45 protein-coding genes and 1 tRNA gene are annotated in these 56,152 nt (G+C 44.3%); 41 read left to right on the top strand and 5 right to left on the bottom strand.

The genetic code is table 11. The features are described 5' to 3' along the window. Positions 1–158 precede the first annotated feature (158 nt). Both AB5213_RS14370 and AB5213_RS14365 read right to left on the bottom strand, forming a co-directional pair. Positions 159–965 carry an ABC transporter permease gene (locus tag AB5213_RS14370; protein ID WP_173692231.1) on the bottom strand — a complete coding sequence of 269 codons (807 nt, stop codon included), beginning with the start codon at positions 963–965 and terminating at the stop codon, positions 159–161. Then, positions 958–1,725, bottom strand: coding sequence for an ABC transporter ATP-binding protein (locus AB5213_RS14365; protein ID WP_173690132.1), 768 nt, complete (start codon positions 1,723–1,725; stop codon positions 958–960). Before AB5213_RS14365 ends, AB5213_RS14370 begins: the two co-directional genes overlap by 8 nt. A 188-nt stretch (positions 1,726–1,913) precedes the next feature. Between AB5213_RS14365 and AB5213_RS14360 the strand changes: the two genes are divergently transcribed. The 12 genes from AB5213_RS14360 (at position 1,914) to AB5213_RS14305 (ending at position 16,187) form a co-directional block, all read left to right on the top strand. Continuing rightward, positions 1,914–2,576 carry an epoxyqueuosine reductase QueH gene (locus tag AB5213_RS14360; RefSeq protein ID WP_368276852.1) on the top strand — a complete coding sequence of 221 codons (663 nt, stop codon included), beginning with the start codon at positions 1,914–1,916 and terminating at the stop codon, positions 2,574–2,576. A gap of 76 nt (positions 2,577–2,652) precedes the next feature. Next, complete coding sequence (argH, locus tag AB5213_RS14355; protein WP_173690131.1) at positions 2,653–4,032, top strand: argininosuccinate lyase; 1,380 nt, start codon at positions 2,653–2,655, stop codon at positions 4,030–4,032. A gap of 183 nt (positions 4,033–4,215) precedes the next feature. Next, the gene (gene asd, locus AB5213_RS14350; RefSeq protein WP_055156592.1) at positions 4,216–5,301 is read left to right on the top strand and encodes an aspartate-semialdehyde dehydrogenase; all 1,086 of its coding nucleotides are present in this window, start codon (positions 4,216–4,218) and stop codon (positions 5,299–5,301) included. Positions 5,302–5,401: 100 nt separating this feature from the next. After that, complete coding sequence (gene ppk1, locus AB5213_RS14345; protein ID WP_055248284.1) at positions 5,402–7,507, top strand: polyphosphate kinase 1; 2,106 nt, start codon at positions 5,402–5,404, stop codon at positions 7,505–7,507. A gap of 115 nt (positions 7,508–7,622) precedes the next feature. Further along, a complete protein-coding gene (locus AB5213_RS14340; RefSeq protein WP_173686320.1) occupies positions 7,623–9,674 on the top strand; it encodes a DNA topoisomerase in 2,052 nt (683 codons plus the stop codon). Further along, positions 9,671–10,342 carry a UDP-N-acetylglucosamine pyrophosphorylase gene (locus AB5213_RS14335; RefSeq protein ID WP_008372303.1) on the top strand — a complete coding sequence of 224 codons (672 nt, stop codon included), beginning with the start codon at positions 9,671–9,673 and terminating at the stop codon, positions 10,340–10,342. The genes AB5213_RS14340 and AB5213_RS14335 overlap by 4 nt, the downstream gene beginning before the upstream one ends. 7 nt (positions 10,343–10,349) lie before the next feature. Continuing rightward, entirely contained in the window at positions 10,350–11,153 is an 804-nt protein-coding gene (locus AB5213_RS14330) for an MBL fold metallo-hydrolase (protein ID WP_055156598.1), read from the top strand. Positions 11,154–11,546: 393 nt separating this feature from the next. Then, positions 11,547–12,617 (top strand): recombinase RecA, encoded by a 1,071-nt coding sequence (recA, locus tag AB5213_RS14325; RefSeq protein WP_368276854.1) that lies wholly within the window; start codon positions 11,547–11,549, stop codon positions 12,615–12,617. 8 nt (positions 12,618–12,625) lie between these two features. Beyond that, complete coding sequence (locus tag AB5213_RS14320; protein WP_055156726.1) at positions 12,626–13,237, top strand: regulatory protein RecX; 612 nt, start codon at positions 12,626–12,628, stop codon at positions 13,235–13,237. A gap of 78 nt (positions 13,238–13,315) precedes the next feature. Then, the gene (rny, locus tag AB5213_RS14315; RefSeq protein WP_044998997.1) at positions 13,316–14,860 is read left to right on the top strand and encodes a ribonuclease Y; all 1,545 of its coding nucleotides are present in this window, start codon (positions 13,316–13,318) and stop codon (positions 14,858–14,860) included. A gap of 179 nt (positions 14,861–15,039) precedes the next feature. Then, the gene (locus AB5213_RS14310; protein WP_008372292.1) at positions 15,040–15,579 is read left to right on the top strand and encodes an NUDIX hydrolase; all 540 of its coding nucleotides are present in this window, start codon (positions 15,040–15,042) and stop codon (positions 15,577–15,579) included. Positions 15,580–15,644: 65 nt separating this feature from the next. Continuing rightward, a complete protein-coding gene (locus AB5213_RS14305) occupies positions 15,645–16,187 on the top strand; it encodes a stage II sporulation protein M (RefSeq protein WP_243002775.1) in 543 nt (180 codons plus the stop codon). A 97-nt stretch (positions 16,188–16,284) separates the two neighbouring features. Here AB5213_RS14305 and AB5213_RS14300 read toward each other — a convergent pair whose 3' ends face one another. Then, positions 16,285–17,592: an oligosaccharide flippase family protein gene (locus AB5213_RS14300; RefSeq protein WP_215633656.1), complete on the bottom strand. Its 1,308-nt coding sequence runs from the start codon at positions 17,590–17,592 to the stop codon at positions 16,285–16,287. Between the two features lie 137 nt (positions 17,593–17,729). Here AB5213_RS14300 and AB5213_RS14295 point away from each other — a divergent pair, with 137 nt between their 5' ends. From AB5213_RS14295 to AB5213_RS14250, 10 genes are all read left to right on the top strand, one after another. Beyond that, positions 17,730–18,173, top strand: coding sequence for an Rrf2 family transcriptional regulator (locus AB5213_RS14295; RefSeq protein ID WP_215633655.1), 444 nt, complete (start codon positions 17,730–17,732; stop codon positions 18,171–18,173). Next, positions 18,166–19,350 carry a cysteine desulfurase NifS gene (gene nifS / locus AB5213_RS14290; RefSeq protein ID WP_215633654.1) on the top strand — a complete coding sequence of 395 codons (1,185 nt, stop codon included), beginning with the start codon at positions 18,166–18,168 and terminating at the stop codon, positions 19,348–19,350. The genes AB5213_RS14295 and nifS overlap by 8 nt, the downstream gene beginning before the upstream one ends. A 35-nt stretch (positions 19,351–19,385) precedes the next feature. After that, positions 19,386–19,829: a Fe-S cluster assembly scaffold protein NifU gene (nifU, locus tag AB5213_RS14285; RefSeq protein WP_008372281.1), complete on the top strand. Its 444-nt coding sequence runs from the start codon at positions 19,386–19,388 to the stop codon at positions 19,827–19,829. Positions 19,830–19,852: 23 nt separating this feature from the next. Beyond that, positions 19,853–20,932 carry a tRNA 2-thiouridine(34) synthase MnmA gene (mnmA, locus tag AB5213_RS14280; RefSeq protein WP_173686324.1) on the top strand — a complete coding sequence of 360 codons (1,080 nt, stop codon included), beginning with the start codon at positions 19,853–19,855 and terminating at the stop codon, positions 20,930–20,932. Positions 20,933–21,042: 110 nt separating this feature from the next. Then, positions 21,043–21,846, top strand: coding sequence for a histidinol-phosphatase HisJ family protein (locus AB5213_RS14275; RefSeq protein ID WP_055248292.1), 804 nt, complete (start codon positions 21,043–21,045; stop codon positions 21,844–21,846). Between the two features lie 137 nt (positions 21,847–21,983). After that, positions 21,984–22,997 carry a type I glyceraldehyde-3-phosphate dehydrogenase gene (gene gap, locus AB5213_RS14270; protein WP_008372277.1) on the top strand — a complete coding sequence of 338 codons (1,014 nt, stop codon included), beginning with the start codon at positions 21,984–21,986 and terminating at the stop codon, positions 22,995–22,997. Positions 22,998–23,258: 261 nt separating this feature from the next. Next, complete coding sequence (pgk, locus tag AB5213_RS14265) at positions 23,259–24,452, top strand: phosphoglycerate kinase (protein WP_022220114.1); 1,194 nt, start codon at positions 23,259–23,261, stop codon at positions 24,450–24,452. Positions 24,453–24,493: 41 nt separating this feature from the next. Beyond that, positions 24,494–25,243, top strand: a complete 750-nt coding sequence (gene tpiA / locus AB5213_RS14260; protein WP_008372272.1) for a triose-phosphate isomerase — start codon at positions 24,494–24,496, stop codon at positions 25,241–25,243. 149 nt (positions 25,244–25,392) lie between these two features. Then, on the top strand, positions 25,393–26,931 hold the full coding sequence (gene gpmI, locus AB5213_RS14255; protein ID WP_368276851.1) for a 2,3-bisphosphoglycerate-independent phosphoglycerate mutase: 1,539 nt from the start codon (positions 25,393–25,395) through the stop codon (positions 26,929–26,931). A gap of 357 nt (positions 26,932–27,288) precedes the next feature. Continuing rightward, positions 27,289–28,593 (top strand): aminotransferase, encoded by a 1,305-nt coding sequence (locus tag AB5213_RS14250; RefSeq protein WP_008372263.1) that lies wholly within the window; start codon positions 27,289–27,291, stop codon positions 28,591–28,593. A gap of 587 nt (positions 28,594–29,180) precedes the next feature. Here the strand turns inward: AB5213_RS14250 and AB5213_RS14245 are convergent. Beyond that, positions 29,181–33,422, bottom strand: a complete 4,242-nt coding sequence (locus AB5213_RS14245; RefSeq protein ID WP_368276850.1) for an acyl-CoA dehydratase activase-related protein — start codon at positions 33,420–33,422, stop codon at positions 29,181–29,183. A gap of 261 nt (positions 33,423–33,683) precedes the next feature. Between AB5213_RS14245 and AB5213_RS14240 the strand changes: the two genes are divergently transcribed. The 10 genes from AB5213_RS14240 (at position 33,684) to AB5213_RS14195 (ending at position 44,367) form a co-directional block, all read left to right on the top strand. After that, a complete protein-coding gene (locus tag AB5213_RS14240; protein WP_172676475.1) occupies positions 33,684–34,517 on the top strand; it encodes a hypothetical protein in 834 nt (277 codons plus the stop codon). A gap of 43 nt (positions 34,518–34,560) precedes the next feature. Next, the gene (pyk, locus tag AB5213_RS14235) at positions 34,561–35,997 is read left to right on the top strand and encodes a pyruvate kinase (RefSeq protein ID WP_055156614.1); all 1,437 of its coding nucleotides are present in this window, start codon (positions 34,561–34,563) and stop codon (positions 35,995–35,997) included. 20 nt (positions 35,998–36,017) lie between these two features. Continuing rightward, positions 36,018–37,319, top strand: a complete 1,302-nt coding sequence (locus AB5213_RS14230; protein ID WP_227120272.1) for a diaminopimelate decarboxylase — start codon at positions 36,018–36,020, stop codon at positions 37,317–37,319. A gap of 93 nt (positions 37,320–37,412) precedes the next feature. Then, a tRNA-Leu gene (locus tag AB5213_RS14225) sits at positions 37,413–37,495 on the top strand. Positions 37,496–37,740: 245 nt separating this feature from the next. Then, entirely contained in the window at positions 37,741–40,365 is a 2,625-nt protein-coding gene (polA, locus tag AB5213_RS14220) for a DNA polymerase I (RefSeq protein ID WP_368276853.1), read from the top strand. A 12-nt stretch (positions 40,366–40,377) separates the two neighbouring features. After that, positions 40,378–40,968 (top strand): dephospho-CoA kinase, encoded by a 591-nt coding sequence (gene coaE, locus AB5213_RS14215; protein ID WP_008372230.1) that lies wholly within the window; start codon positions 40,378–40,380, stop codon positions 40,966–40,968. Positions 40,969–40,988: 20 nt separating this feature from the next. After that, complete coding sequence (locus AB5213_RS14210; RefSeq protein ID WP_055296675.1) at positions 40,989–41,786, top strand: MBL fold metallo-hydrolase; 798 nt, start codon at positions 40,989–40,991, stop codon at positions 41,784–41,786. Positions 41,787–41,828: 42 nt separating this feature from the next. Then, entirely contained in the window at positions 41,829–42,101 is a 273-nt protein-coding gene (locus AB5213_RS14205; RefSeq protein WP_022219876.1) for an ACT domain-containing protein, read from the top strand. A gap of 11 nt (positions 42,102–42,112) precedes the next feature. After that, on the top strand, positions 42,113–43,477 hold the full coding sequence (locus tag AB5213_RS14200) for a PFL family protein (RefSeq protein WP_368276848.1): 1,365 nt from the start codon (positions 42,113–42,115) through the stop codon (positions 43,475–43,477). A gap of 17 nt (positions 43,478–43,494) precedes the next feature. Further along, positions 43,495–44,367 (top strand): DegV family protein, encoded by an 873-nt coding sequence (locus AB5213_RS14195; protein WP_008372222.1) that lies wholly within the window; start codon positions 43,495–43,497, stop codon positions 44,365–44,367. Positions 44,368–44,443: 76 nt separating this feature from the next. Here the strand turns inward: AB5213_RS14195 and AB5213_RS14190 are convergent, their stop codons facing one another. After that, positions 44,444–45,742: a nucleotidyltransferase family protein gene (locus AB5213_RS14190; RefSeq protein WP_368276847.1), complete on the bottom strand. Its 1,299-nt coding sequence runs from the start codon at positions 45,740–45,742 to the stop codon at positions 44,444–44,446. 200 nt (positions 45,743–45,942) lie between these two features. Between AB5213_RS14190 and AB5213_RS14185 the strand changes: the two genes are divergently transcribed. The 9 genes from AB5213_RS14185 (at position 45,943) to ilvA (ending at position 55,880) form a co-directional block, all read left to right on the top strand. Then, entirely contained in the window at positions 45,943–47,130 is a 1,188-nt protein-coding gene (locus AB5213_RS14185; protein ID WP_055248329.1) for an acetate kinase, read from the top strand. A 97-nt stretch (positions 47,131–47,227) separates the two neighbouring features. Further along, entirely contained in the window at positions 47,228–47,755 is a 528-nt protein-coding gene (locus AB5213_RS14180) for a DUF177 domain-containing protein (protein WP_055156626.1), read from the top strand. A gap of 3 nt (positions 47,756–47,758) precedes the next feature. Beyond that, positions 47,759–47,941, top strand: coding sequence for a 50S ribosomal protein L32 (gene rpmF, locus AB5213_RS14175; protein ID WP_008372209.1), 183 nt, complete (start codon positions 47,759–47,761; stop codon positions 47,939–47,941). A 141-nt stretch (positions 47,942–48,082) separates the two neighbouring features. Then, the gene (gene plsX, locus AB5213_RS14170; RefSeq protein WP_022219879.1) at positions 48,083–49,108 is read left to right on the top strand and encodes a phosphate acyltransferase PlsX; all 1,026 of its coding nucleotides are present in this window, start codon (positions 48,083–48,085) and stop codon (positions 49,106–49,108) included. Between the two features lie 21 nt (positions 49,109–49,129). Continuing rightward, complete coding sequence (gene acpP, locus AB5213_RS14165; protein ID WP_008372189.1) at positions 49,130–49,360, top strand: acyl carrier protein; 231 nt, start codon at positions 49,130–49,132, stop codon at positions 49,358–49,360. A gap of 67 nt (positions 49,361–49,427) precedes the next feature. Continuing rightward, positions 49,428–50,123: a ribonuclease III gene (gene rnc, locus AB5213_RS14160; protein WP_022219880.1), complete on the top strand. Its 696-nt coding sequence runs from the start codon at positions 49,428–49,430 to the stop codon at positions 50,121–50,123. Positions 50,124–50,130: 7 nt separating this feature from the next. Further along, positions 50,131–53,691: a chromosome segregation protein SMC gene (gene smc, locus AB5213_RS14155; RefSeq protein WP_368276846.1), complete on the top strand. Its 3,561-nt coding sequence runs from the start codon at positions 50,131–50,133 to the stop codon at positions 53,689–53,691. A gap of 16 nt (positions 53,692–53,707) precedes the next feature. Further along, entirely contained in the window at positions 53,708–54,661 is a 954-nt protein-coding gene (ftsY, locus tag AB5213_RS14150) for a signal recognition particle-docking protein FtsY (protein WP_022219882.1), read from the top strand. 4 nt (positions 54,662–54,665) lie between these two features. After that, positions 54,666–55,880, top strand: a complete 1,215-nt coding sequence (gene ilvA / locus AB5213_RS14145) for a threonine ammonia-lyase (RefSeq protein ID WP_008372180.1) — start codon at positions 54,666–54,668, stop codon at positions 55,878–55,880. The last annotated feature ends 272 nt before the right edge of the window (positions 55,881–56,152 follow it).

Below are 56,152 nucleotides of genomic sequence, written 5' to 3'. Positions count from 1 at the left end.
AATATCGCCAGCCATAGCATGGCTGACGATACAAAAATTTATTATTTTTTATTGTCCTCTTGACGGGGAGCATACCAGAAATGATCTGAAAAGTATGGTTCCTTTTTGAAAAGCGAGGGAGAAAGAAGAGACTTTCCCTGTGAAGTTTCTGATAAATATCAGGAAATCTTACACCGGCAAAGATACCACTTCTCGATCAGTCCGATCAGAGCATAGAGCAGCATGGCGATCACGCAGAGGATGCAGATGCTCATCAGCAGCCAGTCGAGCTTGAAGACCTGACTGCCGTAGATGATCATATAGCCAAGTCCTTCCCTGCCGCCGATAAATTCTCCGATGATCACGCCCACCAGACAGAGCCCGATATTGACCTTCATGGTGCTGATGATCGCCGGAATGCAGCTTGGGATCACTACCTTGGAGAGGGCATGGAGCCGGTTTCCGTGAAGAGTGTAGATGAGCATGATTTTATCTGGGTCTACTTCGGAAAATTCGGAATAGAGGTTCAGTATGCTCCCGAAGATTGCAACAGACATTCCGGCAATGATAATTGTTGTGCGGTTTGCGCCGAGCCAGACAATGAGAAGCGGAGCAAGCGCAGATTTTGGCAGACTGTTCAGGACGACCAGATAAGGCTCCAGGATTTCCGAAAGCTTCCGAAAGAGCCAGAGAAGGACGGTGACAAAAAGGCTGAAGAAGATTACCAGGATAAAACTGACCAGGGTTTCGTAAAGAGTCACTCCGATATGACGGAAAATACTGCCGTCACCGGTCATTTCCAGAAAACACAGGGCAATCCGGGAAGGACTGCTGAAAATGAAAGAGTCGATCAGTCCTGTATTTGCCGAAAATTCCCAGAGAAAGAGGAATGTCAGCAAGATGGAGACTCTGGAAACAGCAATGATCCGTTTATGTCTGCGGTGCATATTCAGGTAATGCAGCTGGTTTTTTGAAAGTTCATTCATCCGGGTTCAGCTCCTTCCAGATCAGATTGAAATAAGTCTTAAATTCCGGGGCATTGCGGCGGGCAAGCGGGGAAAGTCCCGGATCAGAAAAGGAAACATTGACCGTCTGCCCAATGGTTGCCGGACGGCTTGTGAGAACAAGGATCCGGTCAGCAAGACTGATCGCTTCGGCAAGGTCATGGGTGACAAGGATCGCTGTTTTTTTCTCTTTTTTGATAATCTGCCCGATATCATCACTGACATTTAACCGGGTCTGATAATCCAAGGCAGAAAAGGGTTCATCCAAAAGCATGATATCCGGCTTCAGGACCAGCGTGCGGATCAGCGCGGCTCTCTGGCGCATTCCTCCGGAAAGTTCGGATGGTTTTGCATTTGCAAAGGCATTCAGGCCGTATTGTGTAAGAAAGGCTCTTGCCAGTGCGCGGGAACGGGCAGTCAGTGCATGCTGGATCTCGAGACCGAGAAGAACGTTCTGATAGATGGTACGCCACTCAAGAAGTTCATCCTTTTGCAGCATATATCCGATGCCGGAAGTGTTGTCCGGATGATAGCTGCCGTTTATTTTGATGAGACCTTTTTCCGGGGTGAGAAGACCCGCAATCAGGTGGAGCAGTGTAGATTTTCCACACCCGGAGGGACCGACCAGAGCAATAAATTCCCCTTCGCGGACCGAAAAGGTGATGTCTTTCAGGGCGTAGGTTTCTCCTTCCAGTGTATGGTAAGCATAATGAACGTTTTTCAGTTCCAGTGCATATTGCATGATAATCCTCCAGATACAGAAACGATCATAAGTCTTTTACTTACAGTTTATGAGAAATAAAAAAAAGCGTGTGTGCATCTGGCTGGAATGGAGCGGAAAAAGAAAAACAGAGCAGAAAAGATATTGTGCGAAGAGAACAGCTGCACTATAATAAGAAACAAATCTGCAATATGAGGAGAGATGAACAGATGCAGAAAAAGAATTACCAGAAAGAACTGGATAAAAAGATAGAACAGATCGTATCGGAAAAGAAGGTTCCACGTCTGTTCCTTCACAGCTGTTGTGCACCATGCAGCAGTTATGTGCTGGAATATCTGTCGGAATATTTTGAGATTACGGTTTTTTATTACAATCCGAATATTTTTCCGGAATCCGAATTTGAAAAACGGATCCACGAACAGAAGAAGCTGATCCGTGAGCTTCCGGCGAAACATACGATCCATTTTCAGGCGGGAAATTATGACAGTGAAAAATTTTACGAGATGGCGAAGGGACTGGAGATGATTCCGGAAGGTGGAGAGCGGTGCTTCAGGTGTTATGAGCTCAGACTCCGGGAAGCTGCGAGATTTGCAAAAGAAGGCAGATATGATTATTTCACCACAACCCTTTCCATCAGTCCGCTGAAAAATGCACAGAAGCTGAATGAGATTGGTGAGCGGCTTGCCGGGAAATATGGAGTGGCTTATCTGGTTTCGGATTTTAAAAAGAGAAATGGATATAAGCGTTCAACCGAGCTGTCAAAGATTTACGGACTTTACCGCCAGAACTATTGTGGCTGTATTTATTCCAAAAATCAGAGAGAACGGGAAAAGAAACTTCGGGAGGAAGAGGAAAGTTCTGTGAAAAGTTAAGAGGGGAACTTTACAGAATCCGACATTCTATGGTACACTAAAGCACAGAATTACGTTGAAGAAAAGAGGGAAAGCTATGGCACAGTTATGGGGAGGACGTTTTACGAAAGAAACCGACAAACTGGTTTATAATTTCAATGCGTCCATTTCATTTGATAAACGATTTTATGAGCAGGATATCCAGGGCAGCAAGGCGCATGTTATGATGCTTGCAAAGCAGGGGATCCTGACAGACGATGAGAAGCAGCAGATTCTGGACGGACTGGAAAGCATCCGCAGGGATGTAGAGAGCGGAAAGCTTGAGATTACAGAGGAATACGAAGATATCCACAGTTTTGTAGAGGCAAATCTGATCGACCGGATCGGGGATGCAGGAAAGAAGCTGCATACCGGAAGAAGCCGTAATGACCAGGTTGCACTGGATATGAAGCTTTATACAAGAAGTGAGATCACCGCACTGCAGGGACTGATTGTGGATATGCTCCGCGAACTTCTTGCGATCATGAAGGACAACACCGAGACGATCATGCCTGGATTTACCCATCTGCAGAAAGCGCAGCCGATCACACTGGCACACCATATGGGTGCTTATTTTGAAATGTTCAAAAGAGACCATATGCGTCTGAAAGATATTTACAAAAGAATGAATACCTGTCCGCTTGGATCCGGAGCACTTGCAGGAACCACTTATGATCTGGACAGAGCATACACCGCAGAGCTTCTCGGATTTGACGGACCGACACTGAACAGTATGGATTCGGTATCGGACCGTGATTATCTGATCGAGCTGATGAGTGCTCTATCTACGATTATGATGCATTTAAGCCGCTTCTCAGAAGAAGTGATCATCTGGAATTCCAATGAATACCAGTTTGTCGATATCGATGACAGCTACAGCACCGGAAGCAGTATCATGCCACAGAAGAAGAATCCGGATATTGCGGAACTTGTTCGTGGAAAGACAGGACGTGTATACGGTGCACTGACTTCGATCCTGACTACAATGAAAGGAATTCCGCTTGCTTACAATAAAGATATGCAGGAGGACAAAGAGCTGGTATTTGATGCCATCGATACCGTGAAAGGATGCCTGGCTTTATTTACCGGAATGCTTGCAACCATGAAGTTCAACAAAGAACGTATGCTGGAAAGCTGCAGACACGGATTTACCAATGCAACAGATGCAGCTGACTATCTGGTAAATCACGGGGTACCGTTCCGTGATGCACATGGAATCGTAGGAAAGCTGGTACTTTATTGCATCGATAAGAAGATTGCGTTAGATGATATGTCACTGGAAGAATATAAGGAGATCTCTCCGGTATTTGAAGAAGATATTTATGATGCGATCAGCATGGAGACCTGTGTCAATAAGAGAAATACGATCGGTGCACCTGGACCGGAAGCTATGAAAAGGGTGATCGCGCTTCACGAAGCGTATCTGGAAGAGTGCTAATCGTTATAAGGAAAATGAGCATTGCTGGTCACAGGTGCTGGAAACAGTAACATGAGCGTTAATAAGTAGACATAGTTTTTCAATTGTCAGGGTTGAAAAATGTCGGAAAATGCGTTATGATATACAAATCGCGCGTACAAATGTGCGCATTAAAAAGACAAAACAGGAAATGAGGACATAAAAATGGATCAGAAATTAAGAGTAGGTATTCTTGGTGCAACAGGAATGGTAGGACAGAGATTTATCGCTCTGCTGGAAAATCATCCGTGGTTTGAGGTAGTAACACTTGCTGCAAGCCCGCGTTCCGCAGGAAAGACATATGAAGAAGCAGTCGGAGACCGCTGGAAAATGGACACTCCGATGCCGGAAGCAGTCAAGAAGATCGTTGTACATAATGTCAACGAAGTAGAAGAAGTTGCAAAGACAGTTGACTTTGTATTCAGTGCAGTTGATATGTCAAAAGATGAGATTCGTGCGATCGAGGAAGCATACGCAAAGACAGAGACACCGGTTGTATCTAATAATAGTGCCCACAGATGGACACCGGATGTACCGATGGTAATCCCGGAAGTAAACCCGGAACATTTTGCAGTCATCGAAGACCAGAAAAAGCGTCTTGGAACTACAAGAGGATTTATCGCAGTAAAACCAAACTGTTCGATCCAGAGCTATGCGCCTTGCCTTGCAGCATGGAAAGAATTCGGGCCGAAAGAACTGGTTGTTACAACCTACCAGGCAATTTCAGGTGCAGGAAAGACCTTTAAAGACTGGCCGGAAATGGTAGAAAATATCATTCCATTCATTGGTGGAGAAGAAGAAAAGAGCGAGCAGGAACCGCTTCGTGTTCTCGGCAGAGTTGAAAATGGACAGATCGTAAAAGCAGATTCTCCGAAGATCACATGCCAGTGTGTACGTGTACCGGTTCTTAACGGACATACCGCTGCCGTATTTATCAATTTTGAAAAGAAACCAACCAAAGAGCAGCTGATCGAAAAACTGGAAAGTTTCAAAGGCTTCCCGCAGGAAGCAGAGCTTCCGAGTGCACCGAAGCAGTTCATCCGCTATATGACAGAAGACAACCGTCCGCAGGTGAAACTGGATGTAGATTATGAGAACGGAATGGGAATTTCTATCGGACGACTCAGAGAAGATTCCCTTTACGATTATAAATTTATCGGACTTTCCCACAATACAGTCCGCGGTGCGGCAGGAGGAGCTGTTCTCTGTGCTGAGACACTGACTGCAAAAGGCTTTATCACAAAGAAATAGCTTTTGCAGGAAAGTTTAAAAGAAGTTAACTTTTCTTTCTTCTGATTCAGTGGTAGAATGAAATTATACCAGTGTAAAGGAAGAGTGAAGGTGGGCTAATATGAAAAAAGAAATGCAGAACTATACACAGAACAGAGAACTGTCCTGGCTGAAGTTCAATCAGAGGGTACTGGAGGAAGCAAAGGATTCTTCAGTACCCCTTCTTGAAAGAATGAAGTTTGTATCCATTTTTACAAGCAACCTGGATGAATTTTTTATGATCCGCGTAGGAAGCCTGTATGATATGTCGCTTACGGATAACAGCACGATCGACAGCCGTTCGGGGATGAATCCGAAAGAGCAGCTGGATGCTATCTTTGCGGCTGTAGCACCATTGTATAAAGAGCGGGACAAGACTTACTCGGAGATCAAGAAGCTGCTGAATCCATACGGTGTCTGTGGACTATCGATAAAAGAGCTGGAGCAGCAGGAAAAGAAGTATGTGAAAAAGTACTTCAAAGACCAGATCCTACCGATCCTGTCTCCACAGATCGTGGATGCCAATCATCCATTCCCACATCTGCTCAATAAGGAACTGTATGTGATCGCAAGTCTGAAGCAGAATGGAACTTCCATGATTGGAATCGTACCGGTTCCACAGTTTGTGTCAGATATTTTATATCTTCCGGGCCATGATATCCGTTATATCCGTATGGAAAAGGTGATCATGGAATATCTGGATGTGGTGTTCGACAAATACGAGGTATCGAACAAGAATTATATCTGTGTGACAAGGAATGCAGATGTGTCGCCGGACGATGAGGCACTGGAGATCAATGATGATTTCCGCCTGCTGATGCAGGAAACCCTTCACAAGCGCCGCAGAATGGCAGTGGTCCGCATGGAGACAGCGGAGCCGCTGGATAAGGAACTGGAAAAGTATTTCTGTGACAAATTTAAGATCACACCGGCACAGATCTACCGGACCAAGATGCCGATGAAGCTGGATTATATTTTTTCGATTATGGATAAGGTTCCGGCATCGCTGAAACGTTCTCTGATCGACGAACCGTTTACTCCGCAGCCGTCCCGCTATCTGACGGATGGAAAAGTGATTCCGCAGGTAAAGAAAAAAGATATACTTCTTTCTTATCCGTATGAGAGTATGGATCCGTTTCTGCGTATGATCAAGGAAGCGGCTTATGATCCGACCGTTCTTACGATCAGGATCACAATCTACCGTCTGGCAAAGAAGGCACGGCTGGTAGAGTACTTATGTGCGGCGGCCGAGAACGGCAAAGAGGTTACGGTTTTGATCGAGCTGAGAGCCAGATTCGATGAACAGAACAATATTGACTGGTCCGAACGTCTGGAAGAAGCAGGATGCCGTGTGATTTACGGATTTGAAGGTTATAAGGTGCATTCCAAGATCTGTCTGATCACTTACCGGAACCGTAACAATATCGAATACATTACGCAGGTGGGAACCGGAAACTACAATGAAAAGACAGCGACGATGTATACGGATGTGTCGCTGATCACAGCGGATAAGGGAATCGGAGAGGATGCAGCCGTCTTCTTCAAGAATATGTCCATTGGCAATCTCAATGGAAGCTATCAGCACATTATTGTTTCACCGACCAGTCTGAAACCAAAGGTGCTTTCGCTGATGGACGAGGAGATCAAAAAGGGAACGAACGGACGGATCATCATGAAGATGAATTCTGTGACGGATGTAGATTTTATCCAGAAGGTTTCCGAGGCATCAAATGCAGGGGTGAAGGTGGATTTGATCGTCCGTGGGATCTGCTGTATTCTTCCGGGAGTCAAAGGGTACACAGAGAATCTCCGTGTGACCAGTATTGTCGGACGTTATCTTGAGCATCCGCGTATTTTCCTTTTTGGAACCGGAGCGGATCAGAAAATCTATATCGGTTCCGCAGATATGATGACGCGTAATACGGAAAAACGCGTGGAAGTGGCATGTCCGGTTTACGATGAAACTATCAGGAAACAGCTGACACATATGCTGAAGATCATGCTTGCGGACAATGTAAAAGCGCGAGAATTAAAGAGTGACGGCAAATACTACATGAAAGAAAAAGGAACTTCAAAAGTCAATTCCCAGGAATATTTTATGCGTGAAGCAATCACCGTCAGACATCCGGAAGGACGGACAAAACAAAGCTTCGTTGATAAAATCCGGAAGATTTTTCGAAGAAAATAATTTGTTTTATGTTCTGAATATGATATGATAAAAAAGTGGAGCTGGTATCAGCTTCACTTTTTAAACGCTGTGAGAGTTGCTATAGCGTGAAAATACAGGAGTACAAAATTATTATATGGGTAAATCGGTATATATTGCAGAAAAGCCGAGTGTGGCACAGGAATTTGCCAAGGCACTGCATTTGAATTTGAAAAGAAAAGACGGATATCTGGAATCAGATGAGGCGATCGTAACCTGGTGTGTTGGTCATCTTGTCACGATGAGTTATCCGGAAGTATATGATGAAAAGTATAAGAGATGGTCTTTGCAGACACTGCCATTCATTCCGCAGGAATTTCTCTATGAGGTGATACCGGGAGTAAAGAAGCAGTTTGAGATCGTAAAAGGAATACTGACCAGGAAGGACGTAGACCGGATTTATGTCTGTACCGACTCGGGAAGAGAAGGAGAATACATTTACCGTCTGGTGGAACAGATGGCAGGCGTAAAAGGGAAAGAACGCCGGCGTGTGTGGATCGATTCCCAGACGGAGGAAGAAATCCTCAGAGGAATCCGTGAGGCGAAGGATCTGTCAGAATACGATAATCTGTCAGCTTCGGCTTATCTCCGTGCGAAGGAAGATTATCTGATGGGAATCAACTTTTCCAGACTTCTGACACTCAAATATGGAAACAGCATTTCAAATTATCTTGGGAATAAATACACGGTTGTATCTGTCGGACGTGTGATGACCTGTGTCCTTGGAATGGTCGTAAGGCGGGAACGGGAGATCCGTGAATTTGTTAAAACGCCGTTCTATCGTGTGATCGAATCGGTAAATGTAGACGGACATACTTTTACCGGTGAGTGGCGTGCAGTGAAAGGTTCGGCTTATTTTGAGTCTCCAAAGCTCTACAAAGAGAATGGATTTAAAGAGAAAGAGGAGGCCAAAAAGCTGATAGCTGTTTTGAAAGAGGGAACATCCCCTCTTACCTGCCGGATTGTATCCATCGAAAAGAAAAAAGAGAAAAAGAATCCGCCACTTCTGTTTAACCTTGCAGAACTTCAGAACGAATGCTCCAAACGGTTCAAGATCAGTCCGGATGAAACGCTCCGCATTGTGCAGGAGCTTTACGAGAAGAAGCTTGTCACCTATCCGAGAACAGACGCCAGAGTGCTTTCGACGGCAGTATCAAAGGAGATCACAAAGAACCTGAACGGGCTGAGTAAATACCAGATGGCTGCACCATATATGCAGGATATTCTGCATTACGGAGCATATAAAAACCTGGCAAAGACGCGTTATGTCAATGACAAGCAGATCACGGATCATTATGCGATCATCCCGACAGGACAGGGACTTTCAGCATTGAATTCGGTATCTGCAACAGCTCATCATGTGTATGATGTGATCGTCCGGAGGTTTCTGAGTATCTTCTATCCTCCGGCAGTTTATCAGAAAGTGGCGTTGGTAACACAGATCGGAAAAGAACAGTTTTTCTCCAACTTCCGTGTACTTGCGGAAGAAGGATATCTGAAGGTGGCAGGGGTCCCTGCACCAAAGAAAAATGCAAATGGAAATGACGCGGAAGGAGATGGAAGTGATAACAATGTGGATCTGGATGCCGCATTTTTTGCATCCATCCAGAAGTTAAAAAAAGGTGATATCCTGGATGTGAAATCACTGGATATCAAAGAGGGAGAAACTTCACCGCCGAAGAGATACAATTCCGGTTCCATGATCCTTGCGATGGAAAATGCAGGTCAGCTGATCGAGGATGAGGAACTTCGTGCGCAGATCAAAGGAAGCGGGATCGGAACCAGTGCGACCAGGGCGGAGATCCTGAAAAAGCTCTTCAATATCAAATATCTGGCATTGAATAAAAAGACGCAGGTGATCACACCGACGCTTCTTGGAGAAATGATCTATGATGTGGTGTTGAATTCTATCCGTTCACTTCTGAATCCGGAGCTGACGGCAAGCTGGGAAAAGGGGCTTAACTATGTGGCAGAGGGAGAAATTACATCGGATGAATATATGACAAAACTGGATCATTTTATTGTCAGCAGAACCAACGGAGTACTGGGACTGAATAACCAGTATCAGTTAAGAAGCTGCTATGACAGGGCAGCAGCATTTTATAAAAAAGAAACCAAAGGCAGAGCATCGAAAGGAAAGAAAGAATGAAAGAAATGACGGTTAAAGAAATGTATACGCTGGAAGAGACGATCGCAAAGGATTTGTTTGAAGGAGTGACCTACCCGTGGGAAGTACTTCCGAAAATCAGCAGTTTTATCCTGGAACTGGGTGCGTCTCTTCCGGAAGAAGAGTATGAAAAACGTGGAGAAAATGTGTGGGTTGCCAGATCCGCAAAGGTTGCACCGACTGCATTTATCGGCGGTCCGGCGATCATCGGAAAGGACGCAGAGGTAAGACACTGTGCGTTTATCCGCGGAAATGCGATCGTAGGAGAAGGGGCAGTTGTCGGAAATTCTACCGAGCTGAAAAATGTGGTCCTCTTCAATAAAGTACAGGTTCCACATTATAATTATGTGGGGGATTCAATCCTTGGATACAAGTCACATATGGGAGCAGGTTCTATCACATCTAATGTGAAATCCGATAAAAAACTGGTGGTTGTAAAGACGCCGGAAGGAAATATCGAGACCGGTATGAAAAAGTTCGGCGCGATGCTGGGTGACCATGTAGAAGTTGGATGTGGAACCATTCTGAACCCGGGAAGTGTAGTAGGACCGCATACCAATATTTATCCACTTTCTTCGGTGAGAGGATTTGTGCCGGGAGGAAGTATTTACAAATGTGCAGGTGAAGTGGTTGAAATGAGACAGGAGTAATAAACGGATGAAGCTTACAATACTTGGAACGGGAAATGCAACAGTAACGGAATGCTATAATACATGTTTTGCCCTCTCGGATGGAAACAGGCATTTTCTGGTGGATACCGGCGGCGGAAACCGTATTTTAAAGGTGTTAAAAGACACCGGGATCCAGCTGGAAGACATTCACGATATTTTTATTACCCATGAACATATCGATCACCTTCTGGGCGTGATATGGCTGATACGGATGATCGGGCAGAAGAAGATCGGCCAGGGAAAATATGAGGGGAATCTCCGGATCTACTGCCATGAAGAGCTGGCAAGATCAATCCGCATGATCGCAGAACTTACGATCCAGAAAAAGGTGACGAAATATTTTGATGACCGGATTCTTTTTGTGCCGGTGCATCACGGAGAGACAAAGGAAATCCTTGGCTGTCCGGTCACCTTTTTCGATATTTTTTCCACGAAGGCAAAGCAGTTCGGGTTTACGATGCTGCTTCCGAACGGAGTGAAGTTTACCTGCTGCGGTGACGAACCGTACAATGAGAAAGATTATGAATTTGTGAAAGGCAGCGACTGGCTGACCCATGAGGCGTTCTGCCTGTATGGAGAAGCAGATAAGTTCAAGCCTTATGAAAAACACCACAGTACTGTGAAAGAAGCATGTCAGCTTGCCGAGGAGCTTCAGATTCCGCATCTGATCTTGTATCATACGGAAGAGATGCATCTTAAGGAGAGGAAAGAGCTTTATACGCGGGAAGGACGGGAGTACTATCACGGGAAGTTGTTTGTACCGGATGATCTTGAGGTGTTTGAGCTTTAGATTGCAGGACGGGCGGTCTGCGGGAAAATAGAAGACGGACGCGCTTTTAATAAAATAAACCGGACAGATTTAGTTGTGCAGGGCATTCCGATGAGCCTCCGAATGCGAAAATTATGTCAGCAATGGTTTCCGAGAAGAAGTGTTCTGGTTGTGGGGGAAGGGGGAGATGTGGTATGATGGGGGAGTCAGAAGCTTTGAGGATCTGGGCGAGAAAGGTTTTCGGGAGGGGTTCGGTTTCTTCTCCGGGGAAGGTGAGACGTGTGGATCTGATTTAAAAATGTAGTTGACAAACCAGAACATATGTACTAATATAGAACCAGAACAAACATTCGTTCGATGGAGAGCGTGGGCGAAGAATCTGGGATAAGGAGATTAATGATGGCGAATAATACAATGAATGATGAGAATAAAAAGAAAGCATTAGACGCAGCAATTGCAAAGCTTGAGAAAGATTTTGGTAAGGGAGCAGTTATGAAGCTGGGTGATCCGGCGGCACAGGTGCATGTTGAGACGGTTCCGACCGGTTCTTTGAGTCTGGATCTGGCACTTGGTGTTGGCGGCGTTCCGAAAGGACGTATTATTGAAATTTATGGACCTGAATCAAGTGGTAAGACGACAGTTGCATTACATATGATCGCAGAAGTACAGAAAAGAGGCGGCATTGCGGGATTTATCGATGCAGAGCATGCACTGGATCCGGTATATGCGAAGAATATCGGTGTAGATATTGATGAACTTTATATTTCACAGCCAGACAGCGGAGATCAGGCATTGGAGATTACTGAGACAATGGTACGTTCCGGTGCGATTGACATTATCGTAGTCGATTCTGTTGCAGCACTTGTTCCGAAGCAGGAGATTGAGGGTGATATGGGTGATACACATGTAGGTCTGCAGGCAAGACTGATGTCACAGGCACTCAGAAAGCTGACACCGGTTATCAGTAAATCAAACTGTGTTGTAATCTTTATCAACCAGCTGCGTGAGAAGGTTGGCGTTATGTTTGGTAATCCGGAGACAACAACGGGTGGACGGGCACTGAAGTTCTATTCATCTGTCCGTATGGATGTCCGCAGAACTGAGACTCTGAAGCAGGGCGGAGAGATGGTTGGTAACCATGTCCGCGTGAAGATCGTGAAGAATAAAATTGCACCTCCGTTCAAGGAAGCAGAATTTGATATCATGTTCGGAAAAGGAATTTCCAGAGAAGGAGATATCCTGGATCTTGCGACGAAGATTGATCTGGTCAATAAGAGTGGTGCATGGTATGCATACAACGGAGAAAAGATCGGTCAGGGACGTGAGAATGCAAAGTCTTATCTGACAACACATCCAGAGATTATGGAAGAGATTGAAGAAAAAGTCCGTGCGCATTACGGAATCGGTGCAGAAGGGCAGAAAGCAGAAGAACCGGCACAGGCTGCTCCGGCAGATGCTGAAGAAGTGATGGATGAGGAAGAATAAAACATATGATGAGAATTACCCGAATCGAGCCAGTTACAAAGACAAAGTATCGGGTATCTGTTGATGAGCAGTTCGCCTTTGTGGTTTACAAAGGCGAACTGTCCCGTTTTCACCTGAAAGAAGAGTGTGAATTGACAGAGGATACTTATGCAAAGATCAAAGAAGTCCTTTTGAAGCGGGCAAAGCTTCGTGCGATGCACCTGCTGAATGACATGGCAAGAACTGAATCCCAGCTCAGAGATAAATTAAAGCTGGGCGGCTATCCATCGGAGATCACCGAAGCGGCGATTGCCTATGTGAAATCATTTGGATATATCAATGATGACGCCTACATTCGGAACTTTATAGACAGCAGGAAAGATAAAAAGAGCAGACGGGAGATTTATGCCCTTCTGAGACAGAAGGGCGTGGATATGAACCGGGCAGAAGAGATCATGGAAGAGATGTATGAAGAGCATTCCGATCAGGAAGCAATCCGGGAGCTTCTTCGCAAAAAACACTGGGACTTTGCCTGTACAGATCCGAAAGAAAAGCAGAAAATATATGGATATTTGGTGCGGAAAGGATTTCGTTACGAAGATATCCGTCAAGTAATACAAGTTTGCGATTGGAATGCTTGACATATTTGTGAAAACAGTATAGAATTTAAGTGTTGTATTTGTACAATGAAAACTAAATAAGGAGGTGCTCCTGTGCTGATACCTATAATTATTGCTGTAGTTGTTACGCTTATAGTAGTAATGCCGGTTACTTATTTTGTTACTGTTTCCAAGTTGAAGAACGATGCAAATTCCAAAATTGGGAACGCTGATGTAAAAGCAAGAGAAATTATTGATGATGCTTTGAAGACAGCAGAGACAAAGAAGAAGGAAGCACTTTTGGAAGTAAAGGAAGAGTCCATCAAGACAAAGAATGAACTTGAAAAAGAGACTAAGGAACGCAGAGCTGAACTTCAGCGTTATGAAAAGCGTGTACTTTCAAAAGAAGAATCTCTGGATAAGAGATCTGCGGCAATTGAGCAGAGAGAGACTGCATTTACTGCAAAAGAGACAGCGATGAAGCAGCGGGAGGCTGAAGTTGAAGAACTCAGCCAGAAAAGAGTACAGGAACTAGAAAGAATCTCAGGACTTACCTCCGAACAGGCAAAGGATTATCTATTAAAAACTGTTGAAGAAGATGTGAAACATGACACTGCCAAGATGGTGAAAGAGCTTGAAACACGTGCAAAGGAAGAGGCTGACAAGAAGGCGAAAGAGTATGTTGTCACCGCAATCCAGAGATGTGCGGCAGATCATGTGGCTGAAACTACGATCTCGGTAGTTCAGCTTCCAAGTGACGAGATGAAGGGTAGAATTATCGGACGAGAGGGACGGAATATCCGTACTCTTGAGACACTGACAGGAGTAGAGCTTATTATTGATGATACTCCGGAGGCAGTTGTTCTTTCCGGATTTGATCCAATCCGAAGAGAAGTGGCAAGAATTGCACTGGAGCGTTTGATCGTAGATGGACGAATCCATCCTGCAAGAATCGAAGAGATGGTTGAAAAAGCGCAGAAAGAAGTAGAGACTATGATGCGCGAAGAAGGAGAGGCAGCAGCACTTGAAGTTGGTGTACACGGCATCCATCCAGAACTGATTCGTCTTCTTGGACGTATGAAGTTCAGAACGAGCTACGGTCAGAATGCACTGAAGCATTCAATCGAGGTTGCTCAGCTATCCGGATTGCTTGCGGGCGAGATCGGGCTGGATGTCCGTATCGCAAAGCGTGCAGGTCTTTTACATGACATCGGTAAATCGATTGATCACGATGTAGAAGGTTCACATGTTCAGATTGGTGTAGACCTTTGTAGAAAATACAAAGAGTCGCCGCTTATTATCAACGCGGTAGAAGCACATCATGGTGATGTAGAACCACAGTCTCTGATTGCAGGCGTTGTTCAGGCAGCAGATGCGATTTCGGCTGCAAGACCAGGTGCAAGAAGAGAAACCTTGGAGACATACACAAACAGATTAAAACAGTTAGAAGATATTACCAACCAGTTTAAAGGGGTTGAGAAGTCATTTGCTATTCAGGCGGGTAGAGAGATTCGCGTAATGGTAGTTCCAGAACAAGTATCTGATGATGATATGGTATTGCTGGCAAGAGATATTTCAAAACAGATTGAATATGAATTGGAATATCCAGGTCAGATTAAAGTAAATGTAATCCGGGAATCCCGTGTTACAGATTATGCTAAATAACACGATAATCAGAAAACGACAGCCGTCCAAAAGATTCGGTCTTTTGGATGGCTGTATTTAATTTACGCGAGCAACGAGCCAAAGTCCGCGCTTGCACGAGACTTGGCGACTGCCGCGATAACTTGAGAAACTCACGGAGCGTGTTTCTCATAGTTGTGTGAAAAGGAAGAGGAAAACGGATGAAAAAAGAAATCAAACGTGTAAAAAGAGAAAGGGTATATCAGGGAACAATTGTTGATGTATACAAAGATTATATGGAGTTTTCCAATGGAAATCATGAGGTGTGGGACTATATCCACCACAAAGGGGCTGCTGCTGTGATACCTGTGATGGATGACGGCAGACTCCTGATGGTAAGACAGTACCGGAATGCACTGGACCGCTTTACACTGGAGCTTCCGGCAGGAGGGCTGGACCAAGCGGATGAACCGGGACGAGACTGTTCAGCAAGAGAATTGGAAGAAGAGACCGGATATCACAGTGATGATCTGGAATGGCTGATCACGCTTCGAACAACTGTAGCACTTTGCAACGAAAAAATCGAAGTTTATGTTGCACGAAACCTGATCCGTACCCATCAGCATCTGGATGAGAATGAATTTGTGAATGTAGAGGCACATACGGTTGAAGAATTAAAGCAGATGATCTTTGAAGGAAAGATTGAAGATTCCAAGACTGTAGCTGCTATCCTTGCCTATGATGCAAAGTATAACAGATAAAGTGAACGCATAATTGACAACTCCGGTCATATAATGAACTATGTGAAATTATTGGAGGCCGGAATGTGGAATTTTATCGGAAGAAATATCAGCTGCCCATGCTATATCTGATCGGTTTTGGAATGGGTATCTTATATGCTAATTTTATTGCGAAAAATTATGTTACGATGACTGGAATTTTCCATGAATATTTTCTAAATCAGTATACACAGGTGAAAATCATAAATGAAGATTACCTGTGGTACCTGCTCAGATGGAGAGTGATGCCTCTGGCGTTAGCGGTCTGTGTGGCAAATCTGGGGTTTCGCAGACTGACAGCAGCCGGAATCCTCCTTTGGACAGGCTTTGCAGCAGGGATACTGTCTGTGGCGGCAGTTTTAAGGATGGGCCTTTGCGGAATGCTGCTGTGTATTGCCGGTATTTTCCCGCAATATATTTTTTATGTACCGGCATATCTTCTATTGATCCGGTATTATTATCGTTATCCGCAAAGTGAATGGAATGGAACAAAAACAGGATTTACTGTTATGATGATCGTGGCGGGAATTTTGTCTGAGGTATATTTAAACCCTGGGATTGTCCGCTGGTTTGTGAAGGTTCTTACATAGCAAGAATGTGTTCAGCCACATTTTAGCGTCAGGTGATAGAAAATGACAGAAAGTCCTCTTACTGAACAATTCGGTAAAGAGGACTTTCTGCCGTTTTTTATCGCCCTTGTTTTATCAGGAGAAACATGCAGCAGCCAAATGTAAGAAGCTGGCTTGCAAGCAGTGCCCACAGATAGCCAAGAATCCCGAACTGCGGAATCAGAAACAGAACACTACAGATTCGTACTGCCAGGGTGAATAGATTGATCAGAAAAGTTTTTCCGGCAAGATCCAGACCATTTAACACACTGATCAGTGCGGTGTTACTATAGAGAAAAGGACAGATAAATGCTAGTGTTAAGATATAATTTCCGGCTTCTGGTGTATGAAAGATCCGTCTGCTGATAAAGCCGGATGCGGTAAAGAAAAATAGCAGGCAGGCAAAACCAAGAAACAGGCAGAAAAAAATAACTTTCCGTAAAAGCTGCGGAAGAGCATGTTTTTTCTGAGCATCCGGCATACTGGCAACTTCGGGGAGGAGCATTGTGGAGATGGAATTGGTGAGGGCAGATGGAAATAAAATGCAAGGAAGGGCAATTCCGGTCAGAATTCCGTAGGTGCTAAGAGAAGCGGAGATACTCATTCCATACTTTTGCAGGGCAAGAGGAATAGAAATTGCTTCCAGACTCTGAAAAAGATTCAGAAGGACTCTGCTTGCGGTCAGTGGAAGGGCAGAAAAAAGCAGGGGAGGAACAGCAGAAAGAGCCGGCTCCCGGTGTGGGGAGAAAGGTTGCCCGGCAGTTCTGAGCTTATGGATGCAAAGAAAAGCGGCTGCAATTTCACCACCGACAATTCCGAGGACAGCAATTGCGACAGATGGTGTAAAAGCGGTATGAACATCGGCTGTATAGAGGAGGATAACAAAAAAGATCCGGACCAGCTGTTCAAATAATTGGGAGAGGGCAGGAAGCCGGATCTGCTTGAGCCCCAGAAAGTAACCACAGCTGCAACTGTGCAGAGCTGCAAATGGAAGTGCATATGCTATCAGGAAGATGAGAGAGGCGCATCGGGGATCACCAAGTATGACTGTGGTGAGGAAAACAGCATTTTTCTGCAACAGAAAAAGACAGCAGATGGAAAGAAAAAGAGAACAAAGCAGTGCTGCTTTCAGGTAAGAATAAGCTTTTGCAGACTGCTTTTTTGCAGAAGAGGCGGCAACCAGGCGCGTCAGAGCCGTCTCGATCCCTGCTGAAGTTGCAGCATAAGCAAGTGTGTAGACAGGGAAAATCAGCTGATACAGACCGATTTCTTCTGCAGGGAAAGATCTGCTGAGAAAAATACGGTAAAAAAATCCCATTACACGGGTGAGAATGCCGACTACAGTAAGGATAAAAGTTCCTTTCAGGAGAAAATGTTTTTGTGACATAGCAGCTCCAAAGGCATTTTTGTTTTAAAATATATGCAAGAAAGAGCCTTGACAGAACATAACAGAGGTGATATCCTCAATTTGCAAGAAATCCTAGTAAAACAGTGGGATATAAAAAATAAAGAGAAGGTGATGGATTGAAGATCTCAACGAAGGGTCGTTATGGTTTGCGCGCCTTTATCGATCTTGCGTGTTATGGCGCAGAAGAACCGGTTTCCATCAGCAGTATATCAGCCAGGCAGGAGATATCGGAACGATATCTGGAACAGCTCATGGCGAAGCTGAAAAAGGCAGGTCTCGTCAAGAGTATCCGTGGAGCGGGAGGAGGATATCGGCTGGCAAAGGATGCGGCGGAAGTTTCTGTTGGTGATGTACTCAGAGCACTTGAAGGAGACCTGGAACCTGCGACTTGTGCAGCACTTCATTCGGAAAACAGTTGCGAGATCCAGGGAAGCTGTATCACGAAATATGTCTGGAAGAAAGTCAATGAAAGCATGGCACAGACGGTAGACAGTATTATGATAAATACCCTTGTGGAAATGAATAAAGAAGTAAAGAAAGAAGGACAAAAAGATGAGTAAATTAATTTATTTGGATAACGCAGCAACAACAAAAACTGCACCAGAAGTTCTGGAAGCAATGCTGCCATATTTTACAGAGCAGTATGGCAATCCTTCTGCGATCTACAGCTTCGCATCCCATAACAAAGATGTTGTGGCAGAACAGAGAGAAAGAATCGCAAACGCACTCGGTGCAAAGAGCAACGAAATTTATTTTACAGCCGGCGGATCAGAGTCTGACAACTGGGCACTCAAAGCAACCGCTGAGGCTTATCAGAATAAAGGAAGACATATTATCACAACCAAGATCGAACATCATGCGATCCTGCATACAGCAGCTTATTTGGAAGAACGTGGGTTTGAAGTGACTTATCTTGCTGTGGATGAATACGGAAAAGTAAATCCGGCAGATGTGGAAGCAGCAATCCGCCCGGATACCATCCTGATCTCTGTAATGTATGCAAACAACGAGATCGGAACAATTGAACCGATCAAAGAGATCGGTGAGATCGCCCACAAACATGGTATCCTGTTCCACACAGACGCCGTACAGGCTTTCGGACAGGTCCCGATTAATGTAGATGAATGTCATATTGATATGTTAAGTGCCAGCGGACACAAGCTGAACGGACCAAAAGGAATCGGATTCCTCTATATCAGAAAAGGCGTGAAGATCCGTTCCTTTGTTCATGGTGGGGCACAGGAAAGAAAACGTCGTGCAGGGACAGAAAATGTTCCGGGTATTGTTGGAATCGGTACAGCAACAAAACGTGCTATCGCTACGATGGAAGAACGTACAGCAAAAGAGCGCGAGATGAGAGATTATCTGATCAAACGTGTGATGGAAGAAATCCCGTACACCAAGCTGAACGGACATCCGACAGACCGTCTGCCAAATAACGCAAACTTCTGCTTCCGTTTCATTGAGGGCGAATCTATGCTGATCCGTCTTGATATGGCAGGAATTTGTGGATCCAGTGGATCTGCATGTACATCCGGATCTCTTGATCCATCCCATGTACTTCTTGCAATCGGACTGCCGCACGAGATTGCGCATGGATCTCTGCGCCTGACTCTGAATGAAGAGATCACAAAAGAAGACATTGATTATGTAGTAGATCAGCTTAAGACAATTGTAAGCGATTTACGCGGAATGTCACCGCTTTATGAAGATTTTGCAAAAAAACAGAATAAATAATACGATAGAAAATACAGCTTTAGGAGGAATTTACAATGTATACAGAGAAAGTAATGGATCATTTTCAGCATCCACGTAATATGGGAGAAATCGAGAACGCAAGCGGAGTGGGTACTGTTGGTAACGCCAAATGTGGTGATATCATGAGAATCTACCTTGATATTGATGATAACGGAATTATTAATGATGTAAAATTTAAGACATTCGGATGTGGCGCGGCTGTTGCAACAAGCAGTATGGCGACAGAACTTGTAAAGGGAAAACATATTTCAGAAGCAATGCAGGTAACAAACAAAGCCGTTATGGAAGCACTTGACGGACTGCCGCCGGTTAAGGTACACTGTTCTTTACTGGCAGAGGAGGCAATCCATGCAGCACTGTGGGATTATGCAGAGAAGCACGGGATCAAGATCGAAGGACTCCAGAAGCCGAAGAACGATATCAGTGAAGGTGAAGAAGCAGAAGAGGAAGAGTATTAGAATTTTCTGCAGGAGAAAAGAGAATGGCAAAAAAGAAAGTGGTAGTCGGAATGTCAGGTGGTGTCGACTCATCGGTAGCGGCATATCTTCTAAAAGAACAGGGATATGATGTGATCGGTGTGACGATGCAGATCTGGCAGGACGAAGAATCGAAAATACAGGAAGAAAACGGCGGATGCTGTGGACTCAGCGCGGTAGATGATGCCAGAAAAGTTGCGGCACAGATCGGCATTCCGTATTATGTGATGAATTTCAAGAAGGATTTTCAGGAGAAGGTAATCGATTATTTTGTGGATGAATATTTGCATGGCCGGACACCAAATCCGTGCATTGCGTGTAACCGTTATGTAAAATGGGAATCTCTTCTTACACGGAGCATGGAGATCGGAGCAGACTATATTGCAACAGGTCACTATGCGAGAGTAGAACAGTTGCCGAACGGACGCTATGCGATCCGGCATTCGGCAACCTGGTCAAAAGACCAGACCTATGCGCTTTATAATCTTACCCAGGATCAGCTGAGAAGAACGCTGATGCCTGTCGGTGAATACGAAAAAGACCAGATCCGCGAGATCGCAAAAGAGATCGGATTGCAGATTGCGAACAAACCGGACAGTCAGGATATCTGTTTTGTATCCGATGACGATTATGCATCTTTTATTGAAGAAGAAAGTGACCAGAAAATCCCGGAAGGTAATTTTGTAACACCGGATGGAAAGATCCTGGGACGGCATAAAGGAATCATCCACTATACGATCGGACAGAGAAAAGGACTTGGACTTTCTCTTGGGTATCAGGCATTCGTGCTTGAGATCCGTCCGGATACGAATGAAGTTGTGATAGGGACGAATGAAGATCTGATGACGACGCGGGTCCGTGCAAATAAGCTGAACTTTATGACAGTAGAGGATCTGGAAGGTGAGATGCGCGTATTTGCTAAAATCAGATACAACCATAAAGGGGACTGGTGCACAGTCCGCAAAACGGGAGAAGATGAGATAGAGTGCATCTTTGAGACACCGCAGAGAGCGGTTACACCGGGGCAGGCACTGGTACTGTATGATGGAGATTATGTACTTGGAGGCGGAACAATTCTGGGATAGCTCAGAATTGTTCTGTTTTTTGGCATATTGGGACCGTACTGCAATCCAACAAATGATTTGCGGGAAAGCCGGGTGGATTTACACATGAAGAATGACAAGGAGGGCAAAATATGAGAGCGGACTGCCATATGCACACTTATTTTTCCGGAGATTCAGAGGCAAAACCGGAAGATATGGTTCTTGCAGCAATCGATAAAGGACTGGAAGCAATCTGTTTTACGGATCATGAAGATATTGATTATTTTTGTGATGATATTGAATTTGTGTTTGATCCGGAAACCTATTTTAAAGAGCTTGGAGCACTGAAGGAAAAGTATAAAGAGAAGCTGGATATCCGGATCGGTGTGGAGTTTGGACTTCAGCCACACCTTGCGAAGAAAGCAAAAGCATTTACCGCGGCAAATCCGTATGATTTTGTGATCGGATCCATGCATGTGGTTGGTGGGAAGGATCCTTATTATCCTGAGTTCTTTGAGGGGATTTCGGATGAAGAGGCCTACCGGATGGCACTTCGGGAGACAATAGCCGATATCAGGGCTGTAGCGGATTTTGATGTGCTCGGACATCTGGATTATGTGGTACGTTATGGAAAACATCGGGAACAGGAATATTCTTACGGCAGATTTGCGGATGAAATAGATGAAATCCTGCGGTATCTTATTGAACACGGAAAAGGACTGGAAGTCAATACAGCAGGACTGAAGTATGGCCTTCCTTTTGCACACCCGCATCCGGATGTGTTAAAAAGATACAAAAAGCTGGGGGGAGAGATCATCACCGTCGGCGCAGATGCACATAAACCAGAGCATGTAGGGTATGATTTTAACATAGTTGACAATATTCTCGAAGCATGTGGCTTTAAATATTATGCAGAATTCATAAAAAGGGCCCCGGTTTTCAGAAAAATAAAGTGAAAAAAGGGGATTGAATTTTTGTTCTGAATTTAGTACAATAAATTACAGTTGATAAATCTTAAACAATGATAAGATTTATCAAGAAAAATGTAACTGTTATATACAGTAATACAATTTATCTTTAGGAGGACTAAATCATGGCAGTAAAAGTAGCAATCAATGGATTTGGACGTATTGGACGTCTTGCATTCAGACAGATGTTTGGAGCAGAGGGATTTGAGATCGTAGCAATCAACGACCTTACATCTCCTAAGATGCTGGCTCACTTATTAAAATATGATTCAACACAGGGAAAATATGAATTAGCTGATAAAGTATCTGCTGGAGAAGACTCCATCACAGTAGACGGAAAAGAAATCAAAATCTACGCTAAAGCTAATGCAGCTGAACTTCCATGGGGAGAAATCGGAGTAGATGTAGTTCTTGAATGTACAGGATTCTACACATCTAAAGCAAAAGCTCAGGCACATATCGATGCAGGTGCTAAACACGTTATCATTTCTGCACCGGCAGGAAATGACCTTCCTACAATCGTTTACAATGTAAACCATACACAGCTTACAAAAGATGACGCAATCATTTCTGCAGCTTCTTGTACAACAAACTGTCTTGCACCAATGGCTAAGGCTCTTAATGATCTTGTACCGATCAAATCTGGTATCATGTGCACAATCCATGCTTACACAGGTGATCAGATGACTCTTGACGGACCACAGAGAAAAGGTGATCTGAGAAGATCTCGTGCAGCAGCAGTAAACATCGTTCCTAACAGCACAGGAGCAGCTAAAGCAATCGGACTTGTTATTCCGGAGCTTAACGGAAAACTTATCGGATCTGCACAGCGTGTACCAACCCCTACAGGATCTACAACAATCCTTACAGCAGTAGTTGAAGGTGAAGTTACTGTAGAACAGATCAACGCAGCTATGAAAGCAGCTTCTAACGAATCATTCGGATACAACGAAGATCAGATCGTTTCTAGCGATATCGTAGGAATGAGATTTGGTTCTCTCTTCGATTCTACTCAGACAATGGTACTTCCGCTTGACAACGGAACAACAGAAGTACAGGTTGTTTCTTGGTATGACAATGAAAACTCTTACACAAGCCAGATGGTAAGAACAATCAAACACTTCGGAACATTACTTTAATCCGTAACGTTTGTTTGGACAGGCTGAATTGATTCTTACTGGAATATTCCAGAGTTAGACTCAAGCAAGGGTCCGGTCTACATGGACCGGGCTCTTTTATTTAACAGGAAATTCTGATGGAGCTTCCTGCTAAATAAAAGGCACTATGTGCCCAAGATGTGTATTCGTGTGAAAACGCAGATTGTCGCAAGCAACTGCGCTCAGCACGGAAATGTGCCCGGCACATTCCATTTAAACGAAATGTAAACAGGAGGCAGGATTATGCTTAACAAAAAATCTGTAGATGATATCAATGTAAAAGGGAAAAAAGTCCTTGTAAGATGCGATTTTAACGTACCGCTGATCGATGGAAAGATCACAGACGAGAACCGTCTTGTTGCAGCACTTCCTACAATCAAGAAACTGATCGCTGACGGAGGAAAAGTAATCCTCTGCTCACATCTTGGTAAACCGAAGGGAGAACCGAAACCGGAGCTTTCTCTTGCACCGGTTGCAGTAAGACTTTCAGAACTTCTCGGACAGGAAGTAAAATTCGCAGCAGATCCTGAAGTAGTAGGACCAAATGCAAAAGCAGCAGTTGAAGCTATGAAAGATGGAGAGGTAATCCTTCTTGAAAATACACGTTACAGAGCAGAAGAAACAAAGAACGGAGATGAATTCTCTAAGGAACTCGCTTCTCTTTGTGATGTATTCGTAAACGATGCATTCGGAACAGCTCATCGTGCACACTGCTCTAACGTTGGTGTTACCAAATATGTTGATACAGCAGTTGTAGGATATCTTATGCAGAAAGAAATCGATTTCCTTGGAAATGCAGTAAACAATCCGGAAAGACCGTTCGTTGCAATCCTTGGTGGAGCTAAAGTTTCAAGCAAGATTTCTGTAATCGAAAACCTGATCGATAAAGTAGACACTCTGATCATTGGTGGAGGTATGTCTTATACATTCAGCAAAGCACAGGGCGGAACCGTTGGAAAATCTCTTCTTGAAGAAGATTACTGTGAATATGCACTGAACATGATTCAGAAAGCTAAAGACAAAGGCGTAAAACTCCTTCTTCCGGTAGACAACGTAATTGCAGATGATTTTTCAAATGATGCAAATATCAAAGTTGTTAAAGCTGGCGAAATTCCGGAAGGATGGGAAGGACTTGACATCGGACCAGAGACAATCAAGATCTATGCTGACGCTGTAAAAGATGCAAAGACAGTTGTATGGAACGGACCTATGGGTGCATTCGAGATGCCGAACTTTGCAAAAGGAACAGAAGAAGTCGCAAAAGCACTTGCTGAGACAGATGCAGTAACAATCATCGGTGGTGGTGATTCGGCAGCAGCAGTTAACCAGCTCGGATACGGCGACAAGATGACTCACATCTCTACGGGTGGCGGAGCTTCCCTTGAATTCCTTGAAGGTAAGGAACTGCCAGGTGTAGCAGCTGCTAACGATAAATAAGCAGCGTCTGTAATTAAGATAAAATAAGGGAGATTATTGCAATGGCAAGAAAGAAAATTATTGCAGGTAACTGGAAAATGAATATGACACCTTCAGAGGCAGTAGAGCTTGTGAATACACTCAAATCTCTGGTTGTAACAGAAGAGGCTGACGTGGTATTCTGCGTACCGGCAATCGATATCATTCCGGTTGTAGAAGCTGCAAAAGGAAGCAACATCCAGGTTGGAGCAGAGAATATGTACTTTGAAGAAAAAGGTGCATACACAGGAGAAATCTCTCCGAACATGCTTACAGATGCTGGTGTTAAATATGTTGTTCTCGGACACTCTGAAAGAAGAGAATACTTCGCAGAGACAAACGAGACTGTGAACAAAAAGATGCTGAAAGCATTTGAACACGGACTTACACCGATCATGTGCTGTGGAGAAACTCTTGAACAGCGTGAACAGGGTGTGACAATGGACTTCATCCGTCAGCAGGTTAAAGTTGGATTCCAGAATGTAACAGCAGATCAGGCTAAGACAGCAGTTATCGCTTATGAGCCAATCTGGGCAATCGGAACCGGTAAGACAGCTACAACAGAGCAGGCTCAGGAGGTTTGCAAAGCTATCCGTGAATGTATCGCTGAAGTTTATGATGAAGCTACAGCAGAAGCAATCCGTATTCAGTACGGCGGATCTGTAAATGCAGCTACAGCACCGGAATTATTCGCTCAGCCGGATATCGATGGTGGACTTGTAGGTGGTGCTTCTTTAAAACCGGATTTTGGTAAGATTGTAAACTGGAAATAGTCAATTATACCAAGGCGCAGGCAGAAATGCCTGCGTTTTTCGACTGTCAAAGTTTTAACAAGTGCTTGCAAGCATATATAAAATCATGTACAATATTTAACTGAAAGAGAAATCAAACGCTTTAAGACAAAATGAAGGAGTGTAAGACGATGAGTAAAAAACCAACAGTTTTGATGATCTTAGACGGTTACGGTCTGAGAGATGAAAAGAAAGGCAACGGTATTGCAGAGGCAAACACACCGGTTATGGATAAATTAATGGCTGAATATCCGTTTGTAAAAGGAAATGCAAGCGGACTTGCTGTAGGACTTCCGGACGGTCAGATGGGTAACTCGGAAGTAGGTCATATGAATATGGGCGCAGGACGTATCATTTACCAGGAGCTCACCAAGATCACAAAAGCAATTGATGATGGCGATTTCTTTGAAAATAAGGCACTTCTTGCAGCCTGTGAAAATGCAAAGAAGAACGGTACAGCTCTTCATCTGATGGGACTGGTATCTGATGGTGGTGTACACAGTCACATTACACATATTTATGGAATTTTGGAACTTGCAAAGAGACAGGGGCTGGACAAAGTATATGTTCACTGCTTCCTTGACGGACGTGATACACCTCCGGCATCTGGGAAAGAATATGTTGAACAGTTAGAAGCAAAGATGAAAGAAATCGGTGTAGGTGAAGTTGCAAGTGTTTCCGGACGTTACTATGCAATGGACCGTGACAACCGTTGGGACCGTGTAGAAAAAGCATACGCAGCACTTACACGCGGCGAAGGTGACACAGCAGCATCAGCAACAGAAGGAATCCAGGCTTCTTACGACAAAGAAGTAACTGACGAATTCGTAGTACCATTTGTAGTGACAAAAAACGGTACACCGGTTGCAACTGTAAAAGACGGAGATTCTGTGATCTTCTTTAATTTCCGCCCGGATCGAGCAAGAGAAATCACCAGAACATTCTGTGCGGATGATTTTGACGGATTTGACAGAGGAGAACGTATCAAGACAACTTATGTATGTTTTACAGAGTATGATGAGACAATCCCGAACAAGACCGTTGCATTTGTAAAAGAAGGTATTACCAATACCTTTGGCGAATTCCTTGCAGCAAACAACATGACACAGGCAAGAATCGCTGAGACAGAAAAATATGCACATGTTACGTTTTTCTTCAACGGCGGAGTAGAAGAACCGAACAAGGGCGAGGACAGAATCCTTGTCAAATCTCCAAAGGTTGCAACTTACGACTTGAAGCCGGAAATGAGCGCATATGAAGTATGTGACAAGCTTGTAGATGCAATCAAGGCTGATAAGTACGATGTGATCGTAATCAACTTTGCTAACCCGGATATGGTTGGTCATACCGGTGTAGAAGCAGCAGTGATCAAAGCAATTGAAGCTGTTGATGAATGTGTAGGAAAAGCAGTTGATGCAGTGAAAGAAGTTGGTGGACAGATGTTTATCTGCGCTGACCACGGAAATGCAGAACAGCTGATCGATGAAGAGACAGGAGAACCATTTACCGCTCATACAACGAACCCGGTTCCGTTCATTCTTGTAAATGCAGATCCTGCATATAAGCTTCGTGAAGGCGGATGCCTTGCAGACATCGCTCCGACGCTGATCGAGCTGATGGGAATGCAGCAGCCAGCAGATATGACTGGAAAATCATTATTAGTAAAATAGTAAATATATTTGCCCGGAATCATGAAAATGGTTCCGGGTGTTTTGTTGTCAGAAGAGCAAAACATACTGCATATAAATCTGATCTACTCTTTTTGAAAAGCATCGAAATGGAAAAATGCATGAAATGAAAAACAAAAATTCAAAAAAACACATTTAAATCAACAAAAATCACGATATGTCATATTTATATGCAAGAATTAGTTGACGAAAAATCATTTTTCCTATATACTTACTACTTGTAGTGAGTTTTGATGTTGTCAAAACAGCTGAAAGAAACTGCAGATGGCAGATTTCGGAAGTATAAAGTACGGCAGGAAACACACAATGATTAGTTGATGATTATGGGAGGTTTTCAAGATGACTGCATATAGAGATATGAGTAGAGAAGAACTGCTTGAATTAAAGAGCAGACTGGAAAAAGAATTTGAAGATGTTAAAGGAAAAGGTCTGAAACTGGATATGTCCAGAGGTAAACCGTCCAAAGCACAGCTTGATCTTTCTATGGGGATGATGGATGTACTTAAGAGCACATCAGATCTTGTCTGCGAAGAAGGAGTAGATTGCCGTAACTATGGAGTGATCGACGGAATCAAAGAAGCAAAACAGCTTCTTTCTGATATGATGGAAGTACCGAAGGACAATATTATCATCTTTGGTAACTCCAGCCTGAACGTAATGTATGATACTGTTGCAAGAGCGATGACACATGGTATCATGGGAAGCACCCCTTGGGCAAAGCTTGACAAGGTAAAATTCCTTTGCCCGGTACCTGGATATGACAGACATTTTGCAATCACCGAACATTTTGGAATTGAGATGATCAATATTCCAATGACGTCGGATGGACCGGATATGGATCTGGTAGAGCAGTATGTGGAGAATGATCCGGCTGTAAAAGGTATCTGGTGTGTACCGAAATATTCTAACCCACAGGGAATCACTTATTCTGATGAAACCGTACACCGTTTTGCGAAATTAAATCCAGCGGCAGAAGATTTCCGTATTTTCTGGGATAATGCATATGGAATCCATCATTTGTATGAGGATAAACAGGATTATCTGATCGAGATTTTGATGGAATGTAAAAAAGAAGGACATCCGAACATGGTTTACAAATTCGGTTCTACTTCCAAGATCAGCTTCCCGGGTTCTGGTATTGCAGCAATTGCAGCATCCGATGAAAACCTTGCGGAAATCCGCAAGATGATGTCCGTACAGACCATCGGTCATGATAAATTAAACCAGCTCAGACATGCGCGTTTCTTCGGTGATATCCATGGAATGGTTCAGCATATGAAGAAACATGCAGATATCTTAAGACCGAAATTTGACACCGTATTAAGTGTACTGGAAAGTGAGCTTGGCGGACTTGAGATTGGTTCCTGGATGGCACCGCGAGGAGGATACTTCATTTCCTTCGATGCGTTGGATGGATGTGCAAAAGCAATCGTAGCAAAAGCAAAAGAAGCCGGACTGATCTTGACAAAAGCGGGAGCAACCTTCCCATACGGAAAGGATCCAAAAGACAGCAATATCCGAATTGCACCGTCCTTCCCGACACCAGAAGAACTGGAAGTTGCAGCACAGGTATTCGTACTCAGCGTAAAACTGGTAAGTATTGATAAAATTCTTGGCGAAAAAGTAGAAGTCGAAGAAGCTTAATATATGTGAAAAACAGTGGATTTTCCCGAAAAGGAGTCCGCTGTTTTTTTAAATAAAGGTTGTGTGGTCGATTTTACAAAAGAAAGTCCTCCAATTCCATTGTGCAAACCATTCCGATGAGCCTCTTAGAGCGGAAATCATGTTCAGCAAAGGCTTCCATGATTTCTGAGTCTCATCTCCATTGCACAAAAGTGAATTGCAGGACTTTCTTTTGTAAAATCGACCGTTTAACTGTACTGGTAAAAATGACGGTGCTGAATTCGGAGAGAAAAAACTGTAAAGAAAGATATTACACTAATCTTCCCTTCCGACTGCAATTCCCTAAATCCTAGTTCTCACCATCCAAAAAACTTTTGCATATGTAAAAAAAGTTACCAATATACAGACCAGAGGAATCCAAAATACTCCCCACACATGAATTTGCACTATGGAGTTCAAGACTCAGGAATCGTGGAAGCCTTTGCTGAACACGATTCCCGCCCTAAGAGGCTTGAACGGAATGGTTAGTGCAACTGAATGCGTGGGGAGTATTTTGGATTCCTCTGGTCGTCCCATTAGAACCTATTATTTTTACATATCCAAAAGTCTTACATCTTCTTCTGCGCAGTCGAAAGCATCAGTTTGATGCGGTTCAGCTGGTTTACTTCGCTTGCTCCCGGATCATAATCGATTGCAACGATGTTGGATTCCGGATGACGGCGGCGCAGTTCTTTAATAACACCTTTCCCGACTACGTGGTTTGGCAGACAGGCGAAAGGCTGTGTGCAGACAATGTTTGGTGCACCGCTGTGGATCAGCTCCAGCATTTCTCCGGTAAGGAACCATCCTTCACCGGTCTGGTTTCCAAGAGAAACAATTTCTTTTGCCATCGAAGCCAGGTGTTCAATATGTGATGGTGGATCAAAGCGTTTACTTGCTTTTAATGCATCAACGGCAGGCTTGCGGAACCATTCCAGAGCCTTGATTCCGAGATTACCCATGCGGGCGGTTGATTTCTTCATGCCGAGATGTTCTGCTTTAAAGTTTGTATTGTAGAAGCAGTAGAGCAGGAAGTCGGTCAGATCCGGAACCACGGCTTCGGCACCTTCCTGTTCAAGAAGATCTACCAGGTAGTTATTGGCAGCTGGAAGGAATTTAACAAGGATTTCTCCGACAACTCCGACACGTGGCTTTTTGACATCTTTTAATGGAAGAGAATCAAAATCTTCTACGATCTGGCGGCAGAGACGCTTAAACTCGTGTCTGCTTGGATAACCTTTCTTGATAAATTCGATAACTGTCTTTTCCCATTTCTTATGCATGGTATTGGCAGAGCCTGGAACAGCTTCATATGGGCGGACACGGTACAGGCAGCGCATGAAGAGATCACCAAATATCAGACCATACACACCTTTCAGTACAAGTGGAAGGGTGATCTTGAATCCAGGATTGCTTTCAAGCCCGCTTAAGTTGATTGAAATAACAGGGATATGTCCGTAACCGGCTTTTTTAAGAGCACGGCGGATAAATCCGATATAGTTGGAAGCACGGCATCCGCCACCGGTCTGCGAAATAATGACAGCCAGGTGGTCGGTGTCATATTTGCCGGAAAGGATAGCCTCCATGATCTGTCCAACTACCATCAGAGACGGGTAGCAGGCATCATTGTTTACATATTTAAGGCCCATGTCAACTGCATGCTTGTTATCATTTTTCAGTACTTCCAGTTTGTAGCCTGCTTCCTGGAAGGCTGGCTCAATCAGTGAAAAGTGGATCGGTGACATCTGTGGACACAAAATGGTATAGGTTTCCTTCATTTCCTTTGTAAAAGGAATTTTTTCGATATTTGCCGGACGAATGGTGCGCTCCATATGCTTCTGCTCGCGGACGCGGATGGCGGCGAGAAGAGAACGGATACGGATACGTGCAGCACCCAGGTTATTAACCTCATCAATCTTAAGAGAGGTATAAATCTTGTCGGAACCGGTCAGAATATCTGCAACAGCATCGGTTGTTACGGCATCAAGACCGCATCCGAAAGAGTTCAGCTGGATCAGATCCAGATCATCTCTTGTCTTTACAAAATTGGCTGCTGCGTACAGTCGGGAATGATACATCCACTGATCCATAACAATCAGCGGACGTTCTACCGGATTCAGATGGGAGATAGAATCTTCCGTCAGAACGGCAAGTCCGTAGGAGGTGATCATCTCCGGGATACCGTGGTTGACCTCCGGATCGTAATGGTATGGACGACCGGCAAGTACAATGCCGCGGGTTCCTGTCTTTTCCATGTAAGCGAGTGTTTCTTCACCCTTTTTGCGGATGTCCTGACGGCATGCAGCAAGTTCTTCCCATGCAGCATGAGCGGCATTTTTGATTTCTTCTGCTGGAAGATTCTTTGCAGAAGTAAATTCACGGACCAGTCCGTCTGTGATTGTCTTTTCGCTTGTGAGGGCGAGGAATGGATTCATGAAATCTACTTCACCGTGTACGATTGGATCCATATTGTTCTTGATGTTCTCCGCGTATGAGGTGACGATTGGGCAATTATAATGATTGTCGGCATCGGCAAATTCACCACGTTCGTATGGTATACAAGGGTAGAAGATAAAGTCTGCACCCTGGTTGATCAGCCACTGTACATGTCCGTGCGCCAGCTTTGCCGGATAACACTCGGATTCGCTCGGAATAGATTCAATACCAAGTTCATAAATCTTATGTGTAGAAGCAGGAGAGAGTAACACATGATATCCCAGTTTTGTGAAGAAAGTAAACCAGAACGGATAGTTCTCATACATGTTGAGAACTCTTGGAATACCAACCATTCCACGTTTTGCTTCGGATGGATCTAATGGCGTGTAACCAAAATAACGTTCATTTTTATAAGCGAAAAGGTTTGGCACATCACTCTTTGCTTTCTCTTTTCCAAGACCGCGCTCACAACGGTTTCCGGAAATAAAACGACGTCCGCCACTGAATTTGTTGATGGTCAGACGACAGTTGTTGGTACAGCCGTTACATTTTGCCATTGAGGTTGTATAGGTAAGTTCATTGATTTCATCAATGGAAAGCATGGTTGTATTTTTACATTCTTTGAAACCATAGCGTTCTCTTGCAATCAGTGCAGCCCCAAAAGCACCCATGATTCCTGCAATATCCGGACGGATTGCCTGACATCCGGCGATGGTCTCAAAGCTTCTGAGTACGGCATCATTGTAGAATGTACCACCCTGTACAACAATTTTTTTACCAAGCTCAGATGCATCGGATACCTTGATAACTTTGAAAAGAGCATTTTTGATAACCGAATAAGCAAGTCCGGCTGAAATATCGGATACTTCAGCACCTTCTTTTTGCGCCTGTTTTACCTTTGAGTTCATAAATACGGTACAACGGGTACCGAGGTCAATCGGATGTTTCGCAAAAAGTGCTTCATGTGCAAAATCCTCTACGGTGTAGTTCAGGGATTTGGCAAAAGTCTCGATAAAGGAACCGCATCCGGAAGAACATGCTTCGTTGAGCTGTACGCTGTCTACAGTCTGATTCTTGATCTTGATACACTTCATATCCTGACCACCGATATCGAGGATACAGTCTACATCCGGTTCGAAGAAAGAAGCGGCGTAATAGTGAGATACGGTTTCAACTTCGCCTTCATCCAGAAGAAGTGCGGCTTTAATGAGCGCTTCTCCGTAACCGGTTGAGCAGGAGTGAACGATCTGTACGCCTTCCGGAAGCTGGCTGTAAATATCCTTGATCGCACCGATGGTCGTACCAAGAGGATCACCGTCATTGCCATGGTAGAAGGAGTACAAAAGAGTACCGTCTTCTCCGACCAGAGCGGCTTTCGTGGTGGTAGAACCGGCATCGATTCCAAGGTAGGCATTACCGCGGTAGCTGGCAAGATCACCAACCGGCACCTGATGCTTTGCATGGCGGTTCTTAAATTCATTGTAATCTGCTTCGCTGGAAAAGAGCGGCTGCATACGCTCAACTTCAAAGTCCATTTCAATATGGGCATCCAGCTTTTTCTGCATCTCACCAAGAGAGGTGACTACATCCTTTTTAGAGTTCAGCGCAGAGCCGACGGCTGCAAAAAGATGGGAATACTTTGGTGCGATAATGTGTTCGTCATCCAGCTTGAGAGTACGGATAAACGCTTCTCTCAATTCAGAGAGGAAATGAAGCGGTCCACCGAGGAAAGCAACATGTCCGCGGATTGGTTTTCCGCAGGCAAGACCACTGATGGTCTGGTTGACGACTGCCTGGAAAATAGAAGCAGACAGGTCTTCTTTGGTAGCACCGTCATTGATCAGCGGCTGGATATCTGTCTTGGCAAATACGCCACAGCGGGCTGCAATCGTATAAAGTGCTTTGTAATTTTTGGCATATTCGTTCAGACCGGTTGCATCTGTCTGGAGAAGGGACGCCATCTGGTCGATGAAAGATCCGGTACCTCCGGCGCAGATTCCGTTCATACGCTGCTCAATATTTCCATTTTCAAAATAGATGATCTTGGCATCTTCGCCGCCCAGCTCGATCGCTACATCGGTCTGTGGTGCATAATCCTGAAGAGCGGTGGAAACGGCAACAACCTCCTGGACAAAAGGTACGCCAAGATGCTTTGCCAGAGTAAGACCACCTGATCCGGTAATCATTGGAGATACCTTGATCTGACCGAGCTTGTAGATAGCACGACCAAGCAGATCAGAAAGGGTTTCCTGAATATTGGCGAAGTGACGCTCGTAATCAGAAAACAGAACATCATTATTACTGTCCAGAACTGCGATTTTAACAGTTGTAGAACCGATGTCAATCCCCAGGGTATGTAATTCTGTCTGATTCATGATTTAACTACTCCTTATTACAATTAAAAAATTTGTCTGTGTTATTACCTATTAAATGTAGTTCGCAGAGAACTACAGTATCTTACATTATACGACAGAACCAACGAAAATACAAACAGAAGTTATGTATGGCATTGTAGAAAAAAGTGCCTGGAAGTGAACAAAAGATGTAAATTATGTGAAAAGAGAGTAAAGAGGTGGAATGGAATTGACAAAGTAAAAAGCAGACGATAAAATAACATACGTGGAAGGAGGTTTTGAATGAAGAACTGGTTAGATAAAATGGAGCGCAGGTTCGGGCGCTATGCAATTAGAAATCTTACGATGTATCTGCTTGCAGGTTATGCAATCGGATATCTTTTGAGTTTTACGATGCCACAGCTTCTTACCTATTTTACACTGGAACCGGCACTGATTTTGAAAGGGCAGGTGTGGCGACTTCTAAGCTGGGTGATCATCCCACCGAATGACAATATTATTTTTGTTATCTTTATGATGCTGTTATACTATTCCCTTGGTAATACGCTGGAAAGCTACTGGGGGGCATTTCGTTACAATGTTTACATTTTCTCAGGAATATTATTTACAGTTATTGGAGCTTTTATTGTGAATGGACTGATCGGAGGCATTACCGGATTTGGAAGCCTTTACAGTACTTACTATATCAATATGTCCATTTTCCTTGCATGTGCATCCATCATGCCGGATTATCAGCTTTTGCTTTACGGCATTATCCCAATCAAGATGAAGTGGCTTGCAGTTCTGGATGTGGTTCTGCTTGCGGTAGACGCAGTGCAGGGCGGTCTGATCATACGGATCGTGATCATCGCATCGCTTTTGAACTTTATTATTTTCTTTTTCTGCAACCGGAATCTGCGTGGACACAGTCCGAAACAGGCTGCCCGCAGAAAGAAATTCCAGAAGCAGATAAGCCGTCCGCAGAATCAGTATGCAGGCGGTGCAAAGCACAGATGTGCAGTGTGCGGTCGTACGGAACTTGACAATCCGACACTGGAGTTCCGTTATTGTTCAAAGTGTAACGGGAATTATGAATATTGCCAGGACCATCTTTTCACACACGAACATGTGAAGTAGAGTTCTAACATAGAATCAAATTGAATAATAAGAGGAGGAAACAATGAAAAAAACCAAGATTGTTTGTACAATGGGACCAAACACCAACGACAGAGAAATGATGAGAAAGCTGATCCAGAATGGAATGAATGTGGCACGTTTCAATTTCTCACATGGTGATCATGAAGAACAGAAGTTCAGAATGGATATGCTCAAAGAGCTTCGTGAAGAGGAACATACAAACACTGCAATCCTTCTGGATACAAAGGGACCGGAAATTCGTACAGGAATCCTGAAAGATGGAAAGAAGATTACTTTAAAAGAAGGAGAAACCTTCACTCTGACAACAGAAGATATCGTAGGAGATAATAAGAGAGTATCTATCACATATAAGGGACTGGTACAGGATATTTATAAAGGCTGTACCATTCTGATCGACGATGGCCTGATCGGACTTCGTGTAGAGAGCAAGACAGAGACAGAGATTGTCTGTTCTGTAGTAAATGGTGGAGAACTTGGCGAAAGAAAAGGTGTTAACGTACCGAACGTAGCCATTCGTCTTCCGGCTATTACAGAAAAAGATAAGGATGATATCCGTTTCGGTGTAGAGCAGGATATTGACTTTATCGCAGCATCATTTGTAAGAAATGCAGAGTGTGTACTTGAGATCAAGGCATACTTAAAAGAACTCGGCGCTCCGTATATTCCAATCATTGCAAAGGTAGAGAACGCAGAAGGTATTGAGAATATTGATGAGATTATCCGTGCGGCTGATGGTATCATGGTGGCACGTGGAGATCTTGGTGTAGAGATCCCGGCAGAGGAAGTGCCGCATCTCCAGAAAATGATCATCCAGAAATGTAATGACAACTTTAAGACTGTTATTACTGCAACACAGATGCTGGATTCTATGATGCGTAATCCGCGTCCGACAAGAGCAGAAGTGACGGATGTTGCCAATGCGGTATACGACGGAACAGATGCAGTTATGCTTTCCGGAGAGACAGCACAGGGGAAATACCCTCTGGAAGCACTCCAGATGATGGTTCAAATTGTAGAGACGACAGAGGAACATCTGGACTATGATTCCATTCTTGTTAAAGCCGGAGATCATCTGAAGTCAGGTGTGTCCAGTGCAATCGGATATGCTTCTGTACTTGCGGCAGCGAACCTGAATGCAAGATGCATCATCACTCCATCTGTATCCGGTGCAACAACAAGGGTTGTATCCAACCTTCGTCCGAGACAGGAAATCCTTGGAATTACACCGAACGAACGTACCCTTCGCCGGATGTCGATCTACTGGGGCGTAAGAGGATTGAAGTCTCTGGAATTCCATACAACAGATGATATCTGCAGTGGGGCAATTGATCTTGCACAGGCAAAGAAATGCGTGGACAGTGGAGATATTGTTGTCCTGACAGCTGGTATTCCTTCACCGAGCGTACAGCGTGAAAAGGGTTCTGTAAGTAATATGATGCGTATTGCAACCATCGACTAGACGAAAGAGAGATGAACAGAATGAAAAAAGAACCATTCGTAACAAAGACACAGTTAGATGAAATCGTAAAAGAATATCCGACTCCGTTTCATCTTTATGATGAAAAAGGGATTCGTGAAAATGTAAAAGCACTCAAAGAAGCCTTTGCATGGAACAAAGGATATAAAGAATATTTTGCAGTAAAGGCAACTCCAAACCCATATATCCTCAATATTTTAAAAGAATATGGATGCGGATGTGACTGCTCTTCCTATACAGAGCTTTTAATGTCTGAGTCTGTCGGACAGGTTGGAGAAAATATTATGTTTTCTTCCAATGATACACCGGCAGAGGAATTTGCACTTGCTGATAAGCTCGGCGCGATCATCAACCTGGACGATATCACACACATTGATTTTCTGGAAAAGACGATCGGAAAGATTCCGGAGACAATCAGCTGCCGTTATAATCCGGGTGGACTTTTCAAAATTTCCAACAGCATTATGGATAATCCGGGAGATGCCAAATACGGTATGACAACTGAACAGATTTTTGAGGCATTCAAGATCCTGAAGTCCAAAGGCGCAAAAGAGTTCGGTATCCATGCATTCCTTGCAAGTAATACTGTAACTAATGAATATTATCCGACACTTGCACGTACTTTGTTTGAAGTAGCAGTTAAGCTTCAGAAAGAGACCGGTGTACATATCAAGTTCATCAACCTTTCCGGTGGTGTGGGAATTCCTTACAAACCGGATCAGGAACCGAACGATATCAAGGCGATCGGTGAAGGTGTAAGAAAAGTGTACGAAGAGGTTCTTGTTCCGGCTGGAATGGGCGATGTGGCGATTTACACAGAACTTGGCCGTTTTATGCTTGGACCTTATGGATGCCTTGTGACAAAAGCAATCCATGAAAAGCATACGCACAAAGAGTACATCGGTGTAGATGCATGTGCCGCAAACCTGATGCGTCCGGCTATGTATGGTGCCTACCATCACATCACTGTCATGGGAAAAGAAAATGAACCATGCGATCATACTTACGATGTGACTGGTTCTCTGTGCGAGAATAATGATAAATTTGCAATCGACCGTCAGCTTCCGAAGATTGACATGGGAGATCTGCTTGTGATCCATGATACCGGAGCACATGGATTCTCTATGGGATATAATTACAATGGACGTCTTCGTTCCGCAGAAGTTCTTCTGAAAGAGGACGGAGGTACACAGCTGATCCGCAGAGCAGAGACTCCGATGGATTACTTTGCAACTTTCGACTGCTTCCCGGTTTATGAGGAACTTAAGAAGAATACGGAAGAAGCGGATAAGCTTGGAAAATAATTTCAAATAGTTTATTTTGAAAAAATACTTGCGAACCGAAGATAAGTATGATATGATTATTTTCGGTTCGTGATTAAAAAACATGAATTTTATGCCGGCATGTCGGAATGGCAGACGAGGCAGACTCAAAATCTGTTGCGGGTGACCGCGTGCGGGTTCAAGTCCCGCTGCCGGCAGTTGATAATTAACTGGAATTGAATAAAAGATATGAGAAGTACATTGCGATGATTCGTGATGTATTTTTTCGTATATACACAATTGTTGTGGCACATTTCGTGTATCTGTAATTTTGATGAGGATCTTTTTTACCCCTTCATGTATTGAAAATATCAAAAAAAAATGTCATAATGAGATGTTGTATATTTGAACGAATAGATAGAAAAGATAGAAGTAAGTGATGAGACTTACAGAGAGGCAGTTGATTATGAGCAAAATCGTATTGATAGACGGACACAGTATTCTGAACAGGGCGTTTTTCGGACTTCCGGATCTGACAAATGCGGAAGGACTCCATACGAATGCAATATATGGATTCTTAAATATTATGTTCAAGATCCTGGAGGAGGAAAAGCCGGAGTATCTGACCGTTGCATTTGATGTGCATGCGCCGACTTTCCGCCATAAGATGTTTGAGGCGTATAAGGGGACGAGAAAGCCGATGGCAGAAGAACTCAGACAGCAGGTACCGTTGATGAAGGAAGTTTTGCATGCTATGGGAATCCGGACGATCGAGCAGGAAGGGCTGGAGGCAGATGACCTTCTTGGAACGCTGTCCAAAAGATGCGAGCGAATGGGGATGGAAGTGGTCATTATTTCCGGAGACAGAGATCTTCTCCAGCTTGCTACAGACCATGTTGAGATCCGGATTCCGAAGACAAAACGGACCGGAACTGAGATCGAGAATTATTATGCAGTGGACGTAAAAGAAAAATACCAGGTGACACCGACAGAATTTATCGATGTGAAAGCATTGATGGGAGATACTTCAGATAATATCCCAGGGGTGCCGGGAGTCGGAGAAAAGACGGCGACCAAGATTATTGTAGAATACGGATCTATTGAAAATGCCTACAAGCATGCATCCGAACTGAAGCCGCCGAGAGCATCGAAAAATCTGGTGGAATACTGGGATCAGGCACAAATGAGTAAGGTGCTGGCGACAATTGATGTAGACGCGGATTTTGCTTATGAACTGGAAGAGGCGAAGCTTGGAAATCTTTATACAGAGGAAGCTTATGTCTATTTCCAGAGACTGCAGTTCAAGAATCTGCTGAATCGTTTTGATGTGCAGAGTGAGAATTCGATTGAAGATGCATTTGTGATCGCTGTGGGAAAAGAAGAAATTCAGAAAATCTTTGCGGAGGCAGAAAAAGCGCAGACAGTGGGAGCCGTTCTTTACAAAGACACCAGAAATGTACTTCCGCTCTTTGCAGGAAATGCTGAGATAGGTGGAATTGGAATTTCGTTTGGGAAAGAGAAGATCTACTGTATTCCGGCAGGAAATGGATACAGCATGGAGGAACTTCTGGAGGCACTTGTACATGTGGCAAAGCATGCCGGACGGTTTGTGGTGTTTGATCTGAAGTCATCCCTGCCTTATCTGAAAGGATTAGAAGGAGCAGCAGAGGAGAAGTGCTTTGACAGTATTGTAGCAGCTTACCTCCTGAATCCGTTGAAAAATGATTATGGATTTGAAGATGTGGCACAGGAGCATCTTGGATTGATGATCGATCCGAAGACAGAACTGGAAAAAATGGTCTGTTATGAAGCCTATGCTGCATTTGCGTCATCGGAAGTTTTGGAAGAAAAGCTGAAAAAAGAAGAAATGTGGAAGCTTTTTACAGAAATAGAGATGCCGCTTGTATTTACTCTGTTCCACATGGAGCAGAATGGGGTGCGTGTAGAAGCAGAAGAACTGAAAAGCTATGGAGAACAGCTTGGCGGAAAAATCGTACAGTTGGAAAAGGAAATTTATGAGCTTGCCGGGGAAGAATTTAATATCAATTCGCCAAAGCAGCTGGGCGTGGTCTTTTTTGAACATCTGTCCCTTCCAAATGGAAAGAAGACGAAAACAGGATATTCGACGGCAGCAGACGTACTGGATAAGCTGGCACCGGATTATCCGATCGTGGCAAAAATCCTGGAATATCGTCAGCTTGCCAAGCTGAAATCGACTTATGCAGATGGGCTTGCCGTATTTATTCATGAAGATGATCACCGGATCCATGGAAAATTCAACCAGACAGTCACAGCGACCGGACGTATCAGCAGTACAGAGCCAAACCTGCAGAATATCCCGGCGAGGGTAGAACTTGGACGGCTGATCCGTAAAGTATTTGTGCCGGAAGCGGGATATGTGTTTGTAGATGCTGATTATTCGCAGATAGAACTGCGTGTGCTGGCACATTGCTCCGGAGATACAGCACTGATCGAAGCATACCGGGAGGCAAAGGACATTCACCGGATCACAGCTTCTCAGGTGTTTCATACTCCGTTTGATGAAGTAACCGATCTGCAGAGGCGAAATGCAAAAGCAGTCAACTTTGGTATTGTTTATGGGATCAGTTCTTTTGGACTGAGCCAGGATTTAAGTATTACGAGAAAAGAAGCGGCCGAATATATTGACCGTTATTTTGAAACCTATCCGGGTATCAAGAAATTTCTGGATGATGCAGTTGCTCATGCAAAAGAACAGGGATATGTTGTGACCTTATTTGGCAGAAGAAGACCGGTTCCGGAGCTGTCTTCCAGCAATTTTATGCAGAGACAATTCGGGGAACGTGTGGCAATGAATTCTCCGATCCAGGGAACGGCTGCAGATATCATGAAAATCGCAATGATTGCTGTAGATAAAGAGCTTCGCATGAGAAACATGAAATCCAGGCTGGTTCTGCAGGTACACGACGAACTTCTGATCGAGACATGGAAGGAAGAGGAAGAGGAAGTGCGGGAGATCCTGAAAGAAGGCATGATGCATGCGGCAGATCTTTCCGTTCCGCTTGAAATTGACATGCATAGTGGAAAAAACTGGTATGAGGCAAAATAGAAGGAAACAGATATGAGAAAAATAGGAATAACAGGAGGCATTGGTTCCGGGAAGAGCAAAGTACTCGACTTTTTAAGTGTAGTGTGCGGTGCGGTGATCTGCCAGTCAGATTTGGTGGCACATCAGGTACAGCTTCCGGGAGAAAAATGTTATCAGAAGGTCGTGGAGACGTTTGGGAAAGAAATTTTAAATCCTGATGGAACGATTGATCGGAAAATTCTTGGCAGAATTGTGTTTGATCAGCCAGAGAAACTGCAAAAGCTTAATGCGATCGTGCATCCGGCGGTCAATGAAAAGATCCGGGAGGAAATGCAGAAGGCGCAGGAAGAGGGAAAAGAGCTTTTTATTCTGGAAGCCGCACTCCTTACGGAACCGGTATATCGTGAGATGTTGGATGAGATCTGGTATATTCATGTGCCACAGGAGATCCGGATGGAGCGACTGAGAAGTTCACGCGGATATTCAGATGAAAAAATGTATGCGGTGTTTGCAAATCAGCCGTCGGAAGAGACATTTACAGCGGTTTCGGATCTTGTGATCGAAAACGGCGGAACCTTTGAAGAAACGGAAAAACAGATAGACTTGGCACTGGGAAGAGGCTAAGAACAGGGAGAAGAAACAAGATGAGATTATGCAGCATTGCCAGTGGCAGCAGCGGAAACTGTATTTATGTGGGGAGCGATCGAACGCATCTGCTTGTAGATACAGGAATCAGCAAAAAACGAATTGAGGAAGGCTTAAAGGAACTTGAAATAAAAGGGAAAGAGCTGGATGGAATCCTGATTACCCATGAACATGCAGATCATATTCAGGGACTTGGTGTATTCAGCAGAAAATATGAGATCCCGATCTATGGAACACCGGGAACGATTCAGGGAATCCGTGATTATAAAAATCTCGGGAAAATGCCGGAAGGACTTTACCATGAAATCCAGGTAGACAAAGAATTTAAGCTGGGTGATATTGACGTGCATCCATTTGCTATTTCCCATGATGCAAATGAACCGAGCGGCTACCGCTTTGAGCAGGATGGAAAGAAGATCGCGGTAGCAACGGATCTTGGAAAATACGATGAATATACGGTAGAGAACCTGAAGGATTTAAATGCGGTCCTGCTGGAATCTAACCATGATATACATATGCTGGAAGTCGGTCCTTATCCGTATTACCTGAAGCAGAGAGTTCTTGGGGACAGAGGACATTTATCAAATGAATTGTCAGGACGGCTTCTTTGTGATATACTACACAATAACTTGCAGAGTGTATTGCTGGGGCATTTGAGCAAGGAGAATAATTACGAAGAACTTGCATATGAGACTGTTAAGCTGGAGGTCACTTTGGGGCAGAACCCGTATAAGGGGGATGATATACCGATCGCAGTTGCAAAAAGGGATCAGGTGTCTGCAGTAATCGAGGTTTAGAAAAAGAAAGTATGCAGAATTGGATTCAGGAGGACAGGCAGAATGAAGAAATGCATTATTACAGTAGTCGGTAAAGATTCGGTCGGAATTATTGCGAAAGTATGTACATACCTGGCAGAGACCAATATCAATATTTTAAATATTTCCCAGACGATCGTGGATGGGTATTTTAATATGATGGCGGTTGCAGATGTGGAAAATTCAAAAAAAGAACTGGATATCGTAGCGGTAGAACTTCGTGATATCGGCTTACAGATCGGTGTCAATATTCATTGTCAGAGAGAAGAGATTTTTGAAAAAATGCACAGAGTGTAAGGAGAACCGCTATGATTAATTTTTACGAAGTAGTAGAAACAAACCAGATGATCGAAGAAGAAAATCTGGATGTAAGAACAATCACATTGGGTATCAGTCTGATGGACTGTATTGACTCAGATCTGGACAGACTGAATGAAAAGATATATAAAAAAATCACAACACTTGCAAAGGATCTTGTATCGACAGGAGAGAAGATCGAAAGTGAATTTGGAATTCCGATCGTTAATAAGCGGATTTCCATTACACCGGTTGCACTTGTTGGCGGTTCAGCCTGCAAAAAACCAGAGGATTTTGTGACGATCGCAGAGACACTGGATAAAGCAGCAAAGGAAGTCGGTGTAAACTTTATCGGAGGATACTCTGCAATCGTATCCAAGGGAATGACAAAGAGCGATGAACTCCTGATCCGTTCCATTCCGATGGCAATGGCAAAGACAGAGTGTGTGTGCAGTTCGGTCAATGTAGGTTCGACAAAGACTGGTATTGATATGGATGCAGTCCGTCTTTGCGGCGAGATTGTAAAAGAGACAGCAGAGGCGACAAAGGACAAGGATTCGATTGGCTGTGCAAAATTTGTAGTTTTATGTAATGCACCGGATGATAACCCGTTTATGGCAGGGGCTTTTTTAGGCGTTACCGAAGGAGATGCCGTGATCAATGTCGGTGTCAGCGGACCTGGTGTTGTAAAAAGAGCGATTGAAAAATGTCGTGGCGAGGGCTTTCAGGAACTTTGTGATACGATCAAGAAGACCGCATTTAAGGTGACAAGGGTTGGTCAGCTTGTAGCCGGAGAAGCTTCCAAAAGGCTTGGTATTCCGTTCGGAATCATTGACCTGTCACTTGCACCGACACCGGCTGTTGGCGATTCAGTAGCGGAGATTCTGGAAGAAATCGGACTTGAGAGAGTTGGCGCACCAGGAACAACAGCAGCACTTGCTATGCTGAACGATCAGGTGAAAAAAGGTGGCGTTATGGCGTCTTCCTATGTAGGAGGTTTAAGCGGAGCTTTTATTCCGGTCAGTGAGGATAAAGGAATGATCGATGCAGTCAATGCCGGATCTCTTTGTATAGAAAAGCTGGAGGCGATGACTTGTGTCTGCTCGGTAGGACTTGATATGATCGCTATTCCTGGTAAGACGAAAGCTACTACGATTTCCGGGATCATTGCGGATGAGATGGCGATCGGAATGGTCAATCAGAAGACAACGGCGGTTCGTGTGATACCTGTAGTTGGAAAGGATGTTGGAGATATGGCAGAGTTTGGTGGTCTTTTGGGATATGCGCCGATCATGCCGGTCAATGAATTTGACTGCAGTGCATTTGTGAATCGAAAGGGAAGAATTCCTGCACCGATACATAGTTTTAAAAATTAGAAAGAGGTAAAGAGAGCATGGGGAAAGTTGCGATTGTAACAGATAGTAACAGTGGAATTACACAGGCAGAAGGAAAGAAGATGGGAATTTACGTACTTCCGATGCCATTCTATATCAATGAGGAGTTGTTTTACGAGGATATCACACTCACGCAGGAGGAGTTTTATGAAAAACTGGCAGGAGATGCAGATATTAAGACTTCCCAACCGGCTCCCGGAGATGTAATGGATATGTGGGACAAGGCGCTGGAGGAATATGATGAGGTTGTACATATTCCGATGTCAGCCGGTCTTAGCAGTTCATGTGAGACTGCAATCATGCTTTCCCAGGACTATGATGGAAAAGTACAGGTCGTAAATAATCACCGGATTTCTGTTACGCAGCGAAGATCGGTGGAAGAGGCGAAAAAGCTTGCAGATGCTGGAAAGAGCGCGGCAGAAATTAAAGAACTGTTAGAAGCGATCCAGTGGGACAGTGATATCTATATTACAGTAGATACTTTAAAATACCTGAAGAAAGGCGGCAGACTTACACCGGCAGCTGCAGCGATTGGAACGGTTCTGAACCTGAAGCCAGTTCTCCGTCTTAAAGGAGAAAAGCTGGATGCGTTTGCGAAGTCAAGAGGATGGAAGAGTGCAAAGAAGACGATGATCAAGACAATTAATGAGATTCGTACTTCAGAATTCGGAGATTGTGATGGAAAAAAAGATCTGTATCTGGATGCAGCTTACACAGGAGACCGCAAGGAGGCACAGGAATGGCTGGATGAGCTTCATGAAGCATTTCCGGAGTTTGAAATCCGGATGGATCCACTGTCGTTGAGTGTGGCATGCCATATCGGACCTGGAGCCAGGGCGGTGACTCTTACCAAAATTCTTCATGTGAACTAAATGAGAAAGAGACTTTTTGCACAAACATGCGTAGTAGTGGTGTGCAAAAAGTCTCTTTTTTGATAAAGGGGAAGGGTTAAATAATTTGCAACTGCTTCTGATATTCATTTGTAAAAGGTGTGCCAAATTTCTCGGTAATTATGGATTCATACAGGTCTGATGCGAAAATGTCCAGGTTCAAGAGGACCTGGGTGGCGGAGGTGAGATCTCTGGCATCTGCGAGCTTTGTGATCAGAGGGATGGTGGCATACTCTTTGATCTCTTTAAGAATTTGAGTATCTTTTTTTTGAAAACCGAGTACGCGGGCATAAAGGGCGGATGTGGATGACCGCTCTTTTTTTGCTTTGCCGGAAATGTTGCCGGAATCTTCTGCAAAACAGAAAGGAGGCTCATGTCGGAAGGTGTCCTTTTCTATGCCGAGCAGGATGTGCAGCAGGGCGCGGCTGATCCGGGTGTAGGTAAGCTCTCTGGTTTTCAGAAGATCGCAGAAGGAACTCCAGGTAGCAAAATCATTTCTCTGATTGATGATCCGGTTGGCGAGGTCTTTGCTGACATCAAGGTAATCGGTCAGAGAGGAAGCACTCTCACAGAGCAGTCGATACTTTAGCAGGAGCGAAAAATCATCCTGAGTAACCGGAAGTGAGGACTGGTAATTCTTTCGCAGCAGATCTGAAGAAGCGGGCGGAAGTTGTCCTGCGACGGATGGAAAAGCATCTTCTGGTAAAGATGGATTCAGAATTCGGTTGCGGATCGCAGTTGCGGAACTGAAGGTTTCGCAGAGGGCAGTATCGTGGTAGCCGGATCCCTCGCGGGGAATCGCGAAAGGCTGGATCGGACTTTTGAAATACCGGAGTGCTTTTAAGTATTCAATCCCAAGAGTATTGTTTGGTGAGGACAGGATTTCGGCAAGGGACGGATCCTTTGTATAGACACTTAGGGCAGTCTGGCGTGCCTGCGGAAACGGTCGGCCTTTTCGCAGCTCATCCTGCAGGAGCTGCCGGTAGACTTCTGGCTCTTCGGAAAGAATCCGGGCAAGCCGATTGAGTTTTTTGATATCGCCACACTCACTGCCAAAACAGAGATAGGAAATACAGCCAAGACTGTTAAAAATAGAAACGGCACCTCTTGCAAACAACTCTGCACTGCCACAGGAAAAAAGGACCGGGAGCTCCAGAATGAGTGATGCACCGCCAAGAAGGGCAGCTTTTGCCCGCAAATGCTTTGGTGCGATAGCAGGGGCGCCACGCTGGACGAAGTCACCACTCATAAGGATAACTGCCGCATCTGCCCCTGTTTTTTGAAGTGCCTGGTCTATATGATACTGATGCCCGTTGTGGAACGGATTATATTCTGCGATGATACCGACGATTTTCATACTTTTAACTAAAATCTCCTTTGTGTTGTTTGTGAAAAGATTATACTATAAAAAGAGTTTTTGTGCAAAAAACATTGTACTGGAAAATATTACGTGAAAAAAATAACATTACTTGTATACAATGTGTGCAAGGAGTATAATTAAGAATAGAGTGTGAGTTCTAATAAAGAAAATTCTAGTACCAGAAGGGAGAAACATCAATGAATGTATTAGTAATCAACTGCGGAAGTTCATCACTGAAGTTCCAGCTCATCAACTCAGAATCGGAGGCGGTTCTCGCAAAAGGTCTTTGCGAAAGAATCGGTATTGACGGAAGACTTACCTATCAGCCGGCAGGTGGAGAGAAGAATGTATCTGAAAAGGCTATGCCTACACATACAGAAGCAATCCAGTTCGTAATCGACGCGCTGACAGATGCAGATACAGGTGTTGTTAAGAGCCTTGACGAAATCGGAGCAGTCGGACATCGTGTTGTTCACGGCGGAGAAAAGTTTGCAAAATCTGTAGTTGTAACACCGGAAGTAAAAGCTGCGATCGCAGAGTGCAATGACCTTGCACCACTTCACAACCCGGCAAACTTAATCGGAATCGAAGCTTGTGAAAGCCTGATGCCGGGCACACCACAGGTTGTTGTATTTGATACTGCTTTTCATCAGACAATGCCTGAGAAAGCTTATATGTATGGACTTCCATATGAATATTATGAAAAATACAAAGTAAGACGTTACGGATTCCACGGAACAAGCCACAGCTTCGTATCTAAGAGAGTAGCTGAGATTGTTGGAAAACCATACAACGCAACAAAGACGATCGTATGCCATCTTGGTAATGGAGCATCTGTTTCAGCAGTGCTTAACGGAGAATCAGTAGATACCTCTATGGGACTTACTCCGTTGGAAGGTCTTGTAATGGGAACACGTTCCGGAGATATTGATCCGGCGATCATGGAATTCATTGCTAAGAAAGAAAACCTTGACATTGCAGGAATTATGAATGTCCTGAACAAGAAATCAGGTGTGGAAGGTGTATCCGGTGTATCCAGCGACTTCCGTGATCTTGAGGCAGCAGCAAAAGCAGGCAACAAGCGTGCAGAACTTGCAATCGACGTATTTGCATACAGAGTAGCAAAATATGTTGGTGCTTACACAGCAGCAATGAACGGTGTTGATAATATCGTATTTACAGCAGGTATCGGTGAGAACTGTGCACTTGTAAGAACAAAAGTCTGCAGCTATCTTGGATATCTTGGAATTACAATCGATGAAGAAGCAAATGGAAAACGTGGAGAAGAGATCATAATCTCTACACCAGATTCCAAAGTGAAAGTTCTTGTAGTTCCGACAAACGAAGAACTTGCAATTGCAAGAGAGACAGTTGCACTTGTATAACAGAAGAAATTAGAAAAAACCTTAAAATCTGTAAATCATCCTTGACAAAAAGAATTTACATGGTATAATAGTTTAGGTGTGAACAGGAGAAAGAATTATGTTAATTGACCTGTCCGAAGTCTTATCTGAACCGCATAAGTCCATTGACGAAGTGGTCGGCACTGAGATGAAAGAAGTGAAGGTGAACGGAAGCAGATTTCCGGTAAGCCGGACACAGCCTGTGCATATTCATGTCGAGTATGCCGGCGAAAAAAAACTTCATATCAGTTGTGAGACAAGTCTTACGGTAATCATTCCGTGTGACAGATGTCTTACAGATGTACCGACAGATTTCACGCTTTCCTTTGAAAAGCAGGTGAATACAGCTCTGGCAGACGGAGAAGATGATGGCGAATCCGATGAAGCGAATTACATTGACGGATATCATCTTGATGTGGAGCAGCTGCTCTATAACGAGATTTTAGTAGGGTGGCCGATGAAAGTTCTATGTAGCGAAGACTGTAAAGGGATTTGCAGTGTATGTGGTCAGAACTTGAATGAGGGAAGCTGCGACTGCGAAGACACCAGTCTTGACCCTAGAATGTCAGTTATCCGCGATCTTTACAAGAATTTTAAGGAGGTGTAACCTATGTCAATTTGTCCAAAGAATAAATCTTCTAAAGCAAGAAGAGACAAGAGAAGAGCAAACTGGAAAATGAGCGCACCGAATCTGGTGAAATGCAGCAAATGTGGAGAACTTATGATGCCACACAGAGTTTGCAAAGCTTGTGGATCTTACAACAAGAGAGAAATCGTTACTGTAGAAAACTAATTAAAAAAGGCTATAGTACAGGAGTTAGGCGTATTGCTTAACTCCTTTTCTTTTTTCTAATTTTCCTAAATCTGCTAAATATTATTGATTTTTACGGTCATGTCTAGTAGAATTGGTTTAGTAATGCTGGGAGGTAACAGTATGAAAGAAATAACAAAAGTTGTTGTCGATGCAATGGGCGGAGACAACGCACCGCATGAGATCATCAAAGGTGCGGTCGAGGCGGTCGGGAAGTCAGATGCGATCCATGTGATTCTGGTCGGAAAAGAAGATGTCATCAATCAGGAACTTTCCGGGTACACATATAATAAAGAACAGATTTCGGTTGTTCATACATCGGAAGTAATTGAGACAGCAGAACCGCCGGTTATGGCGATCCGCAGAAAGAAAGACTCATCCATTGTGGTAGGTCTTAAGATGGTGAAGGATAAAGAAGCTGACGCTTTTGTTTCAGCAGGAAGTTCCGGTGCGGTTCTTGCCGGGGGACAGCTTCTGGTTGGACGTATCAAAGGGGTGGAAAGGCCACCGCTTGCACCACTGATCCCGACAGAAAAAGGATTCTCCATTTTGATCGACTGTGGGGCGAATGTAGATGCAAGACCTTCACATCTGGTGCAGTTTGCCAAGATGGGTTCGATCTATATGGAACATATTATGGGAGTCAAGAATCCGAAGGTTGCGATCGTCAATATCGGAGCTGAGGAAGAAAAGGGTAATGCCCTGGTCAAGGAGACTTTTCCTATGCTGAAAGAATGTAAGGATATTAACTTTATCGGAAGCATTGAAGCGAGAGAAATCCCTCACGGACAGGCAGATGTTATCGTCTGTGAAGCATTTACCGGCAACGTGATCCTGAAACTCTATGAAGGAGTAGCATCGGTTCTTGTAAGCAAGATTAAAGGTGGTATGAAGCAGAATCTCCGCGGCATGATCGGTGGACTTCTGGTTAAGCCGGTGCTGAAAAAGACTATGAAGGATTTTGACGCAAGTGAGTACGGTGGAGCACCACTGCTTGGACTCACCGGTCTGGTAGTAAAGACACACGGCAGTTCCAAAGCAAAAGAAGTCTGCAATTCAATTTTGCAGTGTGTAACCTTCAAAGAAGAAGGAATCAATGAAAAGATCAAAGAATGTATTCAGGCGGAAGAAAAATCCGCACAGGAATAAGCTCAGAAAGGATTAAGAATTATGGAATTTGAAAAACTGAAAGACATTATTGTTGATGTGATGGGATGTAACCCGGATGAAATTACGATGGACACTACATTTGTAGATGATCTGGGAGCTGATTCGCTTGATATTTTCCAGATTATTATGGGAATTGAAGATGCATTTGATATCGAAATTGAAAATGAAGATGCAGAAAAGATCGCAACAGTAGGTGATGCTGTAGAACAGATCAAGAACGCTGTTAACTAGGGAAAATGATTACAGGGGACATCCCCATTTTTGGGGAGTGTCCTTTTTTAAAATTGGAGGAGCAATCATGAGCAGAAATGTAAAGGAACTGGAAGAAAAAATCGGCTACAATTTCAAGGACAGCCATTTGCTCAGACATGCTGTGACGCACAGCTCTTATGTGAATGAAAAGCATATGAAGAAGGCAGACTGTAATGAACGTCTGGAATTCCTTGGAGATGCTGTTCTGGAACTGATTTCAAGCGAATATCTTTTTTTCGAGAACCAGACAATGCCGGAAGGAGAACTGACTAAGTTAAGAGCAAGCATGGTATGCGAGAAGGCACTTGCATTTTGTGCGCGGGATCTGGAACTTGGAAGTTATCTGCTGCTTGGGAAAGGTGAGGACGCGACCGGTGGAAGATTCAGAGAGTCTATTACCTCGGATGCATTGGAAGCACTGATTGGTGCGATTTATCTGGATGGTGGTTTTGCTAATGCGAAAGAGTTTATTTTAAAATATATTTTAAACGACCTGGAAGGGAAACGGCTCTTTTATGATAGCAAGACTATCCTGCAGGAAATGGTACAGGGCGGTCAGGAAAAAGGAATTGTCTACCAGCTGGTAGGAGAAGAGGGACCGGACCACAATAAATCCTTCCGTGTAGAGGTTGTGATCGGCGGAGAAGCCTTTGGATGTGGTATCGGAAGAACCAAAAAGGCTGCCGAACAGGAAGCGGCTTATCAGGCAATCCTGAAGCTGAAAGAAGGAAAGGTACAGTAGGTGAGGCATGTATTTAAAAAGTATTGAAGTACAGGGATTCAAGTCTTTTGCAAATAAGATTGTCTTTGAATTTCATAACGGGATCACCGGAATCGTCGGACCGAACGGAAGTGGGAAAAGTAACGTGGCGGATGCCGTCCGCTGGGTACTCGGAGAGCAGAAGGTGAAGCAGCTCCGTGGAGGTACGATGCAGGATGTTATTTTTTCCGGTACGGAAAACCGGAAACCCCTCAGCTACGCATCGGTTGCGATCACACTGGATAATTCAGATCACAAACTCCCGGTGGAGTTTGAAGAGGTTAAAGTCACAAGAAAGTTGTACCGTTCGGGGGAAAGTGAATATCTGATCAACGGCAGTGTCTGCAGGCTCAAAGATATCAATGAGATGTTTTATGATACAGGTATCGGAAAAGAAGGATATTCGATCATCGGACAGGGACAGATTGACAAGATCCTGAGCGGTAAGCCGGAAGAGAGACGAGAGCTTTTTGATGAGGCGGCCGGGATTGTCAAATTTAAGCGCCGCAAGGCGTTATCTCTTCGCAAACTGGAAGAAGAGCAGAGCAATCTGGTCCGTGTCAATGATATTTTGGGAGAGTTGGAAAAGCAGTTTGGTCCGCTTCAGAAACAGTCGGAGACAGCGAAGGAATATCTGAAAAAGAGAGAAGAACTGAAGCATTATGACATCAATATGTTCCTGGTGGAGATGAAACGTCTGAAGGGGCAGATCCGGGAAAACGATGAGAAGCTGAAGATTGCGCAGGATGAACTCATTGAAGCCGGCAAAAAGCATGAAGATATGAAGGCACAGTATGAGAAGATCGAGCAGGAAGTAGATGAGATCGACGCCGGAATTGAGCATGCAAAAAGCCAGAGAAATGAGACAACACTTCTGAAGCAGCAGTTGGAAAACCAGATCGAGCTTTTAAAAGAGCAGATCAACAGTGTCCGTATGAATGATGAACACTATGAAAAACGCGCAAACGATATTCAGGCAGAGCTTGCAAACCGTGAAAGGCAGAAATCCGAACTGGAAGAAGAAAAAGCAGAGATCGACAGACATCTTGCAGCTGCATCTGAGAGACAAAAGCAGGCAGGAGAGGAGCTGACTGCCCTGCAGAGCCGGATTGCAGAGATGACAGTGGAGATTGAAAAGAATCAGAACGATATCCGTGAGCTTCTGAATAACCGTGCATCCACGAAGGCAAAGCTGCAGCATTATGAAACGACGCTTGAACAGATCAAGGTACGCCGGGCACTGCTTTACAAACGTCTGGTAGAAGCGGAGAGTGATGTACAGAGGCAACAGGAACTTGCCGCGCAGTATACGGAAGAACTGAAGGCAGTATCAGGTAAGATCACGGATTCTGTAGAACAGATCAAAAACTATGAAACAGAGATTGCCGGACTGCAAAAAGAGATCGGACAGGCAAATGAAAACCTGCGAAACAGGCAGAATGCTTATCACAGGGAGTACTCTCGTCTGGAGTCTCTGAGGAACCTTACGGAGCGTTACGATGGTTATGGGAACAGTATCCGTCGTGTGATGGAGCAGAAAAGCCGCGAGCCGAAAATCCTGGGGGTTGTGGCTGATCTGATCAAAGTAGATAAAAAATATGAGACTGCGGTGGAGATCGCACTTGGAGGCAGTATCCAGAATATCGTTACTGCAGACGAAGAGACTGCAAAAAAAATGATTGGTTATCTGAAGCAGAACCGGTATGGACGTGCAACTTTCCTTCCATTGACAGCGATTCGTGGGGGACAGGGATTTGCCAGGGCAGAAGCCCTTCGCGAGCCGGGGGTGATCGGCACGGCGGACAAGCTGGTAACGGTAGAAGATAAATTTACATCTCTTGCAGAGCATCTTCTTGGAAGAACTCTTGTGGCAGACAACATTGATACCGGGATCCGTCTGGCAAGAAAGTACCGTCAGTCCCTGCGTATCGTTACGCTGGAAGGAGATCTGATCAATCCTGGCGGAGCAATGAGTGGTGGAGCATTTAAGAATTCCAGTAATCTGCTCAGCAGAAGACGTGAGATTGAAGAACTGGAAAAGACGGTTGCGCGTCTGAAAACAGAACTCCAGAAATCGGAAACAGAAGTTGCGGTCGCAAAGGAGAAGCGGACGACGCTGTATGCAAAGGTGGAAGAGATCCAGCAGGAATTGCAGAATGACTATGTGGTTCAAAATACTGCGAAGATGAATCTGGACCAGGTAAAAAGCCGTCAAAATGCGACCAGAGAAAATTCAGAAGGAATTTATGCGGAGCGCAAGAAACTGGAAGAACAGGTTCATGAGATCGAGGAAAACGAAGAATCGATCAAAATGGAACTGGAGACCAGCCAGCAACTGGAGGACGAGCTGACACGCCAGATGGAAAGCTCACAGAAGTGGCTGGAAAAAGAGCGTGAGACAGAAGCGGCAGAAGTGCGCAAAAATGAAAATATTCACCTCAGTTTTGCTGCATTGGAGCAGAAAAAAGATTTTATCGAGGAGAATTTTGTCCGTATCCGGGAAGAGATGGGAAAATTCCAGGAAGAGCTTGCCACTTTAAATGCAAGCAAAGGAGAGAATCACGGTGAAATAGAGCAAAAGGAAGCACAGATTACCGAAATCCGGCAGACGATAGAGAATTCAAAGGAATTATTTGAGGAAATCAACAAAGAGATCGAAGAATCGCAGAAAAAGCGGGAAGAACTGAATCAGAAGCATAAGGCATTCCTGAAAAAGCGAGAAGATCTGGCAGCCCATATGGCAGAGCTTGATAAAGAATCCTTCCGGCTTACCAGCAAGAAAGAAGGCTACGAGGAAGCTTTGGAAAAGCAGATCAATTATATGTGGGAAGAGTACGAACTGACGTATAATCATGCACTGGAAATCCGGGATGAGAGTCTGACAGATCCTGCCGAGATGCGAAGGCGGATCCAGGAATTAAAGACGGAGATCCGGAAACTCGGATCGGTGAACGTCAATGCGATCGAAGATTTTAAAAATCTTTCCGAGCGGTATGAATTTATGAAAACGCAGCATGATGATCTGGTAGAGGCAGAAGCAACGCTCAAGAAGATCATTGAAGAACTGGACGAGGCGATGCGCAAGCAGTTTACTGAGCAGTTTGCGAAGATCAGCCAGGAGTTTAATCAGGTGTTTAAACAACTGTTCGGTGGTGGAAAAGGAACTCTGGAACTGATGGATGATGAGGATGTGCTGGAAGCCGGAATCCGGATTATTGCGCAGCCGCCGGGTAAAAAACTTCAGAATATGATGCAGCTTTCCGGTGGAGAAAAGGCGTTGACGGCGATTTCGCTGCTGTTTGCAATCCAGAATCTGAAACCTTCCCCGTTTTGTCTGCTGGATGAAATCGAGGCGGCACTGGATGATTCTAATGTCACGAGATTTGCACAGTATTTGCACAAGCTGACGAAAAATACACAGTTTATCGTCATTACACACCGTCGCGGTACGATGACAGCGGCAGACCGGCTGTATGGGATCACTATGCAGGAAAAAGGGGTATCAACGCTGGTATCTGTGGATCTTCTGGAAGATGAGCTTACAAAGTAGTGGATAGGAGGATATGATGGCAGAAGAAAAAATGGGATTTTTTAAGCGTCTGGTAGCAGGACTTAACAAGACGCGCGATAATATCGTGTCTGGAATGGACAGTATTTTTCATGGATTTTCAAAGATAGATGAGGACTTTTATGAGGAACTGGAAGAGGTTCTGATCATGGGAGATCTGGGGGTAAAAGCAACTTACGCGATTCTTGATGATCTTCGTAAAAAAGTAAAAGAACAGCATATCAAAGAGCCGATTGAGTGCAGACAGCTCCTGATCGACAGTATCAAAGAGCAGATGGATGTAGGCGAGACAGCTTATGAATTTGAAAACCAGACTTCTGTTGTTCTGGTGATCGGAGTAAATGGAGTCGGAAAGACGACTACTATCGGAAAACTTGCCGGTAAGATGAGAGGTCAGGGCAAGAAGGTTGTGCTTGCTGCAGCAGATACTTTCCGTGCAGCTGCGGGCGATCAATTAAAGGAATGGGCACATCGTTCGGATGCAGATCTGATCGGCGGACAGGAAGGTGCAGATCCGGCAGCCATCGTTTATGATGCGGTAGCGGCTGCAAAAGCGAGAAAGGCAGATATCCTTCTGGTGGATACAGCCGGAAGACTTCACAATAAAAAGAACCTGATGGAGGAACTGAAGAAGATTAACCGTGTGCTGGAAAGAGAATATCCGGAAGCATACAGGGAAACTTTGGTCGTTCTGGATGCAACGACCGGACAGAATGCACTTTCACAGGCAAAGGAATTCAGTGATGTTGCGGATATTACAGGAATTATCCTGACTAAGATGGATGGAACGGCCAAAGGTGGAATTGCAGTTGCAATTCAGGCAGAGCTTGGAATTCCTGTTAAATATATAGGTGTCGGTGAGACAATCGATGATCTGCAGAAATTCGATTCCGACGAATTTGTACAGGCATTATTTACAACAGAAGAAAAGAAGGAAGAAGGAGAAGAATAATAATATGCTGACATTGGAAAAATTTGAAGAAGCAAGCGAGATCGTAAAACGTGTGACACGTCCGACAAAGCTTATCTACAGTGAGTATCTCAGTAGTCAGACCGGGGGAAAGGTCTATTTGAAACCGGAAAATATGCAGTACACAGGTGCATACAAATTAAGAGGAGCTTATTACAAGATCAGCACACTTTCTGAGGAAGATCGTGCAAAAGGTCTGATCACAGCTTCAGCAGGAAACCATGCGCAGGGTGTGGCATATGCGGCAAAAGCGTTTGGATGTAAGGCGACGATTGTTATGCCAACTGTCACTCCGCTGATCAAGGTAAACCGTACCAAGAGCTATGGCGCCGAGGTTGTTTTACACGGAGATGTCTATGACGATGCCTGCGCAAAGGCCTATGAGCTTGCAGAAGAGTACGGATATACTTTTGTACATCCGTTCGATGATCTGGATGTAGCTACCGGACAGGGAACGATTGCAATGGAAATTGTCCAGGAACTCCCGACCGTTGATTATATCCTTGCACCGATCGGGGGCGGCGGACTGATCACAGGTGTATCTACACTTGCGAAAATGCTGAACCCAAAGATCAAAGTGATCGGTGTGGAACCGGCAGAAGCAGCAAGTATGACTGCTGCAATCGAAGCAGGACATACCGTAACACTTCCAAGTGCCAACACGATCGCAGATGGTACAGCAGTAAAAAAAGTCGGGGAACAGAACCTCCCATACGTCATGGAAAATGTAGACCAGATCGTAACTGTAGAAGACGATGAACTGGTCGGAGCATTCCTTGATATGGTGGAAAACCATAAAATGGTAGTAGAAAACTCCGGTCTTCTTTCCGTTGCAGCTTTAAAACAGCTGGATCTGAAAGGTAAGAAAGTAGTATCTATCTTAAGCGGCGGGAACATGGATGTTATTACCATGTCTTCAGTTGTACAGCACGGACTAATCCAGAGAGACCGTATATTCTCTGTATCGGTACTTCTTCCGGATAAACCGGGTGAACTGGTAAAAGTGGCACAGACGATTGCAGAAGAGCAGGGAAATGTGATCAAACTGGAACATAATCAGTTTGTAAGTATTAACCGGAATGCGGCTGTGGAGCTTCGTGTGACACTGGAAGCATTTGGAACCGATCATAAGAACCGGATCATTGCGGCATTGGAGGCAGCCGGGTTCAGACCGAAGCTGATCAGTGCGAAGTTATATTAGAATGTTTAAGAGGACAGTCTTATCCCCTGGTGAGGGATGAGGCTGTCTTTTTTGAAAATAAGGTTGTTAGGTCGGGCGAGAAAAAGAATCTCTTCCAATCCAGGTTGTGCAAACCATTCCGATGAACCTCTGAAGGCGAAAATTATGTCAGCAGAGGCTTCCATAATTTTTGAGTTTCATCTCCATTGCACAAAATAGCCTGCAAATAAAAAGTCAAGGCTAAATTTAAGAACATTGAAAATTTTATACAGGTTGAAAATTTGGTATCAAAA

This window comes from Coprococcus sp. RTP21204st1_G4_RTP21204_210225 (genome assembly GCF_040915385.1).
Classification (GTDB): domain Bacteria; phylum Bacillota; class Clostridia; order Lachnospirales; family Lachnospiraceae; genus Allocoprococcus; species Allocoprococcus comes.
This window is presented reverse-complemented; position numbering and strand designations above follow the sequence as displayed.

Bases quoted from the DNA above. Each gene is read 5' to 3' on its own strand.
- AB5213_RS14370 (WP_173692231.1), bottom strand. From the start codon at position 965: ATGAATGAACTTTCAAAAAACCAGCTGCATTACCTGAATATGCACCGC.
- AB5213_RS14365 (WP_173690132.1), bottom strand. From the start codon at position 1,725: ATGCAATATGCACTGGAACTGAAAAACGTTCATTATGCTTACCATACA.
- AB5213_RS14360 (WP_368276852.1), top strand. From the start codon at position 1,914: ATGCAGAAAAAGAATTACCAGAAAGAACTGGATAAAAAGATAGAACAG.
- argH (WP_173690131.1), top strand. From the start codon at position 2,653: ATGGCACAGTTATGGGGAGGACGTTTTACGAAAGAAACCGACAAACTG.
- asd (WP_055156592.1), top strand. From the start codon at position 4,216: ATGGATCAGAAATTAAGAGTAGGTATTCTTGGTGCAACAGGAATGGTA.
- ppk1 (WP_055248284.1), top strand. From the start codon at position 5,402: ATGAAAAAAGAAATGCAGAACTATACACAGAACAGAGAACTGTCCTGG.
- AB5213_RS14340 (WP_173686320.1), top strand. From the start codon at position 7,623: ATGGGTAAATCGGTATATATTGCAGAAAAGCCGAGTGTGGCACAGGAA.
- AB5213_RS14335 (WP_008372303.1), top strand. From the start codon at position 9,671: ATGAAAGAAATGACGGTTAAAGAAATGTATACGCTGGAAGAGACGATC.
- AB5213_RS14330 (WP_055156598.1), top strand. From the start codon at position 10,350: ATGAAGCTTACAATACTTGGAACGGGAAATGCAACAGTAACGGAATGC.
- recA (WP_368276854.1), top strand. From the start codon at position 11,547: ATGAATGATGAGAATAAAAAGAAAGCATTAGACGCAGCAATTGCAAAG.
- AB5213_RS14320 (WP_055156726.1), top strand. From the start codon at position 12,626: ATGAGAATTACCCGAATCGAGCCAGTTACAAAGACAAAGTATCGGGTA.
- AB5213_RS14310 (WP_008372292.1), top strand. From the start codon at position 15,040: ATGAAAAAAGAAATCAAACGTGTAAAAAGAGAAAGGGTATATCAGGGA.
- AB5213_RS14300 (WP_215633656.1), bottom strand. From the start codon at position 17,592: ATGTCACAAAAACATTTTCTCCTGAAAGGAACTTTTATCCTTACTGTA.
- nifS (WP_215633654.1), top strand. From the start codon at position 18,166: ATGAGTAAATTAATTTATTTGGATAACGCAGCAACAACAAAAACTGCA.
- nifU (WP_008372281.1), top strand. From the start codon at position 19,386: ATGTATACAGAGAAAGTAATGGATCATTTTCAGCATCCACGTAATATG.
- mnmA (WP_173686324.1), top strand. From the start codon at position 19,853: ATGGCAAAAAAGAAAGTGGTAGTCGGAATGTCAGGTGGTGTCGACTCA.
- AB5213_RS14275 (WP_055248292.1), top strand. From the start codon at position 21,043: ATGAGAGCGGACTGCCATATGCACACTTATTTTTCCGGAGATTCAGAG.
- gap (WP_008372277.1), top strand. From the start codon at position 21,984: ATGGCAGTAAAAGTAGCAATCAATGGATTTGGACGTATTGGACGTCTT.
- pgk (WP_022220114.1), top strand. From the start codon at position 23,259: ATGCTTAACAAAAAATCTGTAGATGATATCAATGTAAAAGGGAAAAAA.
- tpiA (WP_008372272.1), top strand. From the start codon at position 24,494: ATGGCAAGAAAGAAAATTATTGCAGGTAACTGGAAAATGAATATGACA.
- gpmI (WP_368276851.1), top strand. From the start codon at position 25,393: ATGAGTAAAAAACCAACAGTTTTGATGATCTTAGACGGTTACGGTCTG.
- AB5213_RS14250 (WP_008372263.1), top strand. From the start codon at position 27,289: ATGACTGCATATAGAGATATGAGTAGAGAAGAACTGCTTGAATTAAAG.
- AB5213_RS14245 (WP_368276850.1), bottom strand. From the start codon at position 33,422: ATGAATCAGACAGAATTACATACCCTGGGGATTGACATCGGTTCTACA.
- AB5213_RS14240 (WP_172676475.1), top strand. From the start codon at position 33,684: ATGAAGAACTGGTTAGATAAAATGGAGCGCAGGTTCGGGCGCTATGCA.
- pyk (WP_055156614.1), top strand. From the start codon at position 34,561: ATGAAAAAAACCAAGATTGTTTGTACAATGGGACCAAACACCAACGAC.
- AB5213_RS14230 (WP_227120272.1), top strand. From the start codon at position 36,018: ATGAAAAAAGAACCATTCGTAACAAAGACACAGTTAGATGAAATCGTA.
- coaE (WP_008372230.1), top strand. From the start codon at position 40,378: ATGAGAAAAATAGGAATAACAGGAGGCATTGGTTCCGGGAAGAGCAAA.
- AB5213_RS14210 (WP_055296675.1), top strand. From the start codon at position 40,989: ATGAGATTATGCAGCATTGCCAGTGGCAGCAGCGGAAACTGTATTTAT.
- AB5213_RS14205 (WP_022219876.1), top strand. From the start codon at position 41,829: ATGAAGAAATGCATTATTACAGTAGTCGGTAAAGATTCGGTCGGAATT.
- AB5213_RS14200 (WP_368276848.1), top strand. From the start codon at position 42,113: ATGATTAATTTTTACGAAGTAGTAGAAACAAACCAGATGATCGAAGAA.
- AB5213_RS14195 (WP_008372222.1), top strand. From the start codon at position 43,495: ATGGGGAAAGTTGCGATTGTAACAGATAGTAACAGTGGAATTACACAG.
- AB5213_RS14190 (WP_368276847.1), bottom strand. From the start codon at position 45,742: ATGAAAATCGTCGGTATCATCGCAGAATATAATCCGTTCCACAACGGG.
- AB5213_RS14185 (WP_055248329.1), top strand. From the start codon at position 45,943: ATGAATGTATTAGTAATCAACTGCGGAAGTTCATCACTGAAGTTCCAG.
- AB5213_RS14180 (WP_055156626.1), top strand. From the start codon at position 47,228: ATGTTAATTGACCTGTCCGAAGTCTTATCTGAACCGCATAAGTCCATT.
- rpmF (WP_008372209.1), top strand. From the start codon at position 47,759: ATGTCAATTTGTCCAAAGAATAAATCTTCTAAAGCAAGAAGAGACAAG.
- plsX (WP_022219879.1), top strand. From the start codon at position 48,083: ATGAAAGAAATAACAAAAGTTGTTGTCGATGCAATGGGCGGAGACAAC.
- acpP (WP_008372189.1), top strand. From the start codon at position 49,130: ATGGAATTTGAAAAACTGAAAGACATTATTGTTGATGTGATGGGATGT.
- rnc (WP_022219880.1), top strand. From the start codon at position 49,428: ATGAGCAGAAATGTAAAGGAACTGGAAGAAAAAATCGGCTACAATTTC.
- smc (WP_368276846.1), top strand. From the start codon at position 50,131: ATGTATTTAAAAAGTATTGAAGTACAGGGATTCAAGTCTTTTGCAAAT.
- ftsY (WP_022219882.1), top strand. From the start codon at position 53,708: ATGGCAGAAGAAAAAATGGGATTTTTTAAGCGTCTGGTAGCAGGACTT.
- ilvA (WP_008372180.1), top strand. From the start codon at position 54,666: ATGCTGACATTGGAAAAATTTGAAGAAGCAAGCGAGATCGTAAAACGT.